The organism is Scandinavium sp. NPDC088450, assembly GCF_044900545.1.
In the GTDB taxonomy this organism is placed as follows: domain Bacteria; phylum Pseudomonadota; class Gammaproteobacteria; order Enterobacterales; family Enterobacteriaceae; genus Scandinavium.
In genome coordinates, this window is record NZ_JBJDNI010000026.1 from 1 (window position 1) to 57,671 (window position 57,671).

Annotated in this window: 55 protein-coding genes, 1 tRNA gene and 1 other RNA gene (1 of these 57 running past the window's edge); 36 read left to right on the top strand and 21 right to left on the bottom strand. The window is 52.7% G+C overall.

Going from position 1 to position 57,671, the window contains the following annotated elements; genetic code table 11:
- Window positions 1–152 precede the first annotated feature (152 nt).
- The 3 genes from ACI2I2_RS19340 to zapA all read right to left on the bottom strand — a co-directional run bounded on the left by ACI2I2_RS19340 (window position 153) and on the right by zapA (window position 1,326).
- The gene (locus tag ACI2I2_RS19340) at window positions 153–749 is read right to left on the bottom strand and encodes a 5-formyltetrahydrofolate cyclo-ligase (RefSeq protein WP_404659375.1); all 597 of its coding nucleotides are present in this window, start codon (window positions 747–749) and stop codon (window positions 153–155) included.
- Between the two features lie 22 nt (window positions 750–771).
- Window positions 772–955: non-coding RNA, 6S RNA (ssrS, locus tag ACI2I2_RS19345), on the bottom strand.
- A gap of 41 nt (window positions 956–996) precedes the next feature.
- A complete protein-coding gene (gene zapA, locus ACI2I2_RS19350) occupies window positions 997–1,326 on the bottom strand; it encodes a cell division protein ZapA (protein ID WP_330982767.1) in 330 nt (109 codons plus the stop codon).
- A gap of 166 nt (window positions 1,327–1,492) precedes the next feature.
- Here zapA and ACI2I2_RS19355 point away from each other — a divergent pair, with 166 nt between their 5' ends.
- The 8 genes from ACI2I2_RS19355 to ACI2I2_RS19390 all read left to right on the top strand — a co-directional run bounded on the left by ACI2I2_RS19355 (window position 1,493) and on the right by ACI2I2_RS19390 (window position 11,533).
- On the top strand, window positions 1,493–2,071 hold the full coding sequence (locus tag ACI2I2_RS19355) for a YecA family protein (RefSeq protein WP_330982768.1): 579 nt from the start codon (window positions 1,493–1,495) through the stop codon (window positions 2,069–2,071).
- A gap of 25 nt (window positions 2,072–2,096) precedes the next feature.
- Window positions 2,097–3,410 (top strand): Xaa-Pro aminopeptidase, encoded by a 1,314-nt coding sequence (gene pepP, locus ACI2I2_RS19360; RefSeq protein WP_404659377.1) that lies wholly within the window; start codon window positions 2,097–2,099, stop codon window positions 3,408–3,410.
- Window positions 3,407–4,573: a 2-octaprenyl-6-methoxyphenyl hydroxylase gene (ubiH, locus tag ACI2I2_RS19365; RefSeq protein ID WP_404659379.1), complete on the top strand. Its 1,167-nt coding sequence runs from the start codon at window positions 3,407–3,409 to the stop codon at window positions 4,571–4,573. Before pepP ends, ubiH begins: the two co-directional genes overlap by 4 nt.
- 11 nt (window positions 4,574–4,584) lie before the next feature.
- Window positions 4,585–5,787, top strand: a complete 1,203-nt coding sequence (gene ubiI / locus ACI2I2_RS19370; protein WP_404659381.1) for an FAD-dependent 2-octaprenylphenol hydroxylase — start codon at window positions 4,585–4,587, stop codon at window positions 5,785–5,787.
- A gap of 421 nt (window positions 5,788–6,208) precedes the next feature.
- Complete coding sequence (gene gcvT / locus ACI2I2_RS19375; RefSeq protein ID WP_404659383.1) at window positions 6,209–7,303, top strand: glycine cleavage system aminomethyltransferase GcvT; 1,095 nt, start codon at window positions 6,209–6,211, stop codon at window positions 7,301–7,303.
- A gap of 27 nt (window positions 7,304–7,330) precedes the next feature.
- Window positions 7,331–7,720: a glycine cleavage system protein GcvH gene (gene gcvH, locus ACI2I2_RS19380; RefSeq protein WP_404659384.1), complete on the top strand. Its 390-nt coding sequence runs from the start codon at window positions 7,331–7,333 to the stop codon at window positions 7,718–7,720.
- A 122-nt stretch (window positions 7,721–7,842) separates the two neighbouring features.
- Window positions 7,843–10,716, top strand: coding sequence for an aminomethyl-transferring glycine dehydrogenase (gcvP, locus tag ACI2I2_RS19385; RefSeq protein WP_404659385.1), 2,874 nt, complete (start codon window positions 7,843–7,845; stop codon window positions 10,714–10,716).
- 73 nt (window positions 10,717–10,789) lie between these two features.
- Window positions 10,790–11,533, top strand: coding sequence for an SDR family oxidoreductase (locus tag ACI2I2_RS19390; RefSeq protein ID WP_404659386.1), 744 nt, complete (start codon window positions 10,790–10,792; stop codon window positions 11,531–11,533).
- 95 nt (window positions 11,534–11,628) lie between these two features.
- Here ACI2I2_RS19390 and ACI2I2_RS19395 read toward each other — a convergent pair whose 3' ends face one another.
- The gene (locus ACI2I2_RS19395; RefSeq protein ID WP_404659387.1) at window positions 11,629–12,729 is read right to left on the bottom strand and encodes a glycerol dehydrogenase; all 1,101 of its coding nucleotides are present in this window, start codon (window positions 12,727–12,729) and stop codon (window positions 11,629–11,631) included.
- A gap of 321 nt (window positions 12,730–13,050) precedes the next feature.
- Here ACI2I2_RS19395 and ACI2I2_RS19400 point away from each other — a divergent pair, with 321 nt between their 5' ends.
- The 9 genes from ACI2I2_RS19400 (at window position 13,051) to ACI2I2_RS19440 (ending at window position 23,029) form a co-directional block, all read left to right on the top strand.
- Window positions 13,051–13,968: a dihydrodipicolinate synthase family protein gene (locus ACI2I2_RS19400; RefSeq protein WP_404659388.1), complete on the top strand. Its 918-nt coding sequence runs from the start codon at window positions 13,051–13,053 to the stop codon at window positions 13,966–13,968.
- 98 nt (window positions 13,969–14,066) lie between these two features.
- Window positions 14,067–15,587, top strand: coding sequence for a UxaA family hydrolase (locus tag ACI2I2_RS19405; protein WP_404659389.1), 1,521 nt, complete (start codon window positions 14,067–14,069; stop codon window positions 15,585–15,587).
- A gap of 178 nt (window positions 15,588–15,765) precedes the next feature.
- Window positions 15,766–17,082, top strand: a complete 1,317-nt coding sequence (locus tag ACI2I2_RS19410; protein WP_404659390.1) for a lactate racemase domain-containing protein — start codon at window positions 15,766–15,768, stop codon at window positions 17,080–17,082.
- Window positions 17,083–17,124: 42 nt separating this feature from the next.
- Window positions 17,125–18,414 (top strand): MFS transporter, encoded by a 1,290-nt coding sequence (locus ACI2I2_RS19415; protein ID WP_404659452.1) that lies wholly within the window; start codon window positions 17,125–17,127, stop codon window positions 18,412–18,414.
- A 20-nt stretch (window positions 18,415–18,434) separates the two neighbouring features.
- A complete protein-coding gene (locus tag ACI2I2_RS19420; RefSeq protein WP_330982781.1) occupies window positions 18,435–19,679 on the top strand; it encodes a LarC family nickel insertion protein in 1,245 nt (414 codons plus the stop codon).
- A gap of 1 nt (window position 19,680) precedes the next feature.
- Entirely contained in the window at window positions 19,681–20,517 is an 837-nt protein-coding gene (locus ACI2I2_RS19425; protein WP_330982782.1) for a hypothetical protein, read from the top strand.
- The gene (gene larB / locus ACI2I2_RS19430) at window positions 20,514–21,170 is read left to right on the top strand and encodes a nickel pincer cofactor biosynthesis protein LarB (RefSeq protein WP_404659391.1); all 657 of its coding nucleotides are present in this window, start codon (window positions 20,514–20,516) and stop codon (window positions 21,168–21,170) included. The genes ACI2I2_RS19425 and larB overlap by 4 nt, the downstream gene beginning before the upstream one ends.
- 15 nt (window positions 21,171–21,185) lie before the next feature.
- Window positions 21,186–22,208: a HoxN/HupN/NixA family nickel/cobalt transporter gene (locus tag ACI2I2_RS19435; protein WP_404659392.1), complete on the top strand. Its 1,023-nt coding sequence runs from the start codon at window positions 21,186–21,188 to the stop codon at window positions 22,206–22,208.
- A gap of 65 nt (window positions 22,209–22,273) precedes the next feature.
- Window positions 22,274–23,029 (top strand): IclR family transcriptional regulator, encoded by a 756-nt coding sequence (locus ACI2I2_RS19440; protein WP_330982785.1) that lies wholly within the window; start codon window positions 22,274–22,276, stop codon window positions 23,027–23,029.
- Window positions 23,030–23,069: 40 nt separating this feature from the next.
- Here ACI2I2_RS19440 and ACI2I2_RS19445 read toward each other — a convergent pair whose 3' ends face one another.
- Complete coding sequence (locus ACI2I2_RS19445; RefSeq protein ID WP_404659393.1) at window positions 23,070–24,503, bottom strand: 6-phospho-beta-glucosidase; 1,434 nt, start codon at window positions 24,501–24,503, stop codon at window positions 23,070–23,072.
- A 120-nt stretch (window positions 24,504–24,623) separates the two neighbouring features.
- Complete coding sequence (locus tag ACI2I2_RS19450) at window positions 24,624–25,352, bottom strand: MurR/RpiR family transcriptional regulator (RefSeq protein ID WP_330982787.1); 729 nt, start codon at window positions 25,350–25,352, stop codon at window positions 24,624–24,626.
- Window positions 25,353–25,402: 50 nt separating this feature from the next.
- On the opposite strand from ACI2I2_RS19450, the gene yqfB reads away from it, so the two are divergent.
- Entirely contained in the window at window positions 25,403–25,714 is a 312-nt protein-coding gene (yqfB, locus tag ACI2I2_RS19455; RefSeq protein ID WP_404659394.1) for a N(4)-acetylcytidine aminohydrolase, read from the top strand.
- Between the two features lie 160 nt (window positions 25,715–25,874).
- Window positions 25,875–26,534, top strand: coding sequence for a hemolysin III family protein (locus ACI2I2_RS19460; protein WP_404659395.1), 660 nt, complete (start codon window positions 25,875–25,877; stop codon window positions 26,532–26,534).
- A gap of 136 nt (window positions 26,535–26,670) precedes the next feature.
- Here the strand turns inward: ACI2I2_RS19460 and ACI2I2_RS19465 are convergent, their stop codons facing one another.
- The 5 genes from ACI2I2_RS19465 to ygfZ form a co-directional block, all read right to left on the bottom strand.
- Window positions 26,671–27,828, bottom strand: coding sequence for a hypothetical protein (locus ACI2I2_RS19465; RefSeq protein ID WP_404659396.1), 1,158 nt, complete (start codon window positions 27,826–27,828; stop codon window positions 26,671–26,673).
- Between the two features lie 18 nt (window positions 27,829–27,846).
- The gene (locus tag ACI2I2_RS19470; protein WP_330982791.1) at window positions 27,847–28,161 is read right to left on the bottom strand and encodes an AzlD domain-containing protein; all 315 of its coding nucleotides are present in this window, start codon (window positions 28,159–28,161) and stop codon (window positions 27,847–27,849) included.
- A complete protein-coding gene (locus ACI2I2_RS19475; protein WP_404659397.1) occupies window positions 28,162–28,881 on the bottom strand; it encodes an AzlC family ABC transporter permease in 720 nt (239 codons plus the stop codon).
- Window positions 28,882–28,968: 87 nt separating this feature from the next.
- On the bottom strand, window positions 28,969–29,793 hold the full coding sequence (locus ACI2I2_RS19480) for an AraC family ligand binding domain-containing protein (protein WP_404659398.1): 825 nt from the start codon (window positions 29,791–29,793) through the stop codon (window positions 28,969–28,971).
- Window positions 29,794–29,861: 68 nt separating this feature from the next.
- The gene (ygfZ, locus tag ACI2I2_RS19485) at window positions 29,862–30,845 is read right to left on the bottom strand and encodes a tRNA-modifying protein YgfZ (protein ID WP_404659399.1); all 984 of its coding nucleotides are present in this window, start codon (window positions 30,843–30,845) and stop codon (window positions 29,862–29,864) included.
- Between the two features lie 247 nt (window positions 30,846–31,092).
- Between ygfZ and sdhE the strand changes: the two genes are divergently transcribed.
- Both sdhE and ACI2I2_RS19495 read left to right on the top strand, forming a co-directional pair.
- Window positions 31,093–31,359: an FAD assembly factor SdhE gene (gene sdhE / locus ACI2I2_RS19490; protein ID WP_404659401.1), complete on the top strand. Its 267-nt coding sequence runs from the start codon at window positions 31,093–31,095 to the stop codon at window positions 31,357–31,359.
- Window positions 31,340–31,750 carry a protein YgfX gene (locus ACI2I2_RS19495; protein ID WP_330982796.1) on the top strand — a complete coding sequence of 137 codons (411 nt, stop codon included), beginning with the start codon at window positions 31,340–31,342 and terminating at the stop codon, window positions 31,748–31,750. The genes sdhE and ACI2I2_RS19495 overlap by 20 nt, the downstream gene beginning before the upstream one ends.
- Window positions 31,751–31,754: 4 nt before the next feature.
- Here ACI2I2_RS19495 and fldB read toward each other — a convergent pair whose 3' ends face one another.
- Window positions 31,755–32,276, bottom strand: a complete 522-nt coding sequence (gene fldB / locus ACI2I2_RS19500) for a flavodoxin FldB (RefSeq protein ID WP_404659402.1) — start codon at window positions 32,274–32,276, stop codon at window positions 31,755–31,757.
- Between the two features lie 99 nt (window positions 32,277–32,375).
- Here fldB and xerD point away from each other — a divergent pair, with 99 nt between their 5' ends.
- The 10 genes from xerD to ACI2I2_RS19550 all read left to right on the top strand — a co-directional run bounded on the left by xerD (window position 32,376) and on the right by ACI2I2_RS19550 (window position 42,035).
- Window positions 32,376–33,272 (top strand): site-specific tyrosine recombinase XerD, encoded by an 897-nt coding sequence (xerD, locus tag ACI2I2_RS19505; RefSeq protein ID WP_404659403.1) that lies wholly within the window; start codon window positions 32,376–32,378, stop codon window positions 33,270–33,272.
- A 28-nt stretch (window positions 33,273–33,300) separates the two neighbouring features.
- On the top strand, window positions 33,301–34,014 hold the full coding sequence (dsbC, locus tag ACI2I2_RS19510) for a bifunctional protein-disulfide isomerase/oxidoreductase DsbC (RefSeq protein WP_404659405.1): 714 nt from the start codon (window positions 33,301–33,303) through the stop codon (window positions 34,012–34,014).
- Between the two features lie 5 nt (window positions 34,015–34,019).
- The gene (gene recJ / locus ACI2I2_RS19515; RefSeq protein WP_404659406.1) at window positions 34,020–35,753 is read left to right on the top strand and encodes a single-stranded-DNA-specific exonuclease RecJ; all 1,734 of its coding nucleotides are present in this window, start codon (window positions 34,020–34,022) and stop codon (window positions 35,751–35,753) included.
- Between the two features lie 90 nt (window positions 35,754–35,843).
- Window positions 35,844–36,942, top strand: a protein-coding gene (gene prfB / locus ACI2I2_RS19520; protein WP_404659407.1) for a peptide chain release factor 2 whose coding sequence is annotated in 2 segments (ribosomal slippage) — window positions 35,844–35,918 and window positions 35,920–36,942 — 1,098 coding nt in all. Because the reading frame shifts where the segments join, the coding sequence is not laid out codon by codon here.
- A 9-nt stretch (window positions 36,943–36,951) separates the two neighbouring features.
- Entirely contained in the window at window positions 36,952–38,469 is a 1,518-nt protein-coding gene (gene lysS / locus ACI2I2_RS19525) for a lysine--tRNA ligase (protein ID WP_404659408.1), read from the top strand.
- 212 nt (window positions 38,470–38,681) lie between these two features.
- Window positions 38,682–39,395, top strand: coding sequence for an amidase activator ActS (gene actS / locus ACI2I2_RS19530; RefSeq protein ID WP_404659453.1), 714 nt, complete (start codon window positions 38,682–38,684; stop codon window positions 39,393–39,395).
- Window positions 39,396–39,474: 79 nt separating this feature from the next.
- A tRNA-Gly gene (locus tag ACI2I2_RS19535) sits at window positions 39,475–39,548 on the top strand.
- 1,117 nt (window positions 39,549–40,665) lie between these two features.
- Window positions 40,666–41,301 (top strand): hypothetical protein, encoded by a 636-nt coding sequence (locus tag ACI2I2_RS19540; protein ID WP_404659409.1) that lies wholly within the window; start codon window positions 40,666–40,668, stop codon window positions 41,299–41,301.
- Window positions 41,302–41,323: 22 nt separating this feature from the next.
- On the top strand, window positions 41,324–41,734 hold the full coding sequence (locus tag ACI2I2_RS19545; RefSeq protein WP_404659410.1) for a hypothetical protein: 411 nt from the start codon (window positions 41,324–41,326) through the stop codon (window positions 41,732–41,734).
- 10 nt (window positions 41,735–41,744) lie between these two features.
- Window positions 41,745–42,035, top strand: a complete 291-nt coding sequence (locus ACI2I2_RS19550; protein WP_404659411.1) for a hypothetical protein — start codon at window positions 41,745–41,747, stop codon at window positions 42,033–42,035.
- 238 nt (window positions 42,036–42,273) lie between these two features.
- Here the strand turns inward: ACI2I2_RS19550 and ACI2I2_RS19555 are convergent, their stop codons facing one another.
- From ACI2I2_RS19555 to ACI2I2_RS19570, 4 genes are all read right to left on the bottom strand, one after another.
- Window positions 42,274–42,627 (bottom strand): hypothetical protein, encoded by a 354-nt coding sequence (locus ACI2I2_RS19555; RefSeq protein ID WP_404659412.1) that lies wholly within the window; start codon window positions 42,625–42,627, stop codon window positions 42,274–42,276.
- A 784-nt stretch (window positions 42,628–43,411) separates the two neighbouring features.
- A complete protein-coding gene (locus ACI2I2_RS19560; RefSeq protein WP_404659414.1) occupies window positions 43,412–43,654 on the bottom strand; it encodes a hypothetical protein in 243 nt (80 codons plus the stop codon).
- A 2-nt stretch (window positions 43,655–43,656) separates the two neighbouring features.
- Window positions 43,657–44,133: a DUF2778 domain-containing protein gene (locus ACI2I2_RS19565; protein ID WP_404659415.1), complete on the bottom strand. Its 477-nt coding sequence runs from the start codon at window positions 44,131–44,133 to the stop codon at window positions 43,657–43,659.
- The gene (locus ACI2I2_RS19570; RefSeq protein ID WP_404659416.1) at window positions 44,130–44,612 is read right to left on the bottom strand and encodes an Hcp family type VI secretion system effector; all 483 of its coding nucleotides are present in this window, start codon (window positions 44,610–44,612) and stop codon (window positions 44,130–44,132) included. The genes ACI2I2_RS19565 and ACI2I2_RS19570 overlap by 4 nt, the downstream gene beginning before the upstream one ends.
- Before the next feature lie 262 nt (window positions 44,613–44,874).
- Here ACI2I2_RS19570 and ACI2I2_RS19575 point away from each other — a divergent pair, with 262 nt between their 5' ends.
- The 3 genes from ACI2I2_RS19575 to pagP all read left to right on the top strand — a co-directional run bounded on the left by ACI2I2_RS19575 (window position 44,875) and on the right by pagP (window position 47,522).
- On the top strand, window positions 44,875–45,042 hold the full coding sequence (locus ACI2I2_RS19575; protein ID WP_404659417.1) for a hypothetical protein: 168 nt from the start codon (window positions 44,875–44,877) through the stop codon (window positions 45,040–45,042).
- A gap of 216 nt (window positions 45,043–45,258) precedes the next feature.
- Window positions 45,259–46,794, top strand: coding sequence for an alpha/beta hydrolase (locus ACI2I2_RS19580; RefSeq protein ID WP_404659418.1), 1,536 nt, complete (start codon window positions 45,259–45,261; stop codon window positions 46,792–46,794).
- A gap of 152 nt (window positions 46,795–46,946) precedes the next feature.
- A complete protein-coding gene (pagP, locus tag ACI2I2_RS19585; protein WP_404659419.1) occupies window positions 46,947–47,522 on the top strand; it encodes a lipid IV(A) palmitoyltransferase PagP in 576 nt (191 codons plus the stop codon).
- Window positions 47,523–47,560: 38 nt separating this feature from the next.
- On the opposite strand, the gene ACI2I2_RS19590 is transcribed toward pagP, so the two are convergent.
- From ACI2I2_RS19590 to ACI2I2_RS19600, 3 genes are read right to left on the bottom strand one after another with little or no spacing between them, the layout of a single operon-like run.
- A complete protein-coding gene (locus ACI2I2_RS19590) occupies window positions 47,561–48,484 on the bottom strand; it encodes an acyltransferase (RefSeq protein WP_404659455.1) in 924 nt (307 codons plus the stop codon).
- A gap of 38 nt (window positions 48,485–48,522) precedes the next feature.
- Complete coding sequence (locus ACI2I2_RS19595) at window positions 48,523–51,585, bottom strand: efflux RND transporter permease subunit (protein WP_404659420.1); 3,063 nt, start codon at window positions 51,583–51,585, stop codon at window positions 48,523–48,525.
- Window positions 51,585–52,670 (bottom strand): efflux RND transporter periplasmic adaptor subunit, encoded by a 1,086-nt coding sequence (locus ACI2I2_RS19600; protein WP_404659422.1) that lies wholly within the window; start codon window positions 52,668–52,670, stop codon window positions 51,585–51,587. Before ACI2I2_RS19600 ends, ACI2I2_RS19595 begins: the two co-directional genes overlap by 1 nt.
- Window positions 52,671–53,334: 664 nt before the next feature.
- Between ACI2I2_RS19600 and ACI2I2_RS19605 the strand changes: the two genes are divergently transcribed.
- Both ACI2I2_RS19605 and ACI2I2_RS19610 read left to right on the top strand, forming a co-directional pair.
- Window positions 53,335–53,766: a universal stress protein gene (locus ACI2I2_RS19605; protein ID WP_404659423.1), complete on the top strand. Its 432-nt coding sequence runs from the start codon at window positions 53,335–53,337 to the stop codon at window positions 53,764–53,766.
- A gap of 50 nt (window positions 53,767–53,816) precedes the next feature.
- Window positions 53,817–56,504: a cation-transporting P-type ATPase gene (locus ACI2I2_RS19610; protein ID WP_404659424.1), complete on the top strand. Its 2,688-nt coding sequence runs from the start codon at window positions 53,817–53,819 to the stop codon at window positions 56,502–56,504.
- Between the two features lie 86 nt (window positions 56,505–56,590).
- Here the strand turns inward: ACI2I2_RS19610 and ACI2I2_RS19615 are convergent, their stop codons facing one another.
- The gene (locus ACI2I2_RS19615) at window positions 56,591–57,217 is read right to left on the bottom strand and encodes a DUF1109 domain-containing protein (RefSeq protein ID WP_404659426.1); all 627 of its coding nucleotides are present in this window, start codon (window positions 57,215–57,217) and stop codon (window positions 56,591–56,593) included.
- Window positions 57,204–57,671: the 3' portion of a sigma-70 family RNA polymerase sigma factor gene (locus tag ACI2I2_RS19620; protein WP_404659428.1), read on the bottom strand. 102 nt of this gene lie beyond the right edge of the window; only the last 468 of its 570 coding nucleotides appear in the window; its start codon lies off the right edge, out of view — the gene reads right to left on this strand; it ends in the stop codon at window positions 57,204–57,206. Before ACI2I2_RS19620 ends, ACI2I2_RS19615 begins: the two co-directional genes overlap by 14 nt.

Here is a 57,671-nt window from a genome sequence, read left to right on the forward strand (position 1 = left end):
CTGTTTTGTTAGCGCAACCAGTAGATCACACTTCATCGTGCTTTTCACTTTTGTGGGGATACCTCAGCCCACGGGGAGAGGGAGCAAACACTAAAAACCGTCTCCTTCAGAGACGGTTTTGCTATTTACCTCGCCGCCACTCGACAATTATCTCACCAACTCCACACCTTTGAAGGCGTCACCACCGCAGGCAGCGGGATATCCCACTTCTCCACCGGCAACGCATCAACGTGCTGGCAATCATGCGCATAGCCAACGGGATGCAGGCCATGTTGCTGCCAGTTTTGCAGGGTGCGATCGTAAAAACCCCCGCCCATTCCCAGACGCTGGCCCAGGCTATCAAACGCAACCAGCGGCGTAATCAGAACATCCAGCTCGTCGAGCGGCAAAACATCTCGCACATCCAGCTTAGGTTCCTGAATCTTCAGGCGATTAATCACTAAGTCAGAGTGAGGATGATAATGCAGAAACAGCAGGTTTCCGGGGCTGAATGGGTGCAGAACCGGCAAATAGACTCGCTTGCCGCTACGCCAAAGCTGCTCGATCAGCGGTTGGGTATCCAGCTCGCCATCAAAAGAGAGAAACAAAGCCACGGTATGCGCCATTACGACGGGCGGATAGGCCATCATGCGTGAAGCGGCTTGTTGAGCGAAATGACGTTGTTGTTCAGCGGTAAGGGCACGGCGTTGTTGCCGGACAGTCTGGCGGATGTGTTGTCTTGATGAAGTGACTACAGAAAGTTGTGTCATGGCAGAAGAAGAAAGAAGGTAGGGAATCTCCGAGATGCCGCCGCAGGCTGTAACCCTTGAACCCTTGGTTCAAGGTGAATGTGTCGTCACAGTTTTAAGGCTTCTCGGACGGACCGAGCATGCTCACCAACCGTGGAGCGCCACATTCTTGTGGTATGAAATATCGGCTCAGGGGACTGGCCCGCTTGCGAACATCTCAGAGAAATTTGGTCTTCAGGGTCACTCTACCATAGTTAACCATGAAGTGTTATTCAAAGTTGGGCGCCGTTCTTTCGGTTATGCGACCCTGATCAAGCAACGCTTGTTCGATGGTCTGTTGGAGCATCCGAATTCGGGTTTCCATACTGGCAGCGTAGTCACGGGTCTTCGTTCTTTCCTGCGTCAGCTCGTAGCTGATATTCAGGGCGGCGATAAACACCAACTGCTCAGTATTTGTGACTCTAGTGCGTTCTTTTAGATCTTGCAACCGCTGATTCAGATCGTCCGCGGCCTGATTAAGGGCATCCCTTTGTTCAGGCGGGCAATTCACTCGCAGTGAACGGCCAAAAATTTGGATATCGACGGGTTCTGCAGACATGCCACCTTCCTGCTGATTGACTGCGCTGCCTCCGCATCCCGCACTGGGGTCCGCGAAGGGGCGACACTATAGCTACCCCAGTGTGAACATACAAGCCCTTTTCTGGTTCACCAGGGTCCAAAGTGGTAGCATAACATGAACTTCCCCCCAACGACGACGAATGCGCATGTCTATACAGAATGAAATGCCTGGTTACCACGACGTTAACCAGTTACTTAACCAGCAGGGAGTAGGCTTAACGCCTGCTGAGATGCACGGGCTGATTAGCGGCATGCTGTGTGGCGGCAACAAAGACAGCAGCTGGCTGCCGTTGGTTCATGACCTGACCAACGAAGGGATGGCGTTTGGCCATCAACTGGCTGAAGTGCTGCGTAAAATCCACGCGGTCACCAGCGATGCGCTGGAAGACGAAGGCTTTTTGTTCCAGCTCTACATGCCGGACGGTGACGAAGTCAGCGTCTTCGAGCGTGCGGATGCGCTGGCAGGCTGGGTGAATCACTTCCTGTTAGGCCTGGGCGTAACTCAGCCGAAACTGGATAAAGTGAAAGGTGAAACCGGCGAAGCCATTGACGATCTGCGTAACATTGCGCAACTCGGCTACGACGAAGATGAAGACCAGGAAGAGCTGGAGATGTCGCTCGAAGAGATCGTGGAATACGTGCGCGTAGCCGCATTGCTGTGCCACGACACCTTCACGCATCCGCAGCCTACCGCGCCGGAAGTGCAGAAACCGACCTTACATTAAAAATAAGAATACTCTGGAGGGTGTCATGACACAGCAGGAATACCTTCAGCGTCGGCAGAAGCTGCTGGCGCAAATGCCATCCGGCAGCGCGGCACTGATCTTCGCCGCACCGGAAGCTATTCGCAGCGCGGATACGGAATACCCGTATCGCCAAAGCAGTGATTTTAGCTATTTCACCGGGTTTAACGAACCGGAAGCGCTGCTGGTGCTGATCAAAAGTGATGACACCCACAACCACAGCGTGCTGTTTAACCGCGTCCGTGATTTGACGGCTGAAATTTGGTTTGGCCGCCGTTTAGGCCAGGAAGCTGCGCCTGAAAAACTCGGCGTGGATCGCGCGCTGGCGTTCAGTGAATTAGACGAACAACTCTACCAGCTTCTCAATGGCCTGGATGCGGTCTATCACGCCCAGGGCGAATATGTTTACGCAGATAACATCGTATTTGCTGCGCTGGATAAGCTGCGTAAAGGCTCGCGGCAGAATCTGAAAGCTCCGTCTTCCGTGGTTGACTGGCGGCCGCTGGTTCACGAAATGCGCTTGTTCAAATCGGCGGAAGAAATCGACGTCATGCGCCGGGCAGGGGAAATCTCCGCGCTGGCGCATACGCGTGCGATGGAAAAATGTCGACCAGGCATGTTCGAGTATCAGCTTGAAGGTGAAATTCACCACGAGTTCAACCGCCACGGTGCGCGCTATCCTTCGTATAACACGATTGTTGGCGGCGGCGAAAACGCCTGCATTCTTCACTACACCGAAAATGAATTCGAACTGCGTGACGGCGATTTAGTCCTGATTGATGCTGGCTGTGAATATCAAGGCTATGCGGGCGATATCACGCGTACCTTCCCGGTCAATGGCAAATTCACCCCAGCCCAGCGTGAGATTTACGACATCGTGCTCGACTCCCTCGAAACGGCACTCTCGCTCTATCGCCCTGGTACAACGATTCAGGATGTGACCGGTGAAGTCGTGCGCATTATGGTCACGGGGCTGGTGAAACTGGGCATTTTACAGGGCGACATCGATCAGCTCATCACCGACAACGCGCACCGTAAATTCTTCATGCACGGCCTGAGCCATTGGCTGGGAATGGATGTGCATGATGTTGGCTATTACGGCCCGGATCGCTCCCGCGTGCTGGAGCCGGGTATGGTGTTAACCGTGGAGCCCGGCCTGTACATTGCGCCAGATGCCGACGTGCCAGAGCGCTATCGTGGTATCGGCATTCGCATCGAAGATGACATTGTGATCACCGCCAGCGGAAACGAGAACCTCACGGCCAGCGTGGTGAAACAGGCTGATGATATTGAAGCGCTGATGGCGGCGCAAAAAGCATGAGTGTCATCATCGTCGGCGGAGGAATGACGGGCGCAACGCTTGCGTTAGCCCTTTCACATCTCAGTAAAGGACAGTTGCCTGTCCATCTGGTCGAAGCGGTTTCGCCAGAGTCTCAGCAGCACCCGGGGTTCGATGCCCGCGCGATTGCGCTTGCGGCTGGAACTTGCCAGCAACTCGAGCGAGTCGGTATCTGGCAGGCCATTCGAGATTGCGCAACGGCCATTCGCACCGTGCACGTCAGCGATCGTGGTCATGCGGGTTTTGTCACGCTTGAGGCAGAAGATTATCACTTGCCTGCTCTGGGTCAGGTGGTGGAATTGCATGATGTCGGCCAGCGTCTCTTCTCGATGTTGCGCAAAGCGCCTGGCGTCACCTTGCACTGCCCGGCGCGAGTCGAGCAGTTTAGTCGCAGCCAGAGTCAGGTCGACGTCACGCTGGATAATGGCACGGTCCTGACAGGCCAGTTGCTGGTGGCGGCTGACGGCTCCCGTTCTGCCCTTGGCGAACAGTGCGGCATCGCCTGGCAGCAGCAGCCTTATGATCAGCTGGCCGTCATTGCCAATGTGACCACGGCGTTACCCCATGACGGGCGAGCGTTCGAGCGTTTCACTCAGCACGGCCCGTTGGCGATGTTACCAATGTCAGAGGGGCGTTGCTCGCTGGTGTGGTGCCATCCTCTGGATAATCGTGATGAGGTGCTCAGCTGGTCTGACGAACGTTTTTGTCATGAGCTTCAACAGGCCTTTGGCTGGCGTCTGGGGCGCATTACGCACAGCGGCAGCCGCAGCGCTTATCCGCTTTCTTTGACCACCGCGACGCGTGCCGTTTCGCACCGCTTAGCATTAGTGGGCAATGCGGCGCAAACGCTGCATCCGATTGCCGGGCAGGGCTTCAACTTAGGGTTGCGTGATGTGATGTCGCTGGCGGAAATGCTGGCGCAGGCAGATGATGCAGGTGACTATGCCTTGCTTTGTCAGTACCAGAAGCGCCGTGATACCGACAAAAACGCGACCATCGGCGTGACGGATGGCTTAGTGCATCTGTTTGCCAACCGCTGGGCACCGCTGGTCGCCGGGCGCAACGTTGGCCTGATGGCCATGGAATTATTCAGTCCGGCGCGTGACGTGCTGGCTCAACGTACCCTCGGCAGAGTAGCGAGATAAGGGGTTTTTCAGTGCAAAGTGTTGATATCGCTATCGTGGGTGGTGGAATGGTGGGGCTGGCCGTTGCGTGTGGTTTGCAAGGTAGCGGATTGCGTGTGGCGGTTATAGAACAAAACGAACCGCAGCCGGTCACGCAAGATGCCGCGCCACAGCTTCGTGTTTCTGCCATCAACGCCGCCAGCGAAAAATTACTCTCCCGCCTTGATGTCTGGGCCGATATTACCGGTACGCGCGCCAGCCGTTATCACGGCATGGAAGTGTGGGATCAGGACAGCTTTGGTCGTATCAGCTTCGATGACGAAAGCCTCGGTTTCAGCCATTTGGGCCATATCGTGGAGAACAGCGTGATTAATCATGCGCTGTGGCAAAAAGCGCAGCGCTGTGCGGATGTGACCTTGCTGGCAAATGCCGAACTGGCGCAAGTGGCCTGGGGAGAAAACGAAGCGTTTCTCAGCCTGAAAGATGGCAGCATGCTGACCGCCCGGCTGGTGATTGGCGCCGATGGTGCCAACTCGTGGCTGCGTAATAAAGCAGATATTGCGCTTACCTCCTGGGATTATCGCCATCACGCGCTGGTGGCGACCATCCGTACTGCTGAGCCGCATCAGGCGATTGCGCGACAGGCCTTCCACGGCGAAGGCATCCTGGCCTTTTTGCCTCTGAGCGATCCGCATCTGTGTTCCATCGTCTGGTCTTTATCGCCGCAGGACGCTGAAAAAATGCAGCATGCCGATGATGCTGCGTTTAATCAGGCGCTCAGCGTGGCGTTCGATAATCGTCTTGGCCTTTGCCAGGTCGAGAGCGAACGTCTGGTGTTCCCGTTAACGGGACGATACGCGCGCCAGTTTGCTGCGCACCGTTTAGCGCTGGTGGGAGATGCCGCCCACACCATCCATCCTCTGGCGGGGCAGGGTGTGAACCTGGGCTTTATGGATGCGGCAGAACTGATTGAAGAGATTCGTCGCTTGCACACGCAAGGGAAAGACTTTGGTCAGCATTTCTATCTGCGTCGCTACGAGCGTAGCCGCAAGCACAGCGCGGCGTTGATGCTTGCGGGTATGCAGGGCTTCCGCGAATTGTTCGCTGGCGTCAACCCAGCGAAAAAGCTGCTGCGCGATATCGGCTTAAAACTTGCCGATACGCTTCCGGGCGTCAAACCGCAGCTCATTCGTCAGGCTATGGGCCTGAACGATCTTCCTCGCTGGCTGCGTTAAGCCGATCACACTTCTCAACCCGGCGGGCGCGTCGGGTTTGCTCTCCTCGTTTGAAATAATCTAATTTCACGCCCTTTTTCGCATTAGTTTTTTTAATCCAGCCAAAAAATCCCTACGGAAAATCCGCCCGATTTCCCGGATGAAATACCATCATGCGCTGAATATTTTGCTCTGATGTTAATTTTATGTGGCATTAGTCGCAGTAAGCCAGTCGATCGTTCTGTAGAGTTTTTCCTGCATTTTGGTCATAAGCTAATCTGATGGATTGCTCTGCCTTATGGTTTACCACGGTCTTCGGTGGTAACGTCAGGCAAAAGAGAACGTTTGCGTCGATGCCCAGGAGCGGTGTCGACGCTGGGCTTTGTGCAGCGTTTTTGCTCACAAAGCACCTGGCTGGCCCCGCTGACTCAACGAGGACAAGATGGCTCAACAGACGCCTTTGTATGAACAACACACGCTGTGCGGTGCCCGCATGGTGGACTTCCATGGCTGGATGATGCCGCTGCACTACGGCTCACAAATTGATGAGCACCACGCCGTACGCACCAGCGCTGGCATGTTCGATGTCTCCCACATGACCATCGTCGATTTACACGGCAGTCGGACTCGCGAATTCCTGCGTTACCTGCTCGCCAACGACGTGGCCAAACTGACCAAACCCGGCAAAGCGCTGTACACCGGCATGCTCAATGCCTCCGCCGGGGTCATCGATGACCTGATCGTTTATTTCCTCACTGAAGACTATTTCCGTCTCGTCGTTAACTCCGCCACCCGTGAAAAAGACCTTGCCTGGATCACTCAGCACGCTGAGCCGTACGGCATTGACATCACCGTGCGAGACGACCTGGCGCTGATTGCCGTTCAGGGCCCGGATGCACAAGCGAAAGCGGGCAGCCTGCTCAATGACGAACAACGCAAAGCCGTTGAAGGCATGAAGCCGTTCTTTGGCGTGCAGGCAGGCGATTTGTTCATCGCCACAACCGGCTATACCGGCGAAGCAGGCTATGAAATCGCGCTACCCAATGAAAAAGCGGCTGATTTCTGGCGTGCACTGGTCGAGACCGGTGTGAAGCCTTGCGGTCTGGGTGCACGAGACACGCTGCGTCTGGAAGCGGGCATGAACCTGTATGGTCAGGAGATGGACGAAGGCGTTTCACCTCTGGCGGCCAACATGGGCTGGACGATTGCGTGGGAACCGGCAGAGCGTGATTTTATCGGGCGTGAAGCGCTGGAATCACAGCGTCAGCATGGCACCGAACAGTTGGTTGGTCTGGTAATGACGGAAAAAGGCGTACTGCGTGGTGAGCTGCCAGTCCGCTTTAGCGATGCGCAGGGCAATCAGCACGAAGGCATCATCACCAGCGGCACTTTCTCGCCAACGCTTGGCTACAGCATTGCGCTGGCTCGCGTTCCGGCAGGTATCGGCGACACCGCGGTGGTGCAAATCCGCAACCGTGAAATGCCGGTCAAAGTGACCAAACCTGTTTTTGTACGCGCCGGCAAAGCCGTCGTGTAATCGATTATTTTTTATGGAGAAATTTTAATGAGCAATGTACCGGCAGAACTGAAATACAGCAAAGAACACGAATGGCTGCGTAAAGAAGCAGACGGCTCTTACACCGTTGGGATCACCGAGCACGCACAAGAGCTGCTGGGCGACATGGTGTTTGTTGACCTGCCTGAAGTGGGCAAAACCGTAGAAGCAGGCGATGACTGCGCGGTGGCTGAATCCGTGAAAGCGGCCTCCGATATCTACGCGCCAATCAGCGGTGAAATCGTGGCCGTCAATGACGAGCTGAGCGACTCCCCAGAACTGGTCAACAGCGAGCCGTACGCAGCGGGTTGGATCTTCAAAATCAAAGCCAGCGATGAAGCTGAAGTTGCCGCGCTGCTGGATGCCACTGCATACGAAGCTCTGTTAGAAGACGAGTAATTCATTATCCCCCTCTCCCTTGGGGAGAGGGCTGGGGAGAGGGGAAATGCGCCTCCTCCCTCCATTCCTTTCGACGGGAATGACAGAACACTATTCACTGCACGTTTCAGGAACCCTCGCTCATGACACAGACGCTAAGTCAGCTTGAAAATCGCGGCGCTTTTATCGAACGCCATATTGGCCCGGATGCGGCACAGCAGCAGGACATGCTGAACGCCGTGGGCGCAGAGTCGCTGGATGCACTGACTGGCCAGATTGTGCCCCAGGACATTCAACTGGCAACGCCACCGCAGGTCGGCGAAGCGACGACTGAGTTCGCCGCGCTGGCTGAACTGAAAGCCATTGCCAGCCGCAACAAGCGCTTTAAGTCTTACATTGGCATGGGCTACACCGCCGTGCAGCTGCCGCCGGTTATCCTGCGCAACATGCTGGAAAACCCAGGCTGGTACACCGCTTACACGCCTTATCAGCCGGAAGTGTCACAGGGCCGTCTGGAAGCGCTGCTGAACTACCAAACCGTCACGCTGGATTTAACCGGGCTGGATATCGCATCGGCTTCCCTGCTCGATGAAGCAACCGCTGCGGCAGAAGCGATGGCGATGGCGAAGCGCGTCAGCAAACTGAAAAACGCTAACCGCTTCTTCGTGGCTGCGGATATTCACCCGCAAACGCTGGATGTGGTTCGTACTCGTGCAGAAACCTTTGGCTTCGAAGTGATTGTCGACGATGCTGACAAAGCGCTCGATCATCAGGACGTGTTCGGCGTGTTGCTGCAACAGGTTGGCACCACCGGTGAAGTTCACGATTACAGCAAACTGATTGCTGAGCTGAAAGAACGCAAAATCGTGGTGAGTGTTGCCGCTGACTTTATGGCGCTGGTGATGCTGACAGCACCGGGCAAGCAGGGCGCAGATATCGTCTTCGGTTCTGCCCAACGCTTTGGTGTGCCAATGGGCTACGGCGGCCCGCACGCAGCGTTCTTCGCAGCGAAAGATGAATTTAAACGCTCCATGCCAGGCCGTATTATCGGCGTGTCTAAAGATGCTGCCGGTAACACTGCGCTGCGCATGGCGATGCAGACTCGTGAGCAGCATATCCGCCGCGAGAAAGCGAACTCCAATATCTGTACTTCTCAGGTGCTGCTGGCAAATATCGCCAGCCTGTATGCGGTCTTCCACGGCCCGGTTGGCCTGAAGCGCATTGCTGGCCGTATCCACCGCCTGACCGATATTCTGGCAACCGGGCTGCAGCAAAAAGGCCTGAAGCTGCGTCATGAGCACTTCTTCGACACCCTGTGCGTGGAAGTGGCAGACAAGGCGGCCGTGCTGGCTCGCGCTGAAGCGGCAGAAATCAACCTGCGTAGCGACATCCTCAACGCGGTGGGCATCACGCTGGATGAAACCACCACTCGCGAAGATGTGCTGGCGCTGTTCAGCGTCCTGCTGGGTGACAGCCACGGCCTGAACGTTGATGCGCTGGACAAAGACGTTGCGCACGACAGCCGTTCTGTTCCGCAGGCGATGCTGCGTGAAGACGAAATCCTGACTCATCCGGTGTTCAACCGCTATCACAGCGAAACCGAGATGATGCGCTATATGCACGGGCTTGAGCGCAAAGATCTGGCGCTGAACCAGGCGATGATCCCGCTGGGTTCCTGCACCATGAAACTGAACGCTGCGGCAGAAATGATCCCAATCACCTGGCCGGAATTTGCTGAACTGCATCCGTTCTGCCCGGCTGATCAGGCGGAAGGGTATCATCAGATGATCAACCAGCTTTCTGACTGGCTGGTGAAACTGACCGGTTATGACGCACTGTGCATGCAGCCGAACTCCGGCGCGCAGGGCGAATACGCAGGCTTGCTGGCTATCCGTCACTATCATGAAAGCCGCAATGAAGGGCACCGTGATATCTGCCTGATCCCAAGCTCAGCGCACGGCACTAACCCGGCATCCGCACAGATGGCGGGCATGCAGGTTGTCGTGGTGGCCTGTGATAAACAAGGCAACATCGATCTGGCGGATCTGTGTGTGAAAGCAGAGCAGGCTGGCGCGAATCTCTCCTGCATCATGGTGACTTACCCGTCAACTCATGGCGTGTACGAAGAGACTATCCGCGAAGTGTGCGAGATTGTGCATCAGTACGGCGGCCAGGTTTATCTCGACGGCGCAAACATGAATGCGCAGGTGGGCATCACTTCTCCGGGCTTCATCGGCGCGGACGTTTCGCACCTCAACCTGCATAAAACCTTCTGCATTCCACACGGCGGCGGCGGCCCGGGCATGGGCCCAATCGGTGTGAAAGCGCACCTGGCTCCGTTTGTGCCAGGCCACAGCGTGGTGCAGATTGAAGGCATGCTGACCCGTCAGGGCGCAGTTTCCGCAGCCCCGTTCGGTAGCGCATCCATTCTGCCCATCAGCTGGATGTACATCCGCATGATGGGGGCAGAAGGGCTGAAGAAAGCGAGCCAGGTGGCCATCCTCAACGCCAACTACATCGCGACCCGTTTGCAGGACGCTTATCCGGTGCTGTACACCGGCCGTGATGGTCGCGTGGCGCACGAGTGCATTCTCGATATTCGCCCACTGAAAGAAGAAACTGGCATCAGCGAACTGGATATCGCCAAACGTCTTATCGACTATGGCTTCCACGCGCCGACCATGTCCTTCCCGGTGGCGGGCACGTTGATGGTTGAACCGACAGAATCAGAAAGCAAAGTTGAACTCGATCGTTTCATCGACGCGATGCTGGCGATTCGCAACGAAATCACCCGAGTTAAGCAGGGCGAGTGGACGCTGGAAGACAACCCGCTGGTCAATGCGCCGCACACTCAGAACGAGCTGGTTTCCGAGTGGAATCACGGTTACACCCGTGAAGTGGCGGTGTTCCCGGCTGGGATGGCGAACAAATACTGGCCGACGGTGAAACGTCTGGATGACGTCTACGGCGACCGTAACCTGTTCTGCTCGTGCGTGCCAATGAGCGAATATCAGTAATACTTAATCTTTGCAACGTAGGCCGGGTAAGCGTTAGCGCCACCCGGCTTTTTTATTTCTGGGGAGACGGTTTATGGGAATAGCACTGGTCACCGGCGCAAGCCGGGGAATTGGCAGGGCGACGGCGTTACAGCTGGCGCAGGAAGGGTATACCGTCGCGGTGAATTACCACCACAACATTAAAGCTGCCACGCAGGTGGTCAACGAGATTGTTGAACGTGGCGGAAAGGCGTTCACGGTTCGCGCGGATATCAGCGATGAAGCCCAGGTGCTGGCCATGTTCGAGGCCCTGGACAGAGAAGGTGAACCGCTCAGCGCATTGGTCAATAACGCCGGGATTTTGTTCCAGCAAAGCACAATTGAAGGGCTGAGCGCGGAGCGAATCAACCGCGTTCTGAGCACCAATGTCACCGGGTACTTCCTGTGTTGCCGGGAAGCCGTGAAACGGATGTCGCACAAACATGGCGGTAAAGGCGGGGCAATCGTGAATGTCTCTTCAGCCGCGTCTCGTCTTGGATCACCGGGCGAGTATGTGGATTACGCCGCATCAAAAGGGGCGGTCGATTCGCTGACAATCGGGTTGGCGCTGGAAGTTGCCGCTCAGGGCATTCGCGTTAACTGCGTGCGTCCGGGCTTAATCTATACAGATATCCATGCCTCTGGTGGCGAACCAGGTCGCGTGGACCGACTGAGTTCTGTTTTGCCGATGAAGCGTGGCGGTCAGCCGGAAGAGGTCGCTCAGGCAATAGTGTGGCTGCTCAGTGACAAAGCATCTTATGTGACGGGAAGTTTTATGGAGTTATCGGGCGGGCGTTAATGATAATGCCGGTCGGCGCTATGCTTGCACCGGTCTACCTTGTCCTGCACTACGTAGGCCCGGCAAGCTATGCGCCGCCGCCGGGCAATTCTCTGTTAACGCAGAGCCTTCTGACGACGCCCTTCTGCATCGGCAGCACGCATAGCCGCCAGAACATTTACCGGGTTCACCTCATAAGGTTCGTTGTGCATGGTTTCGCCTGGCTGGCACGAAGCTTCCGCAGCCTTGAACAATTCCTCATCTGAGACGTCCTGCAGGCCGATATCAGCCAGCGTGGTTGGCAGCCCAAGATCCAGACAGAACTGATAAACGGTGTTGATTAGTTCCGGATCGCGATCGGTCAGCATCAGCATCGCGAGAGTGCCAAACGTCACTTTTTCACCATGCCAATAGCGGTGAGTCTGGGGAAGCACAGTCAGTCCATTGTGGATGGCGTGCGCGGCAGCCAGACCGCCACTTTCAAAACCCAGGCCAGAAAGTAAGGTATTGGCCTCAATCACGTGTTCAAGAGCAGGGGTAACTTTCTGTTGCTCACAGGCATTTTTCGCCTGAACGCCATATTTCAGCAGAGTGTCGAAGCACAGCCGCGCCAGACTGTAGGCAGTCATAGGGCCCGGACGACCGGTCATATTGCCTGCGAGCTTTATGCGGCAATCTTCCGCTTCAAACCAGGTCGCCAGCGCATCGCCAATGCCAGAAAGCAGAAAACGCACCGGCGCCTGCGCAATGACGGCGGAATCAACCAGCACAACATCTGGGTTGTGTGGAATCATCAGATAGCGCTTAAATTGCCCTTCCGGGGTGTAGATAACGACCAGTGAACTGCAGGGAGCATCTGTCGACGCCAGAGTGGGCACGATCACAATGGGACGTCTCAGTGCCGCACCCGTCGCTTTTGCGGTATCGAGTGTTTTTCCACCACCAATGCCCACTATTACGTCAGCACCGCAGCTTTCGGCCAGAGAAGAAATACGGGAAATTTCCTCGTCAGAACATTCACTGTTAAATATTTCAACCTGATAATGCAGTTTTCCTTTCAACGCGCCTTCAATTTCGGCACCCATTTTTTGATTCACGATAGGATCTTCAAGCACCAATGCTTTATTTCCCAGTCGGCCTGTTTCTTCAGCCAGAGAGTGTTCAATGGCACCAGCACCTTGCACATAGCGGGAGGGGAATATTGCTGTTGTGATCATAGTTAAACTCCTTTTTGATTTCATGGTTCCACATACAGAACTTCTGTTCATATTTTTCGATCCATATTTATCCCAACCAACAGAGACGTCAATAGCGGAGTAAAGAAATTACTTTTATATGCCCCATGAATGGTTTTGGGTGAGTTATTTGTTTTAAATGTCTTTAATGAGATGTTTTTCGGGAGGCGTTTAAAATAAAGCGTCGTGGGTCACATAAATATTAACTGCCACTCATTTGCTTAAAAAAGCATTTGCTTCATTTTTATAATAGGCAAATAATTCCGTTTGTAGAACATGTGTTCTGTATCTGGAACTTTAAGGATGGCAGTCAAAATGAAGCTGGAAAAATTTAAAGGGATATTCCCACCCGTTCCCACCATTGTAGACAGTACAGGCCAGCTCGATCGTCAGGGCATGGCGCGTATGCTGGATAAAGTGATTGAAGACGGTGCTCATGGCATGTTGATTCTTGGCAGCGGAGGCGAGTTCTGCCATATGACGCATAAAATGCGACTGGAAGTCGCGGAATTTGCGCTCGGGCATGTTGCTGGTCGTGTTCCGGTGATGGTGGGGATTGCTGCACCCGGCACCCAGGAAACCATCGAATACGGAGTGCATGCAGGCCAGCACGGAGCTGATGCGGTATTGGTTGTGAACCCCTACTATGCGACGTTAAACGCTGATTTTATTTACGACCATTATCGTACAGTGGCTGAAAGCCTTAAGACGCCGGTTCTGCTGTATAACTTCCCGGCATTAACCGGGCAAGATATCGGCCTGGATGTCATTGAGCGTTTGGCCTGCACAGTGCCAAATATTATCGGCATTAAAGACACGATCGATAACATCAGCCACACGCGGGAAATCATTAACCGGGTTCATGCTTTTCGGCGTGATTTTATTATTTTCTCCGGCTTTGATGAGTACCTGCTTGATACGCTGATTCTTGGTGGTCATGGCGGCATTCCTGCAACGTTTAATATCGCCCCGCAAATCACTGGCGGAATTTATCAGGCTTTCGTGGATAAAGACTATGACACGGCGTTTGAAAAGCAGCGGGTGCTGGCAAAGCTTTCTTCGCTTTATGCCGTAGAGTCACCGTTCTTTGGTGTCATCAAAGAATGCATTAAAGCGACGGGAACGGACATTTCAACTGAGGTTATTGCGCCGACGAAAAAACTCTCGCCAGAAAAAACAGAGCTGGCGAAATCTATTCTTAAATCGGCGAACATTATTTAGCACCAGTAGTACGTACAGGATATTTTTCTTCTGAGGATTTCAGGCGTCAGGCTGACTGCGTCTGGACAGCGACGCATTTTTTTAAGGACGCGTTTACGATGAATACACCTTATCCAGTGATAAAAATTAACAGTAATGACGATGTCGTAGTGGCTCGTTTTGGTGTCGCGAAAGGCACCTGGCTGCCTCATGAAAATATTACGGTGAACATGGATATTACCGCCGGGCACAAAATTGCTCTGCACGATATTGCTGCAGGAGATGCAATCAAGCGTTACGGGCAAATTATTGGTTTTGCTTCCCAAAGCATTAAGGCCGGGGATCATATTCATACCCACAATTTAAGCATGGGGGATTTTTCCCGTGATTATGCCTTTGGTGAAGATACCCTGGACCTGCCAAAAGCCAGGACGATAGATAAGTTTATGGGGATTCGTCGTGCGGACGGGCGGGTCGCCACGCGAAATTTTATTGGCATTTTGACCTCAGTGAACTGCAGCGCTACGGTAGCGCGAGCCATCGAAGACCACTACAAAAAAACAGGGTTGGAAAACTTTCCTAACGTCGATGGGGTTGTCGCGCTGCCACAAAATTTCGGCTGTGCATACGGTTTTGACAGTGAAACGATGGTTGTGATGCGCAGGACGCTAAGCGGATATGCGCGACACGCCAATTTCGCGGGCGTCGTGATTATCGGGCTGGGATGTGAATCAAATCAGATTAAAGACCTGCTCCAGATAGAAGGGCTTGAAGAAGGCAAGATGCTGCACAGTATGAATATTCAGGACATGGGCGGAACGCAAAAAACGATAGATAAAGGTATAGCCGTGATCAACGGCATGTTGCGTGAAGCGAACAATGTTGCACGCGAACCCGTTCCTGTCAGCGAAATTATTCTGGCCCTGGAGTGCGGCGGTTCGGACAGCTACTCAGGCATTTCCGGGAATCCGGTCCTCGGCTACGTGGCGGATAAAATCGTCCAGCAAGGCGGGACAGCGATCCTGTCTGAGACCTCTGAAATTTATGGGGCGGAGCATTTGCTTACTCGCCGTGCGGTGACGGTGGATGTCGGCAAAAAGTTAATCGCCCGGATCAAATGGTGGGAAGACTACTGCGTCAGAACCCACAGTGAGATGAACAATAACCCTTCTGCCGGGAACAAGGCTGGTGGCCTGACAACGGTGCTCGAAAAGTCTCTGGGCGGTATTGCAAAAGGCGGAACGTCCAATCTGGTCGACGTTTATGAGTATGCCGAACCCGTCACGGCGAAAGGTTTGGTGTTTATGGACACCCCAGGTTATGACCCTATGGCGGTAACGGGTCAGATTGCGGGCGGTGCAAACTTGCTTTGCTTCACCACGGGTCGAGGTTCCGCTTTCGGCAGTAAGCCTACACCATCGCTAAAAATCGCCACCAACAATGTGCTTTGGGAACGCCAGCAAGAAGATATGGACATGAACTGTGGTGATGTGGCTGATGGGAAAGAGACTGTCGAGCAAGCGGGTGAACGCTTATATGCCCAGGTCCTCGAAATGGCTTCTGGTCAGAAAACAAAAAGTGAGAAATTCGGTTATGGTGGGCTGGAATTTGTTCCCTGGACCATGAATGCCATTATGTAATTTCCAGCGAATACCCTGCGTCACTCTGATAATAAATTGCCATGCTGATTAAGCATGGCAAGAGCGGGCTGTATCAGTTTTTTAATATAGCAATAAACAATAAAAATGTCAGGTGGCGGTATTCATCGCGGAAACCCAATGAGGGGCGTCAAATTATTTATTTCAAAGGAGTATGAATATGTCATTCGTAAAACGGTTATTACAGGACGTGCCTTTACCGGAGATGGTGAAAATAAAACAGCACTTTCCTTCTCCGGAAGAGATTACCGATATTCCCCTGACGATTCACCAGCAGTTTAGCAATCCTGATATTCGTAAAATGCTTAAACCCGGGATGAGTATTGCCGTAGGGGTGGGCAGTCGCGGTGTGGATAAAATTGCAGAAATTGCCGCCGCCGTAGTGGCTGAGCTGAAGGCGCTAGGCACACATCCTTTTGCAGTGCCAGCGATGGGCAGCCACGGTGGTGCAACCGCTGCCGGGCAGTTGCATGTGCTGGAAAATCTCGGCATGACCGAAGCGACATTGGGCTGTGAAATCCGTTCATCAATGGAAACGGTCAAAGTCGGCGAGCTTGAAAATGGCCTGGATGTGTTGATGGATAAAAACGCTATGCAGGCCGATGGGATTATTGCCATTAACCGTATCAAAGCGCATAACGCTTTTACGGCGCCAATGGAGAGCGGCATTCTGAAGATGATCACCATCGGTTTCGGCAAACAGGAAGGTGCGGATGCCTGCCATACCTATGGCTTTGGCAATATGGCAAAAAATATCCTCGACATGGCAAGGGTGAAAATAGCCAACACGCCTTTCTTGTTTGGTGTGGGCACTATCGAAAATGCCTACGATAAAGTGGTGAAAATCGAGGCTATCCCTGCGGCAGCGCTGGAGGAGCGCGAAAAAGCGTTACTGGCTGAATCCAAGAGCTATTTTCCGCGGATCATGTTTGAGAATGTCGATGTCGTGATTATCGATCTGATGGGCAAGATTTATTCAGGCGGCGGCATGGATGGCCACGTCATGGGGCGAGCGCCCACACCTTATGTTGAGCCTATCGCATCAATCAGGCCTGACCGCATTGCCGTGCTTGACCTGCATGAACAAAGCGGTGGTAACGCGACAGGCATGGGGTGGGCGGATTACTGCACTCAGCGCCTGTTTGATAAAGTGGACTTACAGGAAACCTATCCCAATGTCATCACCTCACGTCTGGCTCGCGATGGCTTTATTCCGGTGATCCTTTCGTCTGATAAAGAAGCCATCCAGGCGGCACTTAAAACATGCATTATTCTCGATGGTCGTCCTGAAATCCGAATGGTGCGTATCGCCAACACGTTGCATATCGATGACATGTATATTTCGGCTAATATGCTTGGCGACGCCCTGGGAAATGAAAATATTGAAATTGTTGGCGAGCCTTCGCAATTCCAGTTTGACGCAGATGACAATCTGATTGATCTCGGGAATATCTCTGGAACAGCATCACACCACTAATAATAAATTGTTTGGCTGGAAGTCCTTTAAACGATGGGAGTCATTATGTCTATATCTCTACCTACGATCGTCAATAAAACCAAATGGCGGCTTATTCCATTTATGTTAATGCTTTATATTCTGGCTTTTCTCGACCGTTCAAATATTGGTTTCGCCAAAGAAACCTATCAGGTTGATATTGGATTAAGTAATGAAGCCTACGCGCTCGGCGCAGGGATGTTCTTCGTGGTGTATGCATTTCTGGGGGCTCCGGCGAACCTTTGCCTGCGCAAATTTGGCGCTCGTCGATGGATTGGCATGACGACTCTGGCCTGGGGCGCACTCTCTATGGCGATGGGCTATGCCGATAGCGAAGCCAAATTCTTGACGGTGCGAGTGTTGTTAGGCATCGCAGAAGCGGGCTTCTTCCCCGGTATGATTTACCTCACCTCTCAGTGGTTCCCGCAAGCAAACCGCGCCGGCGTAATGGGGCTGTTTTACATGGGAGCGCCACTTGCCATGGCATTCGGCTCTCCTCTTTCCGGCGCGTTGCTTGAACTTCATGGCTGGTTAGGCCATCCGGGTTGGTTCTGGATGTTCGTCATTGAGGGGATTCTGGCCGTTGCAGCTGGGATCTGGACCTTCTTTTACCTGGACGATACACCTTCAGATGCTCGCTTCCTTGGCGCGGACGAGCGCGAGGTGCTGAAGCAACAATTGCTGCAGGAAGAAAGCAGCAAATCGTCGGCCACCATTGGTGAAGCGCTGAAAAACCCTCGTGTCTGGCACCTGGCATTTATTTACGGCACGATCCAGTGCGGCGTCTATGGCCTGATCTTTTTCCTGCCAACTCAAGTGGCGACGATCATGGGAAGTTCGGTGAACTTTATGACGTCAATTGTCACGGCAATCCCATGGCTCTGTGCGCTGCTGGGAACCTTCTTTATTCCTCGCTATTCCGACAGAACTCAGGAACGCCGGAAGGTCGCCGCCCTCACCGTATGCGTTGGCGGGTTAGCCATTATGTCTTCTGCGTTTGTGGGCCCGTATGTTGCGATCATCGCACTGTGTCTTGCGGCAACGGCCTTTTTTGCCTGTCAGCCCGTGTTTTGGACTATCCCGACCAGTTTGTTGTCCGGGAGTGCTCTGGCTGTCAGCATCGGCTTCATTAACATGTTCGGTGCCTTCTTTAGCTTCGCCGCGCCGCTGATTCGCGTTCACGCGGAAAACGTCTTTACATCACCCGCTGCCGGGTTGGTTGCCATTGGCTCCATTGTCGTGATTGGCGCGATTGCCATCATGGCGTTGAGCAAACAAACCACCCTTAAGTTGCAGGCGCAACCTCATCACTGATTTGCAGGAGTAGCCGTAACGTGAGCAGTCACCATATACACCTTGATGTCATTGGCGGGATGGCTGGCGACATGTTTGCCGCCGCCATGCTGGATGCGTTTCCTGAATTGCGCCAGCCTCTTGAAACGCTGCTGGCCAGCCTGCCATCGTCGCTTCATGCGAGCGTCAGACTGGAAGAGGCGATGGATAAAGGGTTAACCGGTCAGCGCTTCAAGGTCTGCATAAACAACAGGGCAATTGAAGACAAAACCCATCTTGTTTTGATGCCCGATGTCCAGGCTGTTCACGCTCATGCTCACTACAGCTGGAAGGATGTGATGGATCGCCTTGAATCGACTGATCTGCCAGAGGCCATCGAACGCTGCGCCAGAGAAATTTATACCCTGCTGGCACAGGCAGAATGTGAAATCCATGGCACCACGCTGGAGCGCCTGCATTTGCATGAAGTGGGGGCTGCGGATGCGCTTATCGATATTATTAGCGCTGCATTTCTTATTCATCACAGCAACGCCAGCAGTTGGTCTGTCTCTGCTCTGCCGTGGGGCGGCGGAACGACCTGCTGCGCACATGGCAAAATTCCGGTTCCCGCTCCGGCAACGCTAAAAATACTGGACGGTTTTAGCTGGCTGGATGATGGACAAACTGGCGAGCGTATCACGCCGACGGGGGCCGCGATCCTCGCATGGCTGAAGCCTCGCTTTGCGCCTGTACAGGGTAAAAGCGGGCGCTCTGGCTATGGGTTTGGTACTCGCCAGCTCAGGTTGTGTGCCAACGTACTGCGAGTTTGTACCTTCCTGGCACCGTCTCCAGCCATGCAGCAGGAAACCGTGTTGTCTGTGCAGTGTGACATTGATGATATGACGCCTGAATTGCTCTCTGTGGCTATCGATATCCTGCGTCACCGGGACGATGTTATCGATGTGATGACCTATGTCGGGCAGGGCAAAAAACAGCGCTGGACAACGCATCTCGAACTCTTGTGCCAGCCGAAGCATCTTGATGCGGTCTGCGAAGCGCTCTTCAGCCAAACCTCAACCCTGGGGATTCGTTTCGCGCCTTTTGGTCGCTATGTTCTGCCGCGCCGCCATGACGTTATCGACGATAGCCAGCATACCTGGGCGGTGAAATATGCTCAGCGTCCGAACGGTGAAGAGAGCTGTAAGCTCGAAGCGGACTGCCTGAGTGCGATATCAGAGAGCCATCATCAACGGCAGCGACTGAAAGCAACTGTCGAATATCATTTCGCCTGTGGCATAGGGGAATAACGTGAAAACAGAACAATTATTGCTGCAAAAAATGACCCAACTGGAAGGGTATTTGCAGGGCTTTGAACGCTGCACAATAGCCGTCAGCGGCGGCATCGACAGTATGGTGCTGTCATGGATAGCCAACCGCTGTCTGGGCAATAACGCGCTAATCGTTCACGCCACTTCTCCTGCCGTTTCGCAGACAGAGGGGGACCGAGTCAGGGATTACGCCGACCGCTGCCGGTGGAATTATCAGGAAATCATCGCCACGCAGATGGAACAGGAAACTTACCAGAGCAACCCGTTAAACCGTTGTTACTACTGTAAAAGTGGATTGTATTGCCAACTGAGTGCACTGGCATACGGGCAGGTCATGACCGGCACCAATATGGACGATCTCGGTGATTTCAGGCCGGGGCTGATTGCCGCACAAGAGCAAGGTGTACGCCACCCTTATGTGGAATGTCAGATAAACAAAGCAACGATCCGTAAAATAGCAGCGTACTTTCAACTGACGGATTTACAGGATCTTCCTGCTTCGCCTTGTTTGTCGAGTCGAATCGAAACCGGCATTCGTATCAACAACGAACAGCTTTCCCTGATTGATCGCGTCGAGACTTATCTGCGCCAGCATCTGCCGGGCGAAACGGTGCGTCTGCGTATTCGTCATGACGGGTTGGTGGTTGAACTTCACGCAGACACACTCAACAAGTTAAGTCCGCAAGACAAACAGAACTACGTTGGTTGGGTTGAATCCACCGCCAGAAATAGCGGTATTGACGCGCTGGTGCGTTTTGCTCCCTATCAGCAGGGCAGCGCTTTTGTTGGGGATAAAACTGGGCGAGTGCAAATATGACAACGATCACCATGGATTTTGAAAGATCTGAGCGATGCGGGATCAGCGAAGCGGTGTATTGCGAGGGCAAAGACGCCGATCAAATCCTCGCAATCCTCACCCTCGCGCGAGAAAACCAGCAGCGGTTGCTGCTTACCCGTTTGAGTGAGGAAAAATATCAGCAGTTGCCGGAGCAGGAGAAAAATCAGCTGAAAGGGTTCCCGATTGCGCAGTGTGCTGTTCTGGGGGATCTCTTTCCTCCAATTCTGCCCGCGAGTATCGGCATTGTTTCTGGCGGTGCATCGGATCGTCGGGTGTGTGAAGAGATCCAACTGACACTTCATTTTCATGGCATTGCCTGCGGATTACACCAGGATCTCGGTGTTGCCGGGTTGTGGCGGATACAACAGCAGCTGGAACAGCTAAGGCGCTACAAGATAATTATCGCTGTCGCAGGCATGGAAGCCGCGCTTCCAACAGTGATTGCAGGGCTGGTCCGTGCCCCGGTCATTGCGGTCCCGACCTCAGTCGGTTACGGCATTGCCGCTGGTGGGCATGTTGCGCTGAATGCCTGTCTTGCCAGTTGCGCGGGTGGAGTCATGACCATGAACATTGATAACGGTTATGGCGCAGCGGCAGCGGCCATTCGCATTTATCGACAGATAATTCTGTAATGGAAGGAGTATGTCATGAAGACACTCAGGGTTCGTCAACCTCCACAGGTAGCGTGGCTTGTTTCTGCATTAGTGTTGGCAAATGTTGTGGGCTGGGGCTGGGCTGTCTATGCGTTTAGCGATAATTCCACGCTAATGGCTTCTGCGTTGTTGGCATGGACCTACGGATTGCGCCATGCCGTGGATGCTGACCATATTGCCGCTATCGATACCGTGACACGCAAAATGCTGCAACAGAATAGCCACCCTTTCGATATCGGGGTCTGGTTCTCATTCGGTCATTCCAGCATTGTGATATTGGCCACGCTCGCGATAGCCATTGCCGCAACAGCGTTTCAGGAAAAAATGAGCGGGTTGCATGAGTTCGGCGGCACGATTGGCACGATAGTATCGGCGAGTTTTTTGCTTTTGCTGGCGTTCATTAACTTGATGATTCTGAGGAATGTCTGGCGGAATTTCCGGAAAGTGAAGCAAGGGCAGGCCTTTGCGTCATCTGAAGCTATGCCGGTTTCTGGGGGAATTATGGCCCGTCTGGTGGGTGGCAGTTTTAAACTGGTGAATAAAAGCTGGCATATGTACCTCGTCGGTTTTTTATTTGGTTTGGGTTTCGATACGGCAACAGAAGTTGGGCTGCTGGCAATGTCTGCCACAGGCGCTTCGGCGGGAATATCAATCTGGTCGATCCTTATTTTCCCCGCTTTGTTCACCAGTGGGATGGCGCTAGTCGATACGCTCGATAATGTATTGATGATTCATGCCTATGGTTGGGCCTTTAACAAGCCACAGCGAAAGCTCTATTACAATATGACCATGACGGGGATCTCGGTGATTATCGCGCTCTTTATTGGCGGATTAGAGGCGTTGGGATTAGTGGTCGCTAAATTAAATCTGGAAGGGTCATTCTGGGAAGCGATTAACAGAGCGAGTAATCATTTAGGTCATGCAGGTTTTTGGGTGATTGGAATATTTGTAGTCTGCTGGGTAATCTCAGTTCTGAACTATCGCTGGAGGAAATACGACGCATTACCTGTGAACTGAGACGTATTACACAGCGTCACAATTAGAGTATAATCGCTCTTCTTCCCTGGCTATTGAACAAAACGATGCTAACAAATTCAACTACCTCGGTGCCTGCATTGGATAAGACTATCCGCATCTGCAACTATCTGTTCACGTCACCGGGAGCGACATTTAGTCAGATTCAGCAGGACCTTTCGTTGCCCAAAAGCAGTACTTCTTCTCTGCTCAATGCGCTGACGGTTCATCGCATTTTGCGTCAGGAAAAAGGGCGTTTTTATCTCGGACTCAAGCTCTACGAGTGGGGCACAAAATCTCTTGAGCAGTTTGATATTCGCAATATAGCGTTACCCATTCTGGAGAGCGTTCGTAACCAGACCGGGCTCACCTGCCATTTAGGCGTGCTGGATGAACTCTCACCGATTTATATTTTAAAGCTCGAAAGTCATCACCCGATTGGTATTCGCACCTGGGAAGGTAAAAAATTACCCCTGCACAGTTCCGGCGTGGGAAAGGCGCTGTGCGCCTGGCTGCCGAAAGATAAAATTGATGTGCTCATTCCGGATGAATATCTGCCGCGTTTCACGGAAACGACCATCACCAAAAAAAGCGAATTAATGGCAGAATTTGAGCAAATCAGGCTGCGGGGCTGGGCATACGACAATGAAGAAGACTGCCCAGGGGTTTTTTGCATCGCGGCCCCTGTGTTTGATCACAAGCAAAACCCTATCGCCGCGATCAGCGTTTGCGGCGTGCAATTACAGCTTCCAGAAGAGAAGACGGCGGAGATCTCAGCGCTGATCCTTCAGGCTTGTCGGGCGCTTTCGGCGAAGTTGCTTTAAGCAGTCCCGGACTCACCTTGAGGCGTCCGGGACAAAGCATTTACAGATTTTCACCGTTGCTGGCGATCACTGCCTTGTACCAGTTAAAGCTCTTCTTACGCGAACGAGACATATCGCCGGTGCCGTCATCGTGCTTGTTCACGTAGATGAAACCGTAGCGTTTGCTGTATTGGCCAGTGGTGAAAGAGACGCAGTCGATGCAGCCCCACGGCGTGTAGCCCATCAATTCAACACCATCGTGAGTGACCGCTTTCATCATCTCTTCAACATGCGCACGCAGGTAGTCGATGCGGTAGTCATCGTTGATGCTGCCGTCTGCTTCGACTTTGTCATACGCACCAAAGCCGTTTTCCACGATAAACAGCGGTTTCTGATAGCGCTCATACAGTTCACACAGTGCGTAGCGCAGGCCAACCGGGTCAATCTGCCAGCCCCAGTCTGAGGCTTTCACGTGTGGGTTTGGCACGCTGCCTTCGAAGCCAGAAATCGCATCGCCGCTGCCGCCTTCCGCTTTCACGGCGTTGGTCATGTAGTAGCTGAAGCCCAGATAATCGCAGGTGCCTTCACGCAGAATTTGCGCGTCGCTTTCTTCCATCTTGATGCTAAAGCCACGACGTTCCCATTCATTCAGCACGTAAGTCGGGTAATAGCCACGTAGCTGCACGTCGGTGAACACATAGCGCTCGCGCATTGATTCCTGAGCAAACATCATATCTTCAGGTTTGCAGGAGAATGGATAGAGCGGAACCATCGCCAGCATGCAGCCAACCTGCATCTCAGCATTGATGCGACGGGCGGCTTTCACGGCCAGCGCGCTGGCAACAAACTGATGATGCAGCACCTGATACATCACTTCTTCCGGGTTGTCGTGCTCGGTATACACCACGCCGGAGCAGCAGTAGCCGAACAACGGCGCACGCCAGTTACGCTGGTTGTTGATCTCGTTGAAAGTCATCCAGTATTTGACTTTGTGCTTATAGCGCTCAAACACCACTTCGGCGAAACGCACAAAGAAATCAACCACTTTGCGGTTAGTCCAGCCGCCGTATTCCTGCACCAGGTGCAGAGGCATTTCAAAGTGGGAAAGGGTGATCACCGGTTCGATGTTGTACTTCAGCAGCTCATCGAACATCTCGTCGTAGAATTTCAGGCCTTCTTCATTCGGCTGGGTTTCATCGCCTTTCGGGAAGATACGTGTCCAGGCAATGGAGGTGCGGAAGCATTTGAAGCCCATTTCGGCGAACAGCTTGATGTCTTCTTTGTAGTGGCTGTAGAACTCAACGGCTTCATGATTAGGATAGTATTTGCCGGGCTCCACTTGCTGGGTGATTTCACGCGGCACGCCGTGAGCGCCACCGGTTAGCACGTCACAAATGCTTGGGCCTTTGCCGCCTTTGTTCCAGCCGCCTTCAACCTGATGCGCGGCAACGGCGCCGCCCCACATAAAGTCTTTTGGTAGAGTCAGTTTTTTCATTTTGGCTATTCCCGATAATCAGCTTAATTGCTATCGAGTCTAACAAAGGGGAATGAAATGTCACGATATAACAAATTCACGCTCCGGTGATTTGTTACATGTAAAAAACAGGCTGTTTTTTTATGCCAGTTTTTTCGCCAGCTTACGGCCAAGTGTTTCAAGAATATAAATAACGGGGATCTGAGTAGTAATATCGTAGACGCCGCCAATTCGGGTCTGTGAAATATGCCAGGAGAGATTGAAATCCGCCAGCTTGGCCAGGCGTGAATGCTCGTGGCTGGTGATAGACAGCACTTTGCAATGGTGCAGACTGAACTGGCTGGCGAAACGCAGAATTTCTTCTGTTTCACCAGAAACAGAAAGCACAATGGCCAACGCATTTTTCGCCATATCATTGGTGACAGGGAAATAAGGATCGTCAATGTGGTTGCTAAATTTTCCGACATTAGAAAAGAAACGTGCGCCATATTTAGCTAATGCACCAGAGGTGCCTGCGCCGACAAATATAATACGCTCAGAGGCCAAAATAATATCGACAGCTTCGTCGGCCAGTTTCTCAAATTCTTCGTTATTAACGCTTTTAAAGAAACTGATAATTTCGCTGGCACCGAAGTTGCTCTGCTGTGGCTCATTTTGTTCCAGATAGAGCTTAAAACGCACCCGGAATTCAGAGTAGCCGTCGCAGTTAAGCTTGCGGCAAAAGCGCAGCACGGTGGTGGTGGATACGCCTGCCGCTTCAGCCAGCTCACGAATGGTCATATACATGACTTTGTCACGATTTTTGATGACATACTGGTAGACCATCATCTCAAGATTGTTAAGACTGGCGATGGCGGCGTGGGAGAACATACTCACGTTGGCAGGTACTCACAAGGCAATTTCAATACAGGAATCATACCATGGCCCCGAACGACATCACTTTTTTTCAACGCTTTCAGGAAGACATTCTGGCCGGGCGTAAAACCATTACGATTCGCGATGCCAGTGAATCCCATTTCAAAACCGGTGACGTCCTGCGGGTGGGGCGCTATGAAGACGATGGCTATTTCTGCACGCTGCGCGTCACCGCGACCTCTGAAGTGACGCTCGATACGCTCACTGAAATGCATGCCCAGCAGGAGAATATGACCCTGGATGAACTCAAAAAGGTGATCGCCGAGATTTATCCGGATCAGCAGCAATTCTATGTGATTGAATTTGAGTGCATTTAGTCTCAGGAAACATCTGTGAGGTGAAATTTAAAATTAACTACATGATTATATTTGATAAATTTAAATTCAGAGAATTATTTTAGCTAACAGGTGTTCACTGAAATCATTCTCAGTTAGGCTAGGAGTGCGCTATCGTATTTTTGTCCTTCCGGAGTCCAGCATGGTGAGCAAACCCTTAATTGCACAAGGTTATTCATTGGCAGAAGAAATTGCCAATAGCATCAGCCACGGTATTGGGCTGGTTTTCGGTATTGTCGGGCTGGTGTTGCTGCTGGTGCAGGCTGTGGATGCCAATGCCAGCGCGATGGCCATTACCAGCTACAGCCTGTATGGCGGCAGTATGATCCTGCTGTTTTTGGCCTCGACGCTCTACCACGCCATTCCGCATCAGCGGGCGAAAATCTGGCTGAAAAAGTTCGACCACTGTGCGATTTACCTGTTGATTGCCGGTACCTACACGCCGTTTTTGCTGGTGGGTCTGGATTCCGCCCTGGCTCGTGGATTAATGATTGTCATCTGGAGCCTGGCGCTGCTCGGCATTCTGTTCAAGCTGACCATTGCGCACCGGTTTAAAGTGCTTTCACTGGTGACGTATCTGACGATGGGCTGGCTGTCGCTGATTGTGGTGTATCAACTGGCGGTGAAGCTGTCTGTGGGTGGGGTTACGCTACTGGCCGCAGGCGGCGTCGTTTACTCGCTGGGTGTTATCTTTTACGTCTGCAAACGCATTCCCTATAACCACGCAATCTGGCACGGTTTTGTGCTTGGCGGCAGCGTCTGCCACTTTCTGGCGATTTATCTTTATGTCGGCAAGGTGTGAGATGTAAAGGCGAAAAAAAACCTGATCGTCAGCCGTATACTACTGGCGATCAGGCGGTCAATGACCATTAACAACACCAGGGGATAATGCCCACAGCCCGAAGGCCGAAGGCATTAATTTGCCCCTCTCTCGAGGGTTAATTCAGGCGATACTCCAGATGGTCAATCTCCACTTCCGCTTCCTTGCTCAGGGAACTCAGCACGTAATCCAGCGCGTTATGCACACCCCAGATATCGATATAGTCGTAGCGTTCTTCAGCCGATAATTTCTGCGCATGCATCTCGCGCAACCGCGCGTAGTCATACCATTGACGCACACTGCCGTAGCGGTGATGCCAGTCGTGGCAGACCAGAGAACCCTGAACAAACAGCATCCGGCACGGCAGATGAACAAACAGGTGCATTACTGTCCATTTTGCCCAGCTCGCCCAATATTGAGGCGCGAAACCTGCCGGGCATGTCGAGCCACAGAAGCGAGCCAGACAGTTGTTGATATGGCTGTCGCGCACCGATTCACCTTCTTTGCGTACCAGCCAGACATGTTCCGTCAGCAGATGGACCAGCGAAGCCATTTGATAAAGGATGATGAAAGGCAGGACGAGCACCAACAGGGTGAGTGTATGGCCCGCGAAATATCCAATGGCACAAAGGGAGGTAAGCCAAATCAGGGACATCACTAATCGGTAAAACGGCACGCCGATCAGATTGGATTTCAGGCGACCGTAGAAAAACACCAGGTGGAATTTGGGGCTCAGTAACGTCCAGATGAAGCGAGCATATAAAGCCGATTTACTTTTCCCCGGCGTGAAACCCAGTTGATAAATTGCCGCCAGATCTTTGTCTTCAAACGTTGAGAATTCACGGCCATGGTGCTCATACACATGGAACTGACGATAGGATTCGTAAGGCTGAACAATAAAAATGGTCGAGAGAATTTCACACAGCGCTTTGTTGATTCGCTGGGATTTGTACAAATGACCGTGGACGCTGTGGTGAATAATGGTCGCAACGATATAACGCGCGCCAGAGGTCGCAAACAGGGCACCCATAGCCCAGCACAGAATTTGCAATGTTCTGTTTTGAACGTAAATCACTGCTAACGACGTGAGCATAATCCCGAGAATGACCCAGGCAAGTGACCAAAGGACTCGCTCAGTAGAATTGCTTTGCCACATCTCTTTTCTGTCTGATAATTCTTTTCCGGTCAGCCACGTCCACACCCCCTGAAAAGGCAGAATTTCGTAAGAACGCCTTATTTCCGTTGACTGGTGATATCCTTTGACTGGACGGCGCATAATGGCTCCTGTTGCGACTTACTGTAGAAAATGATTGATGAGGTAAAAAACGGCCAGGCTCAATAACACCGCAGTGACAATATTGCGAATAAGCAGGGCAATAATGACGCTGAAAACGGCGCCGAGAAAATAAGGGTTCATCGGGAACTCACGCACTACGCCATGATCCATCAAAATAATTGGCCCACAGATGGCAGTCAGCAGACAAGGTGCTGAGTATTTTAAAGCTTTATTAATGATCCCCGGTATTTTAAGTGGGACGTTGGGTTCAAGAAAAACGTAGCGATTAAAAAAGACGATCGCTGCCAGCGTCAAAATTAATATCCAGCTCATTTATTTTTCCTTGATAATCCCGGCGATCGCCACGGAACAGAACATGCCCGTCAGGCCAGCCAGCACCACAGCACCTTCGAACTGATAGCAACTCAACACCATCGACAGCACTAGCGAGATAGCGACCCCGGCCAGCGTGCTTATTTTCTTGATCATCGGCACCACGATGGTGATAAACGTGGCGACGATAGAATAATCGAGATGGTATTTATCGAGGTCTGGCACAGAAGAGGCCATTAAAATGCCCATCAGGCTGAACACATTCCAGGAGAGATAAAACGTCAGGCCTGCGCCAATCATATAGCCGGGTGTGAGTTCCGTGCGTTTATCTTTCGTTTCGCTCAGGGCAAATAATTCATCGGTCAGTAAAAAACCGATCGGCAGACGTAATTTTGTTTTCAGGCAGGACACAAATTCCCGCAGCGTCAGGCCATAAATAAAATGCTGAGAGGTGATAAAAAAGACCGATATCACGATGGTAAAAATACTGGCACCAGTCATCGTCAGGCCTAATGTCACCAATTGCGCCGCACCGGCAAAAATAATCGCTGACATGCCAACGCTCTGCCAGAACGTTAAACCGGCCTGAATCGCCATGGATCCTGCCAGAATTCCCCAGGGGATCACGGACACGCAAAGGGGCAGCATTTCTACCGCGCCACGCATAAACGAAGAGCGCGATGAACGGGTGAGATCGGTACAGGTACTGGATTCAGTCATGGGATACGTCAACGGGCATTACGAACATGCCTTAACGCTATAGAACCTGGGCAGGGGTGTATTGAATGTTATTGCTGTGATTCTGGCTTACGCTTTGACAAATTCGCCCGGTGTCAGGCCCACGGAGTTTTTGAAATGGCGATGGAAATGGCTCTGATCGGTGAAGCCGCAAATAATGGAGGTATCGAGGATCGGGATGCCCTGACGCAGCAGAACACGCGCTTTACGTAAACGCGCCTGCACCAGATACGCGTGTGGCGTCATCCCCGTCACTGCCTTGAATTGCCTGAGAAAATGCCAGTGGCTGAGCCCGGCCAGTTCCGCCAGTCGTGTCAGGGTATGGTCTTCTTCCGGGCAGCTATCCATAAAATCTTTGGCGCGCAAAATGCGGTGAGTGGCGGCAGGCAGTTCAAGTGGGGGTTTACGGGTGCGGCTATAGCGCACGCTGAGTAATGTCAGGGAAGAGAGCAACAGCGTTTCTTTCAGCAGATTGTTGCCTTCTTTATCCAGCATGCTGAAGGTCAGCAGAAGTTGTTCTGACAAACCGGGATCGTGGATCACGGCGTCCGGAAACCAGGGAATAAAATCTTTCCCGTCAGGCGTCTGGCGAAGAATGTTCCTCAGCATGTCGGGATGAGGATAGATAGCCCGGTAAGCCCAGCCATTTTCCAGTTCTGAACTGCCGGTGTGCACATCGTCAGCATTGACGATAATGATGTCGCCGCGGGGCGCGACGTGCTCTGCGCCTGAACGGTAGAAGCGTTGGGCCCCCTGATCGATAACGCCAATACAGAAGGTCTCGTGGACGTGGCGAGCGAAGCGCTGCTTGTAATAACTCGCCTGAAGCATGTCGATGCCTCCTAACGCGTCAACGCGATGGAAGTGGGTGTGCTCTTTGATTTTCACGGTCATGAGAACCCCAACAATGCTTTGTATAAAATTGCTGTCGCCCGGGCAAAACTTTCCAGGCGACAGACCTGTTACGCTTCTTCCAGAGAGTAGGGCAGGGGTTCGATACGCAGAGAGCCTGCATCATCGCGAACGCGGAACACGCTGTCGGGTTCCATATCGTTGTTCATCACCACCTGAACCAGGACGCGACCATCGTCAAGCTGGGTAGCAGCCAGAACGGTGCCGGTACGACGCCAGTTCTCGCCCATCTGCATTTCCAGATCTTCGCCCGCTTCCGGAACACGGCTTGCGCTTCCTGCTAAAGACCACAATGCGCGTTTGTTGGCGCCGCGGAATTTAGCACGTGCCACCATTTCCTGGCCGGTGTAGCAACCTTTCTTGAAACTGATGCCACCGAGCGCCTGCATGTTGGTGGCCTGTGGAATAAACTGCGCGCTGTTCGCGGTATCAATGACGGGTAAACCGGCTTCAATATTGAGCGCCAGCCATTGTTGGCTATTGTTCAGTTGCGCTTCGCCGCGAAGGGCTTCAGTCACACGCTGCGCCGTTTCTTCATTGACGACCAGAATGAAGCGCTCGCCCGGATGCTCCAGCCAAAGCAGGGTGTTTTCTCCATCACGCACGGCCTGATTTTCGCTGTCTGGCAGCACGGAAAACAGATTGGCTAGCGCAGCACGAGCCTGAAAACCGGCCACGCCAAGCAGTACACGGCTATCGTCCGGGTTGATCGTGACTTTGGCAAAGACGGCGTACTTTTTCAGTTCGGTCAGTTGAGCATCGCGAACGTTGCGGCGCTCAATCCACGCAAACCCTTCCCCATCACGGAACAAACGCAGGTTGCTCCACATTTTCCCTTTGGCATCGCAGTGGGCGACCAAAAGATGTTGGTGTTCGGTTAATTGCACGACATCTGCCGTTACCTGGCCCTGCAGATAGGTTTCGCTGTCCAGGCCCGTGAGGGTGGCAAGCGCCCAGTCATCAAGCGTCATCAGCGTTAATGGCAGGCGTGCAGCAGCCGAGGGTTGGCGTGGTGGAAAAGGTGTAAAAGCCATAGTCGTGTCCCAAATAGCGTAACGCAATATTAATGACTAATGGTAAAAGAGCTATTGCGCATTGCAAGCGCTTTCCGAAGCCCATTTGTGCCATTATTCTGTTTTACGAGGCGCTGCGAAAAATAATGCAATGCCCTGCAATGACTAAGGTTTTTCTCTGAAGGTAAGCCGCATTGCGCAATATTCCTGTAAAGTAAGTGAATAAAACGCGTTAAACTACTCTGTATCGATATTCAGGAAGGACAACATGGACATCAACAATAAAGCCCGAATCCACTGGGCGTGCCGTCGGGGAATGCGTGAGCTGGATATTTCCATCATGCCGTTTTTTGAGTACGAGTACGACACCCTGAGCGACGAGGATAAAAGCCTCTTTATTCGCCTTCTGGAATGTGATGACCCGGATCTGTTCAACTGGCTGATGAACCATGGCGAGCCAGCAGATGTGGAATTACAACGGATGGTCCACCTTATTCAAACACGGAATCGGGAACGTGGTCCTGTGGCAATCTGATTTGCGCGTCTCATGGCGCTCGCAATGGGTTTCTCTGTTACTCCACGGTCTGGTGGCGGCTTTTATATTGCTGATGCCCTGGCCGCTGAGCTACACGCCCTTATGGTTGCTCCTGCTTTCATTGGTGGTTTTCGATTGCGTGCGCAGTCAGCGTCGTATTAATGCTTCGCAGGGGGAGATCAAACTGCTGATGGATTCCCGGCTACGCTGGCAAAATCAGGAGTGGGATTTGCAGGGCACGCCGTGGGTGATGAACAGCGGCATGATGCTGCGCCTGCGCCGGGTTGATGGTCGCAAGAGAACGCACTTGTGGCTGGCGGCAGACAGCATGGATGCCGGGGAGTGGCGGGATTTGCGCCGGACGATTTTACAACAACCGGCGCAGCAGTAGCGGGTCAGGAGAACTGTTCGGCCATTTCGCCAAGGATTTGCTCGCACCAGGTTTGCAGGCGCTCATCGCTCAGGTCGTACTGGTTAGTTTCATCCAGCGCCAGGCCGACAAAAAGCTGACCGTCTGCAATCACCGGTTTCGGGCTGGTGAACTCGTAGCCTTCCGTTGGCCAGTAGCCAACAAACTTCACGGCTTTGGTTGCCAGTTTGTCATGCAGCATTCCCAGCGCATCAAGGAACCATTCGCCATAGCCTAGCTGGTCGCCCATGCCGTACAGCGCAATGATTTTCCCGTCCAGATTGAGGGCATCGAGCTTATCCCAGACCGCTTCCCAGTCTTCCTGGATTTCACCAAAATCCCAGGTCGGAATGCCGAGGATCAGCACATCGTACTGCTCCATCAACTGGGGGGAATAGTCCTTCAGATTGTGTAACGTCACCAGTTCTGTGCCGATAATGTCGCGGATTTTTTCCGCCGCCATTTCGGTGTAACAGGTACTGGAACCGTAAAACAGACCAATTTTCATCGCGAAAACTCTCAGTGCTGACTATGACTTTGCGCTAGTGTATCAGAAAGGTATTACCATAAGGCATAATGAGCCGTACTGCCGCTTCCAGGAGGCTATGTGGACAAGGATCTCGCACAAATCGAACACTTTCTCGATGCGCTTTGGCTTGAGAAAAACCTCGCCGAGAACACGCTCAGCGCCTATCGTCGTGATTTAACGATGCTCGTCGAATGGCTGCATAAGCGCAACCTGGGGGTAGAAACCGTTCAGGGCAGTGATTTGCAGCAGCTGCTCGCAGAGCGTGTCGAAGGGGGCTATAAGGCCACCAGTTCGGCGCGTTTTTTAAGTGCGATGCGTCGTCTGTTTCAGCACCTGTATCGGGAAAAAGTGAGAGCTGACGATCCCTGCGCTCAGCTCGCGTCGCCGAAATTACCGCAACGATTGCCTAAAGATCTCAGTGAAGCGCAGGTCGACAGGCTGCTTCAGGCACCGTTAATTGACAACCCGTTGGAACTCCGCGACAAAGCCATGCTCGAAGTGCTGTATGCTACCGGGCTGCGTGTGACGGAACTGGTTGGCCTGACGATGAGCGATATCAGCCTGCGTCAGGGCGTGGTTCGCGTTATCGGTAAAGGCAATAAAGAGCGCCTGGTCCCGCTCGGTGAAGAGGCCGTGTATTGGCTGGAAAATTACCTTGAGCATGGTCGCCCGTGGTTGCTGAACGGCGTTTCTATTGATGTGCTGTTCCCCAGCCAAAGGGCGCAGCAAATGACGCGACAGACGTTCTGGCATCGTATCAAGCATTACGCCGTGCTGGCAGGCATCGACAGCGATAAGCTGTCACCGCACGTGTTGCGCCATGCGTTCGCCACGCATTTACTCAACCACGGCGCGGATTTGCGCGTGGTGCAGATGTTGCTGGGTCACAGTGACCTTTCAACCACTCAAATTTATACGCACGTCGCCACGGAGCGGCTGCGCCAACTCCATCAACAGCATCACCCACGGGCGTGAGCTGAAATCGGAATCAACAGGAAAGGTTATGAAAAAAGGTTTAGTGATGTTCTCCCTGCTGGCTGCAGCGTTGTCCGGCGTGGCCCATGCTGATGATGCCGCCATTCAACAGTCGCTGGCGAAGCTTGGCGTTCAGAGTACTGAGATTCAGGCTTCTCCGGTCTCGGGGATGAAAACTGTGCTGACCAACAGCGGCGTGCTGTATGTCACCGAAGACGGCAAACATATTATCCAGGGCCCGATGTACGACGTGAGTGGCACCGCACCAGTTAACGTGACCAACAAGCTGCTGATGGGCAAGCTTAACGGCCTGGAAAAAGAGATGATCGTCTACAAAGCCGCGCAGGAAAAACACGTGATTACCGTGTTCACCGACATCACCTGTGGCTACTGCCACAAGCTGCATGAAGAGATGAAAGATTACAACGCGCTGGGGATCACCGTGCGTTATCTGGCGTTCCCGCGTCAGGGTGTGCAAAGCCAGGCCGAGCAGGACATGAAATCCATCTGGTGTGCCAAAGATCGCAACAAAGCCTTTGATGATGCGATGAACGGTAAGGGTGTGCAGGCTGCCAGCTGCGATATCAACATTGCCAACCATTACGCGCTGGGCGTGCAGTTTGGTGTGAACGGCACACCGGCTATTGTCCTTAACGACGGTTATGTCGTGCCGGGCTATCAGGGGCCGCAAGAAATGAAAGCGTTCCTCGACGAGCACAAAAAACAGACCAGCGGTAAGTAAGCGGCGTGAAACAACAGATCCAACTTCGCCGCAGAGAGGTGGATAACTCAGCGGAGCTACCGGCTGAGTTACCGCCCCTGTTACAGCGGTTATACGCCAGTCGTGGCGTGCGTTCTGCTGCCGATCTTGAGCGTAGTGTGAAGGGCATGCTGCCCTGGCAGCAGCTGAACGGTGTCGAAAAAGCTGTCGACATTCTCTACAACGCCTTCCGCGAAGGGCTACGCATCATTGTGGTTGGCGATTTCGATGCTGACGGCGCGACCAGTACAGCACTTAGCGTATTGGGCTTGCGCCAGTTGGGTTGCAGCAACATCTCCTATCTGGTGCCTAACCGTTTCGAAGATGGTTATGGCCTGAGTCCGGAAGTCGTTGATCAGGCTCATGCGCGAGGCGCACAGCTGATCATGACGGTCGACAACGGCATTTCATCTCATGCGGGCGTTGAACGCGCACACGAACTGGGCATCCCGGTGTTGGTCACCGATCATCACCTGCCAGGTGACACGCTGCCAGCGGCTGAAGCCATCATCAACCCGAATCTGCGAGAGTGCGACTTCCCGTCCAAATCCCTTGCGGGTGTGGGCGTGGCGTTTTATCTGATGCTCGCGCTCCGTTCCCACTTGCGCGATCAGGGCTGGTTTGAGGCTCAGGGCATTGCGATCCCGAATCTGGCTGAATTACTGGATTTAGTCGCGCTCGGTACGGTGGCGGACGTCGTGCCGCTGGATGCCAATAATCGCATTCTGACGTGGCAGGGCCTGAGCCGCATTCGTGCTGGAAAGTGCCGTCCGGGCATCAAAGCGCTGCTGGAAGTGTCCAACCGTGATGCGCAGAAACTGGCTGCCAGCGATCTTGGGTTTGCACTCGGCCCGCGTTTGAATGCGGCGGGGCGTCTGGATGATATGTCTGTCGGCGTGGCGCTGCTGCTAAGCGATAATATCGGTGAAGCACGCCAACTGGCCAACGAACTCGACGCGCTGAATCAGACGCGCAAAGAGATTGAGCAGGGCATGCAGGCCGAAGCGCTGACATTGTGTGAGAAGCTTGAACGCAGCAGTGACACGCTGCCGGGCGGCCTGGCGATGTATCATCCCGAGTGGCATCAGGGCGTCGTCGGTATTCTCGCCTCGCGCATCAAAGAGCGTTTTCACCGCCCGGTCATTGCGTTTGCCCCGGCGGGTGATGGCACGCTGAAAGGCTCAGGGCGTTCGATTCAGGGCCTGCATATGCGCGATGCGCTGGAGCGTCTGGACACGCTTTATCCCGGCATGATGATCAAATTCGGCGGCCATGCGATGGCTGCGGGGTTGTCACTGGAAGAAGCGAAGTTCGATGAATTCCAGCAGCGCTTTGGCGATCTGGTCACTGAATGGCTGGACCCGGCGCTGTTGCAGGGTGAAATCGTTTCTGACGGGCCTTTGTCTGCGGCGGAGATGACCATGGACGTGGCGCAAATGCTGCGCGATGCTGGCCCGTGGGGTCAGATGTTCCCGGAACCGCTGTTTGATGGTCGCTTTAAGCTGCTGCAACAGCGGCTGGTGGGCGAACGCCATCTGAAAGTGATGGTAGAACCTGTTGGCGGGGGGCCGCTTCTGGATGGTATTGCGTTCAACGTCGATACCACCTGCTGGCCGGATAACGGCGTCCGCGAAGTGGAACTGGCCTACAAGCTGGACATTAATGAGTTTCGCGGCAACCGCAGCCTGCAAATTATCATTGATAACATCTGGCCGATTTAGCATCAGTAATCGCTATAAAAAAGGGCGGAGATCCGTTAAAATCCCGCTCTTATCACCGCATTTAGACAAGCCCAGAAAAGATAATCGACCATGTTTGAAATTAATCCGGTAAAAAATCGCATTCAGGACCTCACGGAGCGCTCTGACGTTCTTAGGGGGTATCTTTGACTATGATGCCAAGAAAGAGCGTCTGGAAGAAGTAAACGCCGAGCTGGAACAGCCGGACGTCTGGAACGAACCCGAGCGCGCACAGGCGCTGGGCAAAGAACGTTCCTCGCTGGAAGCCATCGTTGAGACGCTGGACCAGATGACTCAGGGTCTGGAAGATGTTTCTGGCCTGCTTGAACTGGCTGTTGAAGCCGACGATGAAGAAACCTTCAACGAAGCCGTGGCTGAACTCGATCAGCTCGAAGTGAAGCTGGAGCAGCTCGAATTCCGCCGTATGTTCTCTGGCGAATACGACAGCGCCGACTGCTATCTCGACATCCAGGCAGGTTCTGGCGGTACTGAAGCGCAAGACTGGGCAAGCATGCTGACGCGTATGTACCTGCGTTGGGCAGAAGCGCGTGGCTTCAAAACCGAAATTATCGAAGAGTCTGAAGGCGAAGTTGCGGGTCTCAAATCCGTCACCATCAAAATCATCGGTGATTACGCCTACGGCTGGCTGCGTACCGAAACAGGCGTTCACCGTCTGGTGCGTAAAAGCCCGTTCGATTCCGGCGGCCGCCGCCATACCTCTTTCAGCTCGGCGTTTGTGTACCCGGAAGTGGAAGACGACATCGATATTGAAATTAACCCGGCGGACCTGCGTATCGACGTATACCGCGCCTCCGGTGCCGGTGGTCAGCACGTTAACCGTACTGAATCCGCTGTGCGTATTACCCACATTCCAACCAATACCGTGACCCAGTGTCAGAACGACCGTTCTCAGCACAAGAACAAAGATCAGGCCATGAAGCAGATGAAAGCGAAGCTTTATGAACTGGAAATGCAAAAGAAAAATGCTGAGAAACAAGCGATGGAAGACAACAAGTCTGACATCGGCTGGGGTAGCCAGATCCGTTCCTACGTGCTGGATGATTCCCGCATCAAAGATCTGCGCACCGGGGTGGAAACCCGCAACACCCAGGCTGTGCTTGACGGCAGTCTGGATCAATTTATCGAAGCAAGTTTGAAAGCAGGGTTATGAGGAACCAAAATGTCTGAACAACAAGCACAAGGCGCTGATGCGGTCGTCGATCTGAATAACGAACTGAAATCTCGCCGTGAAAAGCTCGCTGCACTGCGTGAGCAGGGCATTGCTTTTCCGAATGATTTCCGTCGCGACCACACCTCCGACCGACTGCACGCTGACTTCGACAGCAAAGAAAACGAAGAGCTTGAAGCGCTGAATATTGAAGTGACCGTTGCGGGCCGTATGATGACCCGCCGCATCATGGGTAAGGCGTCCTTCGTGACCCTCCAGGATGTGGGCGGCCGTATTCAGCTCTATGTTGCGCGTGACGATCTGCCAGAAGGCATTTACAACGAGCAGTTCAAAAAGTGGGATCTGGGCGATATTCTCGGCGCGAAAGGTAAGCTGTTCAAAACCAAAACCGGCGAGCTCTCAATCCACTGTACTGAACTGCGTCTGCTGACCAAAGCGCTGCGCCCGCTGCCGGATAAATTCCACGGCCTGCAGGATCAGGAAGCTCGCTATCGCCAGCGTTACTTGGATCTGATCTCCAACGACGAATCCCGTAACACCTTCAAAGTGCGTTCCCAGATCCTGGCGGGCATCCGTCAGTTCATGGTGGGCCGCGACTTTATGGAAGTGGAAACCCCAATGATGCAGGTGATCCCAGGCGGCGCGTCAGCCCGTCCATTCATCACCCATCACAATGCGCTGGATCTCGACATGTACCTGCGTATTGCGCCGGAACTGTACCTGAAGCGTCTGGTGGTTGGCGGCTTCGAACGTGTGTTCGAAATCAACCGTAACTTCCGTAACGAAGGTATTTCCGTACGTCACAACCCAGAGTTCACCATGATGGAACTCTATATGGCGTATGCGGATTACAAAGACCTTATCGAACTGACCGAATCCCTGTTCCGCACCCTGGCGCAGAACATTCTGGGCAAAACCGAAGTGCCTTACGGCGACCAGACGTTTGATTTCGGCAAACCGTTCGAGAAGCTCACCATGCGTGAAGCTATCAAGAAATACCGTCCGGAAACCAACATGGCCGATCTGGACAACTTCGATGCCGCAAAAGCGATTGCTGCTGAAATCGGTATCAAAGTTGAGAAGAGCTGGGGCCTGGGCCGTACCGTAACCGAGATCTTCGAAGAAGTGGCAGAAGCGCATCTGATTCAGCCAACCTTCATCACTGAATATCCGGCTGAAGTGTCTCCGTTGGCTCGTCGTAACGACGTGAACCCGGAAATCACTGACCGCTTTGAATTCTTCATCGGTGGCCGTGAAATCGGTAACGGCTTCAGCGAGCTGAACGATGCAGAAGATCAGGCGCAGCGCTTCCTGGATCAGGTGAATGCGAAAGAAGCCGGTGATGACGAAGCAATGTTCTACGACGAAGACTACGTGACGTCGCTGGAACATGGCCTGCCGCCAACTGCGGGTCTGGGTATCGGTATCGACCGTATGGTGATGCTGTTCACCAACAGCCACACCATCCGTGATGTGATCCTGTTCCCGGCGATGCGTCCGGTTAAATAAGGTCTATTAAGCCAGGGCATTATTGTCCTGCTTTGAAAGCCCGGTTAGCTTTTTGCGCCGGGCTTTTTTATTTGGCCGCATTCAGACCCCAAGGGATCTCCTATTCCGTCGAGATAACGCACAGGGATATTGGCAACCGGGCAAGGGCTGCTATCATAGACATCCCGAATTCCGCTTACCGAGGAGTTGTTTTGCCAGCAGGACGCCTGAACATTCATCCTTTTCGCCTGATCGTCTGCCTTATTGTAGGCCTGATGCTGGCTGGCTGTTCCAGTAACTCATCAGACTCTGGCTCAACCTACACCGTGAAGCGAGGCGACACGCTGTACGCGATTTCACGCAAAACAGGGACCAGCGTAAGGGACCTGGCACGACTCAATGGCATTTCACCGCCGTACACCATTGAAGTGGGTCAGCGACTGAAAACCAATGGCAGTTCAGGCGGCAGCAAAAAATCCTCCGGCAAGAGCAACACCCGCACGGCGAAAGTCACGCCGTCTTCAGCCGTACCACAATCTTCCTGGCCGCCAGTTGGGCAGCGCTGCTGGCGTTGGCCGACCAGCGGCAAAGTCGTGTTACCGTATTCCACAGCCGATGGCGGCAATAAAGGGATAGACATTGCCGGTTCGCGTGGGCAGCCTGTTTATGCGTCCGGCGCGGGGAAAGTGGTGTATGTCGGCAACCAGCTTCGCGGTTATGGCAATTTGATCATGATTAAGCACAGCGAAGACTACATCACCGCTTACGCGCATAACGACAAGATGCTGGTCAACAATGGTCAGTCAGTGAAAATCGGCCAGCAGATTGCCACCATGGGCAGCTCGGATACCGATTCCGTGAAACTGCACTTCCAGATTCGTTATCGCGCAACGGCTATCGATCCGCTTCGCTATCTGCCGCCGCAAGGCAGTAAGCCTAAGTGTTAAAAGGCGTTTTTTTCGCCAGTCAGCAAGCCTAAGGCTTGCCAGAGAGGGTGTTAGGTTTATAATGCCCTCTCACGTCTTTGCGGGCGTAGTTCAATGGTAGAACGGCAGCTTCCCAAGCTGCATACGAGGGTTCGATTCCCTTCGCCCGCTCCAGATCTCTCCCCTTGTGGCAAAGTTTCGTTAAAACTCATTTTGCTATCAACAACTTACATAACATAAGTTGTCGTGATCGTTCTACCATTGAACTACGATCTACCAATGGGAGTTACATTGTTAGTTGTCACGGATAGTTACACGGAAATGAGAGTATAATTATTCGTCGGCGGCAGTTCCAACCTCACACCGCGATAGCACAACGTGAAGGCAAAGCCTGATCCGGGCATTGATTCTCATGACCTTACAGTGAAGCGCATTTTTTGCCGATGCTCCCACATGCCATACGTCGAGATGACGTTGTAGGGAATAAACAGGTTTTATGGTGGTGTTCGTACCTGCACACGAAATGCAGGCTCTGCCAGCGGTTCGGCCTCGCTCCTTCGGGTACATGGTCATCCTGATAAACTTCACTGTCTGACATAACCCCTGATGATGTCGCCTAACGGCTCCGCGCGTTGTCTTACCACCAACGGGCTTATTGGCTTCTATCGCCTTGATTTAAGTATGGTATCATGTGAGGAAAATCTTAAAAGAAGGGTGGTTTATGGGCTGGTCTTCGTTGGTTAGGATAACCATTGGCACATTTCTGTTAGCTGGGTTGTCGTTTTCTGCATACGCGAAGAATTGCAAGAAAGGTATACCGTGTGGTAATTCGTGTATTGCGGCATGGAAAACATGTGGAGGTAGTTCGCGCTCATCTTCGACTTATCAACATTACTCTTATCCGTCATCTTCTCTTCATAGTTCATTCCCCAAATCCTCCTCGGGTTCTCCATCAGCAAAGATTGCCGAAAAAAACGCAGCTTCAACTGCGAAAACTTATCTATGTCAGTATTCGATAGCAACAATAAAGAATGGCAGAATAGGAGATTTACGTGTGCTGGGAAGTGCTGAAGTAACGTTGTATGTTGATAGCTTCAAAGCTAACCGTTTAAACGGTATATACTTGCTTTCGCCAAAGTTGAAACCTGACGGTAAGTTGATGACAGCAGATGATAAAAGCAAAGTGTACGCTTATGATTCGTGGCTGAATAACTTTGCAATCAGTGATCGAGTTGCAAGGACTACTGAGCAATGGGATCATTGCCGTCAAAAATGAATGTTAGGGGGCAACATGGGAAGTGAGCTGATTTCTGGTTTAGTTGGTGCCTTGATAGGGGGATTGTTCACCCTGTGGGGTACTCTAATCGATGGACGTAGGCAAGACAGAGCTTCAGTTAATGAAGCAAAGGATAAGCAAAAGGGTGTCTTGATTGGAATAAAAGCAGAAGTCGAAACGCTTCTGGAACTTTATAAAGCCAGAATTTGCGATTCTCTTGAAAGTTATGAAGGTGGTAAACCTTTTGAAAGCATCTTTCCGTTAACTCAAAATTATTTCTCATTCTATGAAAGCAACTCTTTCGCGTTAACTTCTGTTAATGAAGAGACAATGAAGTCAATTGTTATTTGTTATGGTTCAGCAAGGAGTCTGGTTGATACTTTCAGGATGAATAATCAGGTTTTAGAGGATTTAGCTAAACTTCAAACCATATTTCATGAAACGCAGAAAGATATCCATCGTTTTAACTTGGAACAGACTTACCATATTGCCACTCAATATGGCGAAGGTTTGAAGCAGATTCATGGCGAGGTTATGTCACGTATAGCCATCTGTTTAGATAAAATTAATGTTAATTTGGATGAACTGGAAAAGCCTGAGCAGGTAACGCGGTTGAAAACTGTTCTTAGGGCTTTAGCTTTTATAAAGTGAACTTGTTAAAATTAGGGGCAATATGTCTGGTATGTTGGCAAGTACAGCGGCGGCTGTAGGTATCATTGACAAAGCTGTAGGTATTGCAAAGAAGCTCGCTGATGATGGTGGTGAACTTGATAAAGCAACGCTCAAACTGGAGCTTGCGAACCTCATGTCAGAGCTGGCCAGTGTTAAGATGGAAGTGATCACTACGCAGGCTTTACTATTTCAAGCGGAGCAAAAAAATATACTGCTTGAAGAGCAGTTAAAGGATAAGCACGCTTTTAAGTTCGACAGTGGACTTTACTGGAAAGAAGGAGATAAAACCCCCTTTTGCCCTGCATGTAAAGAAAAGGATGCAAAATTCATACATTTGCATTACTTTGTTGGAGGCGTTAGTTACAGTGCTGGTTGGTACTGTAAGGTTTGCCGTAACGAATTTGAAGCATAGGGGATTTAGAATGGCTGGTCACAAGACAGTAAATATTAGATATAATTTCAAGGGCAAGCCTGCTGAATCAGCGTATCAATTTGATGGGTTTGATTTGATCAACAGTGTTTTAGCTCACCTTGTCACCTTACATGTTGAACCCACTCTTATTCCTGCTCAAGAACGCATGGAAAATGGCGGAATAAGAAACACTCAAGAAGATATTAACCTCATTGAACATGGTGTTGATGATGTGTACTTCTTTGACGAACTTACCAATAAGTGGGAAGAGATTCCTGCGAAATGGTTGGTCAAAGCGTGAGGGGGCTGGTTTCTTGGTGGTTGGCGGCCCAGCCACTTGGTTACCAGGCCAATCTACTTCGTACAGATCGTGTTTATAATCCAGTCTTTCTCATGTTGTGTAAGTTCCAGCTTGTTAATTCGTGTCAGGAAGGTATTGATTACCTGAATGTCGGAATCAGTGATCCGTTTTAATAGGTCGGAGGGAATTCCCTTGCTAACTATCGCTTTGCGGTGGCTCTCATAGTTCTTGTTGCTCATCACTTCCCCTTAACCTTGCTTGCCGCTTCATCAAATAGTCCGTTAAACGCCTCTTCAGTCGGCATCAATTGAATCTCTGCTGTAACGTTGTACCTTACTCTTTCCACCTGCCCCGAATTCCAATCGTGCTCAGGTAAGTGAGACAAACGAGAAGCTTCACTGTCCATTAACTCTACAGCTTCGTTGAACCAATCACGAGCGGCTATCAGTGCAGCAATCACTGTTGCTCGATCTACCTCAGAAGACGGAAGGCTAAACTTACCAAGATTATATTCAACATCCGGCAGAGTCTGCTTTACTGCCGATACCATTCCTTCATTCATCAGCTTGTGAAAATCTAAGCGAGGGGGCATCTCAGCTCCTTAAGTGCTTCTGTTTATTAATTGAACGTTCAATATGATCAGCTAAATATTTATAAAATACTCGTCCAAGCCAATCCCGTTTTTACTCTTCTGAATCCTCAGTGTCGAATGTTTTTGCATACGGGCAACTCTGGGCGCTCATAACGTAAGTGAACAGATAATTGCTGTTCTGATATGTGCAAAGCGTTTTCCCGTTCTCCGTCTGTTCCTCCTGTGGGTTGGTCATCGTAATTTGTCCGGCAGTAGCGCCATCGTCAGCACAAGTAAGCGTTTCATGCGCATGTGCCTCTCTTAATTCCCGTTGAATACTTCGTTCTCAAAGCGTCCACTTTGGCCTGTGTGGTCCCCAGGTAGGCGCGTGTGTGTTCCGTTGAGCGATGGCCAATAACCTCATGGTCTTCGCCGCGGGCGTGAGCGGTAGCCGCCACTGTCTTACGTGACAAGTGCATACTGATCACTGCGTGGAGTTTTGAACGGCTGATCGGCTTACCCTTGCTGTCTCCGCCAACTCCACTTTTAACGCTTCCTTGGTCTTGTCCAGGGTGATGCGGAGCACTTTGCTACCGATATTCAGTTCATCGCATCCGCTGCAGCATAATGGGTCATCGCTGCCTTATGGTCAGCCATTGACCGCTTACATCCAGAACAGCAAAGATGCAATAACATAGTGAATCTTCCCGGTTGTTTTTGGCGTATCGAAAAGTCAAATGACTGATGCTACTGCTGCGAACTATGGGGGGAGGGAAGCCCGGCCATCATAGCCGGGGAGTGATGCTTATACGCGACCTTTTTTCAGCGTCGCGACAGCGAAAATCACCAGGGTATTGATTATCACTGACGTTGCGAGAACGGCGAACATGAACAAATCATTCCAGTCCTGCTCTGTAATAAAACCAATCCGATCGCTGAAACGATCGAACAGATAGACCTCAGGGAGGAGAAGGTAAAATGCCGAAAAAATTAGGAGAAATGACAGGAACTGAATGAGCCATAACCCTGCTTGCTTCGCTGGAGTCATCGTTAATACACCTGAATAGTGCCGTAAGCAGTAAGAGAAGCGGACACCTTTATTGTTGGGGTCCTCATTAGCGCTTCCCTTAGCACAGCAAAATGAGAACGAGAAGGTAGGGTAATGCAGCCATTACTAATTCCTGCATATCCAGCCGGGTGAAGCCTAAAATTGCCCCTTTCTACCTGTTCAATAAAAGTGTGATCGTCGATATTGCCGTCCACGCGGTACAGAGCAAACCATATTGAGTGATCTGACCCAGTGTACTCCGTGGCGAAAACGTCTTTTACGCGGGTGCTGAAGCTTCGGGGTCGGTCAACAATGTAATACTTTCCTGGTGGCAATGGGCCAATATTCTTGACTGCGACAGAATCAGGATTATTTCGATGTTGCCCTGTATTACCTGAATAGGCGGGAAAAAAACCGATACCCGGACAACTCAGGTTAGACAAAGCGTTGCCGTTCAGTCGAAAGGTACACTGGATCATCGTTCGTTCCATGCATCAGTGAACAGGATATTCCCATCGCAGTGCTTCCAGGTGATTTTCTCATAGCGCAGGGAGACCCCTTCAAGATGGTTGTGTTTCTCGGTGCCGACATTTTTACAGTTATGCATAACGGGACATACGGAAACTACCTTGACGTTCTCCAGAAGCATATTGAAGTACTCAACTTCCTGCCCGGCATCATTGATTCGATACCATTTGAACTCGGCACTTTTCAGTGTCTGGCCCTTTGCTACAGCTTTGTAAAGATATGGGCTGGAAGCATCAAATTCCTTCTCGAAGGTTAACGCGCTATGTACGCGAGTACCTGTAATTTTACCCGTCATATTGTCAGTGGGCAGATGCAGGCCATGAGCGAAACTCTGTACCTCAATACTTCCCTCTCGGTCCGTGACATCAACAGAGCCTTTGATATCCGCGCCGCCATCGTCTTTGAGCCATAAATAAGCCGGAATAGCCATAAACTACAATCTCCATTTGAGTTGAATTGGCATGATTTTAATGTGGTTATTTTGCGCTGTATACAGGTTAATCAACGGAATGGAATACCAGGCCGGATGTATAATAAAATATGATAAAACAATGTATTAATAAGTAATTGGCGATGCGGTTTATTGTTTTACAAGAGATAAGTACGGAGACGGATTACATTTTGTTATACCGCGCAGTATCTGTATAGCCAGAATGTACAAGGAGCTTGCACACGGTTCATGGCTCAATTCTGTGGGTACATCCCGTAACATCGAGCTGTATGAGGAAGAAATTCTGGGTCGACTTGATGCGCTGCAGGTGTGGAACGAACTTCACGTACTGACTGGCGGTCCAGCCCTCGGCGCTGAAGTGGGTGGTGTCGATCATCATTACGGTAATGCTCCTATCGCCTTCCTTTAGACGTCGGACCCTCGTGTAGCTTATTGGTCTACCCTCCTATTTAGTTATCCCTGATCTGTTATAGATCGGGGATATTTAATCTTTACCTCTCCACTGACAATAAGAACAGCCGCTCAGTTTAGTCTATGTTTAAAAAGAGAATCACAGGATCGGATTCGGTCTGCGTTATCAAACCTCTCTGGCGCGCAAAGAGAAAATTCGGACAGAACTATGGCAATGATGCGTTTCACCCGGCTTTTGAATCGGTCTGGCTTAACACTGGTCTCTTTAGCGAAAAAGGCGGCGATTGGCCTGGTGGTGGTGGTGATTGTCTTTTTTATTGGCCGGATCTACGAGTCTCAGCGCGGTCCTGCTTTGCACCGTTGGCATACCTGGACGGCGAATGAAATGACCGCCGACGAGATTGATCACGCCACGTTTGCCGAATACCAGACGCGGGAAGCGGCGATTTTCCGCGATATGAAAAGCAACATTACCGACACACTGAGCGACGATGAGAAAACGGCGATTAACCGTTTTTACGCGCAGAGCCTGGTCTATCCGGATAAGTTCCAGCCCGACTGGAATCGCTCCTTTGTTCTGCTACCGCAGGGTAAACCGCGCGGTGCAGTTGTGCTGCTCCACGGCCTGACGGATTCACCTTACAGCGTCCATTATCTGGCGCAACGCTATCAACAACAGGGATTTATCGCCGTCGCGCCGAGGCTACCTGGGCACGGCACAGCGCCCGGTGCGCTCACTGCTGTTGATCGCGAGGAGTGGATTGCGGCCACGCGTCTGGCGGTGCGTGAAGCAACGCGGCTCGCTGGGTCAGATTTACCGTTGCACCTGGTTGGTTACTCCAACGGTGGAGCGCTGGCGCTGAAATATGCCCTCGATAGCCTGGAGGATAAATCACTGCGCCGACCGCAACAGATTATTTTGCTGTCACCGATGATTGGCGTCACCGCGTTTGCCCGTTTTGCCGGGCTGGCCGGTTTGCCTTCGATATTCCCGGCTTTTGCCCGCGCGGCGTGGCTGAACATCGTTCCTGAATTTAATCCTTATAAATACAATTCGTTTCCGGTGAAGGCGGCAAGGCAGTCATGGCTGCTCTCTCAGGCTTTGCAGCAGCAAATTGTGAAAGAAGCGCAAAGTCATCGGCTGGCGGAATTAGCACCGGTTTTAACTTTTCAGTCGGTGATGGACTCAACGGTCAGCACCCGGGCGGTGGTGGAGTCGCTGTATCGTTATCTGCCGGATAACGGCAGTGAACTGGTGATTTTTGATATCAATCAGGCAGCAAATTTACGCGCGCTATTTCGCCCGTCGCTCTATTCAGCCGTTAACACGCTATTGCCGCCTGCGCCGAGACCTTACGGTACGACGGTGATTACCAACGCAGCTCCCGATACTTATGAAACAGTAGCCCGTACGACGCTTGCCGGAACGCAAACGGAAACCGTCACGCCGCTGCATATTGCCTGGCCGCAGGATATGTATTCGCTGTCGCACGTGGCGGTGCCGTTCCCGCTGACCGACTCGCTCTACGGTCGGGAACCGGCGGAGAAAAATCTCTATGGGATTAGCATCGGGACGATCTCTTTACGTGGGGAAACCTCAACGTTGAGCGTTGGGCTGGATACGCTGATGCGCGTCACCTCCAACCCGTTTTTCCCGTGGATGATGGTGAGAATTAACCGTCATATCGCCTGTAGCGAGCAGACCGATGTCGCTGCCTGCCTTCGTCCGGAGGCCGCGGCTTCAGAATAGCATCACGTGCATAATGCTGATGAAGCCCCTCTATTCATCCATCATGGCGGTCAGAAAGGATAATTCGCCCAACCGGGGGTAGAAAATTTGCAAAGCCTGTTTTTTGTTCCCAAACTGAATTACCACCGGGCGGTTTTCTTTAAGGGTAAACGATGCGACGTTGTCTGCAGGTAGTATGGGGAACGCTGTTTACTTTTGCCTTTTCGGTACAGGCTGATACCAACATCTATGGCGAGCAGCGCATCAGCGGCTGGTGGGATTGGTTCAAAGACGATGTCTCACAGACCTGGAATCAGCCGCAACACTACGATTTATACCTGCCTTTTCTCAGTTGGCATGCCCGTTTTATGTACGATAAAGAAAAAACCGACAAGTACAATGAGATGCCCTGGGGCGGTGGCTTTGGCGTGTCCCGGTATAACGAAGAGGGCAACTGGAGCTCGCTTTACGCCATGATGTTTAAGGATTCGCACAACGAGTGGCAGCCGATTGTCGGCTACGGCTGGGAGAAGGGGTGGTATCTTGATAGCCAGCAGGATTTTCGTCTTGGCCTTGGTGTTACCGCCGGGATCACCGCCCGCAAGGACTTCGCTAATTACGTGCCGCTACCGATTATTTTGCCGCTCTTTTCCGCCAGTTATCGCCGTCTGAGCGTACAGTTCACCTACATTCCCGGTACCTATAACAACGGCAACGTGCTGTTTGCCTGGCTGCGCTACGGTTTTTAAACACCCAGGCAATCCCACCCAAAATCGCCTGGCTGCACTCAAAGGGTGATCACCTTTTTCACCACTGAATTGGACAACGCCAGCATTGAAATGAGCACTGAGGTGATAAATGTCAGGACTATCAGCATTAATTTAGTGCCCAGCGAGGTAACGGGAATAAACGCGGTGAGCAGGTGAAAAACGGAGTAGTGAAGAATATAGACGCCAGTCATCGTTTTGCTGAGGGTGGCGAGAACAGTCTCTTTAAACTCGCTGTTTTTACGAAACTGCACGCCGTTGGCCGCAATTACCAGCGCCACGACGAGAATGTAAATTTGTGAACCGGTAAGAATGAACGCATTTCTGTCAGCCTTGAACAGCGCGAAAAAGAAATGGCGCTCGTAAAACCAGGTGAAAAGGTAAATAAACGGGATGGCGATCATCGCCCCTTTGACGACTTTTTCCCGCGTCAGCCAGTTGGCGACCATGGGATCGCTGAACAACTGGCCGGTCAGATAAAACAGCACCCACGTCCATAAACGGTACTGCGGCGGCAGGCTCAGAGCATTAACCGCAGGATACAGGGCGGAGAGCAGATCATAGCTATACGAGAGCAGCAGCAGGGCGAAAACGACGCCAAAAAACAGGGAACGTCTCTGACAAAGCCATTCGATAATGGGGTGGAAGGTGTAAATCACAATAAACGTAAACACAAACCACGGCTGAATAAGATAGCCACGCTGGTACGGCTCCCAGAGATAATACACCGTCATCCAGAACAGAAAGACGATAACCACGTTTTTGATTTTGCCCATTTGCCATTGCGAATCGTGGCGAGACTGCGAGTCCAGATAGCCTGCCACCACAAAAAACAGCGGTGTCGCGATGGTTGAAATAAACGTTAAAAACCCGAGAATCCAGTGATAGTCGTAATCATAGCGATCCCAGGTGTTGTAAATAGTGAAAAAGGTCACCGCCGTCATACATCCCAGCGTTTTAATGATATTTAACCCGGTACTGTTCATGGCTGTGCCTTCACATCCTTATTGTGGAAACAGGCATAAATCACCGGCAGAACCAGCAGCGTCAAAATAGTGGCAAACCCCAGGCCAAACATAATCACCACCGCCATGCTCTGGAAGAAGACATCCAGTAAGAGCGGCGCCAGGCCGAGCACGGTAGTAAAGGCCGTCAGCAGAATAGGGCGCAGACGCGACGTGGCGGCATAAATAATCGCCTCTTGCTGTCCTTTTTCCTGCTTCTGCTGTTCAATCTCTTCAACCAGCACGATGCCGTTACGGATCAGCATCCCACTCAGGCTGAGCAACCCAATTAACGCCATAAAGCCGAAAGGTATGCCGGTGATCAAAAAGCCCGGTGTGACGCCAATCAGCGCCAGCGGAACGGTCAGCCAGATAGCGATCGCGTTTTTCAGCGAGCTGAACATCAGCACGGTGATAATAAACATCACCAGGTAGCCGAGCGGCAGGGTAGTGAACAGCCCCTGCTGCGCCTCTTTGGAATTCTCCGCATCGCCACCCCACTCAATGCTGTAACCGTGCGGCAGGACGAGGGCATCAATCTGTGGCTTCACGCGGGCCAGAATATCGCCAGAAGTCTGGTTACTTAGCGGGTTGGGATCGGTTTGTACTGTCAGCACCCGGCTGCGGTCGCGGCGCAGGATCAGCGGATCTTCCCACTCAAGATTAAAGCTGCTGACCACGTTGCTGAGCGGAATATACTGCTGGCGACTTTGGCTCCAGACCAGCACGTTATTCAGGTGATTAGCGTCCTGGCGCTCGGCGGCAGGAGGGCGGACGATAACCGGCAGCAAATCAGCCCCTTCCCGGTACAAGCCCGCGCGGGCACCGGAGAAATTCATCTCCAGCGCGTTGTCTACATCCTGTTTATCGACTCCCAGTTCGCGGCCCAGAGCTGCGGAATACTGCGGGCGAATCACTTTGCTGCGGTTTTGCCAGTCGTTACGCACTCCGTCGGTGGCCGGGTCTGCGGAGAAAATAGCGCTGACCTGGCTGGCGAGCAGTCGCAGGCGGTCAGGGTCCGGACCTTTAATCCGCACCTCAATGGCGCTATCGCCGGAGGGCCCGAACATCACGCGTTTGGTACTGGCGTTCACTTGTGGGTAGTTGCGTGCGATATAGCTATCAACATGCTGCGTCAGCGCGTTAATACTGCGCTGATCGTCCATTCGCACCATGATTTGTGCGTAGTTGCTGTACTGCCGCTGTCCGCTGTAGGTCAGGATAAACCGCATGCTGCCCTGACCCACGGTTGCCACGGTGGTGACCACACCGGGCTGGCCGTTAATGGCGGTCTCAATATCGCTGGTCATCTTTTCGGTGGTGGCAATATCGGTCCCGTAGGGGAGCCAAAGATCAACAAAGAAAATAGGCGTGTTTGACGAGGGGAAAAAGTTTTGCCGTACCGAGCCGAATCCCCAAATGGCAGCGGCTAATAGCGCCACCATGATGGTTAACGTAAGGGTTTTACGCAGCAGCAATCCCTGCAAAGCCCGCTGATACAGACGGTAAAATCGCCCGCCGTACGGATCGGTCTCCACCTCTTTTACCGGCTGCGATTGGCCTTTAAAAAGCCACCACTTAATCAGCACTGGGGTGATAGTCAGCGCGGAGAACCAGCTCAGCATCAGTGAAATCAACAGCACCTGGAACAACGATTTACAGTATTCCCCGGTGGAGTCCTGCGACAGGCCAATCGGCGCAAAGGCGAGAATCGCAATCACCGTTGCCCCAAGCAGCGGGAGTGCCGAGCGGCGGATCACGTAATTGATGGCCGTGAGCAGCGTTGATCCCTGCTGGCGGGCAATGAGCACCCCTTCAACGATGACGATGGCGTTATCGACCAGCATGCTGAGGGCGATAATCAGCGCGCCCAGCGAAATACGCTGTAGCTCAATGCCCCACAGATACATGATAAGCAGCGTGCCGAGCACGTTGAGCGCCAGTGACAGAGCGATAATGATGCCGCTGCGCACGCCCATAAAAATCAGCAGGACGCCAACGACAATCGCCAGCGCCATCAGGAAGTTAGTGATAAAGCCGTTGACCGAGTGGGCGACTTCAGCCGCTTGATCGTAGAACAAGTCGATGTGGATCCCGGCCGGTTTTTCTGCTGACATCTGTTCCAGTTTGCTTTCCAGCGCTCGGCCAACGTCAATCACGTTAACCCCGGGAATAAAAGAGACGCCCATGGTCACCGCCTGGCGGCCGTTAGCGTGATAAATGCTGGAAGGGGATTCGCTAAGCCCGCGCGAGAGCGTGGCAATATCGCGCAGTCGCGTCGCTGAGCCTGAGCCGTGAGGGCTGATTAACAAATCGCCCAGCTCGTCGATATTCTCGAACTCCCCGGTTGGATGCAGGCGGATCGACTCGCTGCCGGATTTAATCTCTCCGGCGTTAGACACCACGTTCAAACGACTGAGGATCGCCGCCAGTTGGTTAAGCGTAATGCCGCGGGCAGCCATTTTCGCCAGCGAGATATCAATGTTGATTTGCTGGGGGATTGCGCCGCCGATAGCAACCTTGCCGACGCCGGGAACGAGGACCAGTTCGCGACGGAGCTGCTCGGCATAGCGAACCAGCTCAGGGTTGGTGAAGCTGTCGCCGGAGAGAGCAAAGAAGAAACCGAAGACATCGCCAAAATCGTCATTCACAAAGGGGGAAGCCACGCCGGGGGGAAACTGCCGGGAGGCGTCTCCTACCCGGCGGCGCAGTTCATCCCAGATTTGCGGCAGCTCGCTGGAGTGATAGTGCGAGGCGATATTCACGGTGATTTGCGACAGGCCGTTGGAAGAGATCGAACTGACGTTGTCGAGGTACGGCAGTTGTTGCAGCGCATTCTCCAACGGCAGGGTGACTTCCTCTTCGACCTGCTGAGCCGAGGCACCAGGATAATGGGTTATCACCACGGCGGTTTTGATGGTGAACGCCGGGTCCTCCAGGCGGCCAATATTCAGCAGGGCGAAGACACCCCCGAGGCCCAGCAGCAAAATGGTCAGCCAGACGCGAATCGGGTTGTTAATGAACTGGCGGGAGATATCCATTACAAACCTCGTTCACGCGTCCAGATTCGAACCGGCTGTTGCGCATGCAGTTCGCTGACGCCTGCCGCCACCACTCGCTCACCGACGCTGAGCCCTTCGGTGATCACCACCCCCTGGGAAGTGACCTGGCCGACGCTGACTTTTCTGTCTTCCAGCTGTAGCTTGTCGCCCTGGCCTTGTACCACCCAGACGTGAGGTTCGTTGCGCTGGTGATTATCCGGGTTAAACACCGCTTCGACCGGTACCACGACAGCATTTTTACCCGCGCTGGCGGGCAGGTTACCAAGGTTTACGGTGACGGTTCCGCTTACGCCGCCCACTGAGGGGAAATCTGCCGGACGCGGCATGGTGAGGATGATTTGCCAGGTGAGCGTGCTGCTGTCGCTGCTGCCGGTGTGCTCTTTATATTCGGCGGTAAACTCGCGGTCCGGCATGGAGTTGATTTTGACGACCGGCCGATACTCTGCGTTGCGAATATCCAGAGCGGTAAAGAGATTTTCCGGCACGCTGAATACCACATCGAGCAAGTCGGTTCTTGTCAGGGTCACTATCGGCTGCCCGGCTGCGACAACCTGGTGGTTACGTATCGGAACACTGGCGGCAACGCCGCTAAACGGGGCGTTCAGGGTCATTTGCGACAGCTCTTCGCGGGCGATTTTCAGCGCGGCGTTGGCAGAGTCGCGGCTGGCCCGCTGGATATCCATTTCCGCTTTTGAAATGGCCTGGCGGCCAGCCAGCGTCTGGAAGCGATCAAATTGCCGTTGGGCGAGGGTGGCGGCGGTCTGCCGTTCGTTTACCCGCTGCTGTGCTTCGCGGGCGTTGAGCCGCGCCAGAGCCTGGCCTTGAGTGACATTGGCACCCTGACGCACATCAAGAGACTCTATCTGGCCGCTGCGTTTGAACGATAAATCGGTGGAGTCCCCGGACTCAATACGGGCGGGGAACACGCGCTGCTGTGAATCACCGATGGCCATGACCTCCGCGACTTTCACCATCCGCGGTAGCGGGGTGACTTGCGGCGCTTTCTGATCACAAGCCGTTGTTATAAATATAATAAGCGGAATGAGAGAAAAACAACGATTCACTATATTCCCCTCGACATTGAAGGTGATTTCCCCGTAATACTTAACGTTGCCTGTATGTGGATTGTGTTAGTTCACCCTGGTCACCTGGCAGAATAAGTAGCCGGGTTTTTGCTCACTTGTCGCCTGCCTGTCACTCGAATGGCTTAGTGTATGATTTACATATTATTCACAATTACACTCGCCATTTTTATTTCCCGAGCGCGGTGACAACAAAATAGGTAAATAACCCGGAAGCTGTACAGGCGATTATTGCCAGGGCAACAAACAGGCTCAGGCGTAACAGACTGTAGCCAAACATGGCGCCTCCTCTGGAATCAACCTTGTGCTAAGTAAATTTTTTATCTACCTAATTATTGAGTGGTTTTAGAGGGCATTCAGACCTCTGATAATCAGCATAGCCGTAGAAAAACGGAAAGGTTAAAAAGAGTAAAATTTGCGGTAATACTGACGAATTCGCCTGTTTTTTAGTCATATTGTCTGGGTTTTGCTAAGTCTGCGGCATTTTTCAATATATTAATTGGCGTCTTAATGGTGTTGATCGTGGTGTGCTACGTTTAAGTAGACTTAATTGTCTATCCTATTTGTTCTTGAGATTGCTTCCTCAGCGCCATTGTTTGCGCCGTTTTTACCCTCTTTTTTTACAGGTAATGAAAGGATTGTCTCTATGTACAAAAATATTCTCGTCCCGGTTGATGTCTTTGAAATCGGGCTTGCGGACAAGGCCTTGTCCCATGCTCAATTCCTGGCGCAAAGCTCCTCCGGACAAATTCATCTGCTCCACGTGATCCCCTCTTTTTCCCCCGTTCTGACGCGCGGCTTTATTTCCGACGCAAGGAAAATGGAAGACTATCTAATTAATACTGCTAAGGAAAAACTGGCTGAGCTTATTAAAAAACTCTCGCTGGTGGACAGCGATATTCAGATTCATGTTCGTAGCGGCACCGTTCGCGATGAGGTGATTAAACTGGCCGACGAACTGAAAGCGGATGTGGTGATCATCGGTTCACGCAATCCCACTATTCAGACGCATCTGTTGGGTTCGGAGGCGGCGAGTATCGTTCGTTATGCTCACGTTCCGGTTTTGGTGGTGCGTTAAGGGCGGCCTGAGGCTGGCCTTATTTCCGTTACAGGAGTGAGGAGATCACTATGAGTACAGAAAAACCGGGTGGCCCGTTCTATCAGCTCTCCGTAGAAGAAACCCTGACCAGTACCAACAGCACTCCCGACGGGATTAGCAGCGCTGAGGCGACGGCGCGCTTGCAGCAGTACGGAGAAAATGCGCTGCCGCAAAAAGCGGGAAAACCGGCGTGGCTTCGTTTTCTGGCGCATTTTAACGATGTCCTGATCTACGTCCTGTTGGCAGCGGCGGTGCTGACGGCGGTGATGGGCCACTGGGTTGATACCCTGGTTATCCTCGGTGTGGCGGTGATCAACGCACTGATTGGTCATATTCAGGAAAGTAACGCCGAAAAATCGCTCCAGAGCATTCGTAATATGCTCTCCAGCGAAGCGGTGGTGATTCGTCAGGGCAATCACGAAACGATCCCGACCACCGCTCTGGTTCCCGGCGATATTGTGGTTATCCGCGCGGGCGATCGAATACCTGCCGACCTGCGTGTTATCGAAGCGCATAACCTGCGGGTAGAAGAAGCGATTCTGACCGGTGAGTCGACGGTGGTGGAGAAAAACACCGAAGCGCTCAGCGGTGACTTGCCGCTTGGCGATCGGACTAACTTGCTGTTTTCCGGTACTACAGTGAGTTCCGGTGGCGGGAAAGGTCTGGTCGTGGCGACCGGCGGCGAGACCGAGCTGGGTCATATCAACCAGATGATGTCGGATATTGAAAAGCACCGTACGCCGTTGCTGGTGCAGATGGATAAGCTTGGCAAAGCCATCTTCATTATCATCCTGGCGATGATGGCCGCGCTGTTTGTCTTCAGCGTGCTGTTCCGCGATATGCCGGTTTCTGAACTGATGCTGTCGCTGATTAGCCTGGCGGTGGCGTCGGTGCCGGAAGGGTTGCCAGCGATTATCTCGATTATCCTCTCGCTTGGCGTGCAAACCATGGCCCGGCAGAAGGCGATTATCCGCAAGCTGCCGACTGTCGAAACCCTCGGGGCGATGACGGTGATTTGCTCGGATAAAACCGGGACGCTGACCATGAACGAGATGACGGTTAAGGCCGTTATCACCGCCGACAAAGTCTATCGGGTAGAAGGCGACAGCTACGAGCCGGTGGGGAATATTCATCCGATCGATGAGCCGGACCCGATAACCGTGGCCCCTGGCACGCTGATGGAGCGCTACCTGCGCACCATCGATTTGTGTAACGACAGCCAGTTAATCAAAGATGAAAATGGGCTGTGGAAAATTACCGGCGGCCCGACCGAAGGCGCGCTGAAGGTGCTGGCGGCGAAAGTCCCGCTTCCGGCGGTCACGACCGAGCTGCGCAGTAAAATTCCTTTTGATTCGCAATACAAATACATGTCGACGCTGTACCGCATCGGCAACGAAGAGACGATTTTTATTACCGGCGCGCCCGATGTGCTGTTCCGCCTGTGCCAGCATCAGCAAACCGACCATGGGCTGGAGCCGCTCAACCAGCCGTACTGGGAAGCGAAAATCGAAGAGTACGCGCGGGAAGGGTTACGTATGGTGGCGGCAGCCTGGAAACCGGCCGCTGAAGGGCAAACGGAACTTACTCATCAGGATTTGCAGCAGGGCGTCATTCTGCTGGGGATCGCCGGGATGATGGACCCGCCGCGACCGGAGGCGATTACCGCGATCGGCGACTGCCTGCAGGCGGGGATCCGCGTGAAGATGATAACCGGCGACCACCCGCAAACGGCGATGAGTATTGGCAAGATGCTGGGGATTGGCAATGCGGACAACGCGATTACCGGGCGAGAGCTGGAGGTGATGGACGCCATTCAGCTCAGCGAAGCGGCGCAGAAATTCGACATTTTCGCCCGTACCAGCCCGGAGGATAAGTTCCGCCTGGTCCAGGCGCTGCAAAGTAAGAAAGAGGTGGTCGGGATGACCGGCGATGGGGTGAACGACGCGCCGGCGCTGAAGCAGGCCGATGTCGGTATCGCGATGGGCATCAAGGGCACCGAAGTGACCAAGGAAGCGGCCGATATGGTGCTGACCGATGATAACTTCGCCACCATTGCCAGCGCGGTCAGGGAAGGGCGTCGGGTGTACGACAACCTGAAAAAAACCATCCTGTTTATTATGCCGACCAACCTGGCGCAGGGGCTGTTAATCATTATCGCGCTGCTGGCAGGCAATTTAATTCCACTCACGCCAGTGCTGATTCTGTGGATGAACATGGCAACGTCGGCCACGCTGTCGTTTGGCCTGGCGTTCGAGGCCGGTGAGAAGAACATCATGCGCCGTCCGCCGCGCGATCCTAAGCTACACGTAATGGATGGATTTGCTATCTGGCGAGTCATTTTTGTCGGCTCGATGATTGCCGTCAGCGCCTTTGTGCTTGAGGCCTGGCTGCAACCGCGAGGCTATTCGCCTGAATTTATTCGTACGGTGCTGTTGCAGACGCTGGTCACCGCGCAGTGGTTCTATATGCTTAACTGCCGGGTTGCGGATGGTTTCTCACTGAGTAAAGGGCTGTTGGCTAACCGGGGGATCTGGATTGTCAGTGGCGTGCTGCTGGTTCTGCAACTGCTGATTATCTACGCCCCGTTTATGCAGATGCTGTTTGGCACCGCAGCGCTGCCGTTCCGCTACTGGGTGATCACCTTTATTATCGGCTTTGTGATGTTCCTGATTGTGGAAGTTGAGAAGCCGCTGACCCGCAAATGGCGTACGGTTTGATAGAGTCCTCAAGACAGGGCTGAAGGCCTAAATGGAAGAACGGCGGGATGTCATGAGATCACTCATGCTCCCGCCGTTCTTTTTTTTCAAACCCTTACCCAGCGCCAACCCAAAGCCACCGTCGCCGCCACGATCGTCACTATTGCCGCGATATGCATCAGGAAGTCTTCCGGATGCAGATGCACCGGATGGCAGAATGCCAGCAGCGTCAGCGCCATACAGGCGACGCCTGTTCCGGCTAATGTCAGGCTGCGTAATGGGGTGAGTGTGCGGGTGCGGCGTAAAAAGCCCAGCACCAGCGCAATCATCGGTGCGCTGACGGTGACCATAAAGGTGTAGCAGCGGGTGTCGTGCAGGCTTCCCGCAGATAGCGGGTGTTGACTCAGACTCATGCCTACGGCGATGAACCAAATCACAGCAAGCGCGACTAACCAGCGTGCGGATAAGGGGCGACGACCGGCGATGCTGCCGGTGAATGCCGCGCCGATGGCGAGCAAACCTGTGGCGAAGACGAGCACTAGCTGCGCAATCGCCCATCCCGCGCCAGGTTGTGTCCAATCAGTGGCGCTTCTCTCCAGCAAAAGACTTGCCAGAATGCCTGCGCTGAGCGCCATCAGTACCCAGCTAACGACACGTAAACCCGTGGGTAACGGGCGTTTGACGGGATGAGCTGCACGGCTCAGTTTTTGAATTAAGGCCTCATGATTTTCCATGACTGGCTCCATAACGACGCAGATTGCTCAGCGCCCGATGTAACAACGACTTCACCGCCGGAATACTCAGGTTGCTCTCCTTCGCGGCCTCCGCCAGGCTCATCTCCTGAAGGTGGATGCTCTCCACAATCTGACGCTGACGCGAGGGCAACTGACTGAGAAAACCGTACAACTCTTCCCGTGATTCACGCTGTTCTGCATGCTGAACAAGCGTGGGATCGGCCATGTTCAGCACCTGCTCATCTTCAGTGACTTCTCGCCGGGCAAAGCGCCCTTGTCGCCGTAGCGCGTCCACACTTCTGGCCTGAGCGATCGCCATCAACCACGGCAAAAACGGGCAGCCCGGATCGTAGGTGTGGCGCACCCGATGCAGGGTCAGCAGCACATCCTGAATAACATCCTCAATCAGCGCCTCGTCGTCCATTTGCTTGCGCGCCAGCGCCCGAATAACCGG

Bases quoted from the DNA above. Each gene is read 5' to 3' on its own strand.
- ACI2I2_RS19340 (WP_404659375.1), bottom strand. From the start codon at position 749: ATGACACAACTTTCTGTAGTCACTTCATCAAGACAACACATCCGCCAG.
- zapA (WP_330982767.1), bottom strand. From the start codon at position 1,326: ATGTCTGCAGAACCCGTCGATATCCAAATTTTTGGCCGTTCACTGCGA.
- ACI2I2_RS19355 (WP_330982768.1), top strand. From the start codon at position 1,493: ATGTCTATACAGAATGAAATGCCTGGTTACCACGACGTTAACCAGTTA.
- pepP (WP_404659377.1), top strand. From the start codon at position 2,097: ATGACACAGCAGGAATACCTTCAGCGTCGGCAGAAGCTGCTGGCGCAA.
- ubiH (WP_404659379.1), top strand. From the start codon at position 3,407: ATGAGTGTCATCATCGTCGGCGGAGGAATGACGGGCGCAACGCTTGCG.
- gcvT (WP_404659383.1), top strand. From the start codon at position 6,209: ATGGCTCAACAGACGCCTTTGTATGAACAACACACGCTGTGCGGTGCC.
- gcvH (WP_404659384.1), top strand. From the start codon at position 7,331: ATGAGCAATGTACCGGCAGAACTGAAATACAGCAAAGAACACGAATGG.
- gcvP (WP_404659385.1), top strand. From the start codon at position 7,843: ATGACACAGACGCTAAGTCAGCTTGAAAATCGCGGCGCTTTTATCGAA.
- ACI2I2_RS19390 (WP_404659386.1), top strand. From the start codon at position 10,790: ATGGGAATAGCACTGGTCACCGGCGCAAGCCGGGGAATTGGCAGGGCG.
- ACI2I2_RS19395 (WP_404659387.1), bottom strand. From the start codon at position 12,729: ATGATCACAACAGCAATATTCCCCTCCCGCTATGTGCAAGGTGCTGGT.
- ACI2I2_RS19400 (WP_404659388.1), top strand. From the start codon at position 13,051: ATGGCAGTCAAAATGAAGCTGGAAAAATTTAAAGGGATATTCCCACCC.
- ACI2I2_RS19405 (WP_404659389.1), top strand. From the start codon at position 14,067: ATGAATACACCTTATCCAGTGATAAAAATTAACAGTAATGACGATGTC.
- ACI2I2_RS19410 (WP_404659390.1), top strand. From the start codon at position 15,766: ATGTCATTCGTAAAACGGTTATTACAGGACGTGCCTTTACCGGAGATG.
- larB (WP_404659391.1), top strand. From the start codon at position 20,514: ATGACAACGATCACCATGGATTTTGAAAGATCTGAGCGATGCGGGATC.
- ACI2I2_RS19435 (WP_404659392.1), top strand. From the start codon at position 21,186: ATGAAGACACTCAGGGTTCGTCAACCTCCACAGGTAGCGTGGCTTGTT.
- ACI2I2_RS19440 (WP_330982785.1), top strand. From the start codon at position 22,274: ATGCTAACAAATTCAACTACCTCGGTGCCTGCATTGGATAAGACTATC.
- ACI2I2_RS19445 (WP_404659393.1), bottom strand. From the start codon at position 24,503: ATGAAAAAACTGACTCTACCAAAAGACTTTATGTGGGGCGGCGCCGTT.
- ACI2I2_RS19450 (WP_330982787.1), bottom strand. From the start codon at position 25,352: ATGTTCTCCCACGCCGCCATCGCCAGTCTTAACAATCTTGAGATGATG.
- yqfB (WP_404659394.1), top strand. From the start codon at position 25,403: ATGGCCCCGAACGACATCACTTTTTTTCAACGCTTTCAGGAAGACATT.
- ACI2I2_RS19460 (WP_404659395.1), top strand. From the start codon at position 25,875: ATGGTGAGCAAACCCTTAATTGCACAAGGTTATTCATTGGCAGAAGAA.
- ACI2I2_RS19465 (WP_404659396.1), bottom strand. From the start codon at position 27,828: ATGCGCCGTCCAGTCAAAGGATATCACCAGTCAACGGAAATAAGGCGT.
- ACI2I2_RS19470 (WP_330982791.1), bottom strand. From the start codon at position 28,161: ATGAGCTGGATATTAATTTTGACGCTGGCAGCGATCGTCTTTTTTAAT.
- ACI2I2_RS19475 (WP_404659397.1), bottom strand. From the start codon at position 28,881: ATGACTGAATCCAGTACCTGTACCGATCTCACCCGTTCATCGCGCTCT.
- ACI2I2_RS19480 (WP_404659398.1), bottom strand. From the start codon at position 29,793: ATGACCGTGAAAATCAAAGAGCACACCCACTTCCATCGCGTTGACGCG.
- ygfZ (WP_404659399.1), bottom strand. From the start codon at position 30,845: ATGGCTTTTACACCTTTTCCACCACGCCAACCCTCGGCTGCTGCACGC.
- sdhE (WP_404659401.1), top strand. From the start codon at position 31,093: ATGGACATCAACAATAAAGCCCGAATCCACTGGGCGTGCCGTCGGGGA.
- fldB (WP_404659402.1), bottom strand. From the start codon at position 32,276: ATGAAAATTGGTCTGTTTTACGGTTCCAGTACCTGTTACACCGAAATG.
- dsbC (WP_404659405.1), top strand. From the start codon at position 33,301: ATGAAAAAAGGTTTAGTGATGTTCTCCCTGCTGGCTGCAGCGTTGTCC.
- lysS (WP_404659408.1), top strand. From the start codon at position 36,952: ATGTCTGAACAACAAGCACAAGGCGCTGATGCGGTCGTCGATCTGAAT.
- ACI2I2_RS19540 (WP_404659409.1), top strand. From the start codon at position 40,666: ATGGGAAGTGAGCTGATTTCTGGTTTAGTTGGTGCCTTGATAGGGGGA.
- ACI2I2_RS19545 (WP_404659410.1), top strand. From the start codon at position 41,324: ATGTCTGGTATGTTGGCAAGTACAGCGGCGGCTGTAGGTATCATTGAC.
- ACI2I2_RS19550 (WP_404659411.1), top strand. From the start codon at position 41,745: ATGGCTGGTCACAAGACAGTAAATATTAGATATAATTTCAAGGGCAAG.
- ACI2I2_RS19555 (WP_404659412.1), bottom strand. From the start codon at position 42,627: ATGCCCCCTCGCTTAGATTTTCACAAGCTGATGAATGAAGGAATGGTA.
- ACI2I2_RS19560 (WP_404659414.1), bottom strand. From the start codon at position 43,654: ATGACTCCAGCGAAGCAAGCAGGGTTATGGCTCATTCAGTTCCTGTCA.
- ACI2I2_RS19565 (WP_404659415.1), bottom strand. From the start codon at position 44,133: ATGATCCAGTGTACCTTTCGACTGAACGGCAACGCTTTGTCTAACCTG.
- ACI2I2_RS19570 (WP_404659416.1), bottom strand. From the start codon at position 44,612: ATGGCTATTCCGGCTTATTTATGGCTCAAAGACGATGGCGGCGCGGAT.
- ACI2I2_RS19580 (WP_404659418.1), top strand. From the start codon at position 45,259: ATGATGCGTTTCACCCGGCTTTTGAATCGGTCTGGCTTAACACTGGTC.
- pagP (WP_404659419.1), top strand. From the start codon at position 46,947: ATGCGACGTTGTCTGCAGGTAGTATGGGGAACGCTGTTTACTTTTGCC.
- ACI2I2_RS19590 (WP_404659455.1), bottom strand. From the start codon at position 48,484: ATGACGGCGGTGACCTTTTTCACTATTTACAACACCTGGGATCGCTAT.
- ACI2I2_RS19595 (WP_404659420.1), bottom strand. From the start codon at position 51,585: ATGGATATCTCCCGCCAGTTCATTAACAACCCGATTCGCGTCTGGCTG.
- ACI2I2_RS19605 (WP_404659423.1), top strand. From the start codon at position 53,335: ATGTACAAAAATATTCTCGTCCCGGTTGATGTCTTTGAAATCGGGCTT.
- ACI2I2_RS19610 (WP_404659424.1), top strand. From the start codon at position 53,817: ATGAGTACAGAAAAACCGGGTGGCCCGTTCTATCAGCTCTCCGTAGAA.
- ACI2I2_RS19615 (WP_404659426.1), bottom strand. From the start codon at position 57,217: ATGGAAAATCATGAGGCCTTAATTCAAAAACTGAGCCGTGCAGCTCAT.